The organism is Sphingobacterium sp. JUb20 (assembly GCF_004342035.1).
GTDB lineage: Bacteria > Bacteroidota > Bacteroidia > Sphingobacteriales > Sphingobacteriaceae > Sphingobacterium > Sphingobacterium anhuiense.
The window spans coordinates 1-57,671 of record NZ_SLYV01000014.1; the positions used below are offsets into that span (position 1 = coordinate 1).

Here is a 57,671-nt window from a genome sequence, read left to right on the forward strand (position 1 = left end):
TAGGCTATAATCTCGCTGACTCCGTCGTAAATTGTTCTTTAGTTCTTTTTTCATAATAAGCTGAGTTAGATGTCAACTTATTTCAGGACGGGACACAAAATACAAAAAAGCCAATCTTTTTCGATTGGCTTTTTTGTATTTATGATGAAGTCTTTTGTTTTCTTATGATTCTTTAACAAAAGAACTCAATTAGCATCCCACCATACTCTATTGGTTAAAACTCCATTATCACCCTGGTTTACCACATTTTGGTTATTCGTATTGATTTCTGTTTCAGGATACATAAACCGCAATGGATACCCATTAGGCACTGGAGAAGACACAGAGTTAGGGAAGTTAGGGTATCCGAGTCTTCTAAAATCATTCCATGACTGAATGTTATTAATATTATTTAGAGCTAACCATTTCTGTGTGATAATACGCTCAATCTTATTCGTTGCAGTCGCATAGTTCACATTAGTCTGGTTGATATAAGATTGTACATTATAATTATTAACATTGAACAAATAATTAAATGATGCTTGTATCCCACTTTGATATAATTGACTTGCTATACCTGTTATCCAATCTCTTTCAACTGCTTCTGCTCGCAAGAAATTAGATTCTGCTAATGATATTAAAACAATAGATTGATTGAAAGATTTAATTATTCCTGCTGGTTGGTTCCCATTCTCATGTGGTCCTTTTAAAGACGAAGTATTAACTGCTGCATACTCATCTTTTATCATATTTTCTCCCAAAATAACCCCTTTAAAGTCTCCGTTTATACTCATATAATTTTGAGCCAATCTCGGGTCATTAAATTCTTTATATTTTCCAATAAGATATTGAGTAGGGCGTATATTAGCATAATTAGCTACAGCTACTCCAGAATTATTACGATAGTAGGTTTCGTAGAATGGATTAATCTTAGATGCTGTATTCAAAAAACCTGGGTTTACACTAGCATCTTCTTCTAAAAAGCCAGAACCTTCTTTTGTAATTTTAGCAATTTCCTCTGTAATATAAGATGCTTGACTCGAAACTTCAGACTGTCTTAACAACGCTCTTAATTTCAACGTATTTCCAAATTTTGCCCATTTCGTTTTATTTCCTTTGAATACAACATCATCATTTGCAGGAAGCAAAGAGGCAACTTTAATTTCTTCTATACCTTGAGTAATCAGATCTACAGATTTTTTATATACATCTTTTCCGGACTCATAACTTGGGTGCAAAATCTTAGACCCTTTTAGGGCGTCCTCATAAGGCACATTGTTATAGAAATCAACAAGTATAAAAAAATGGTATCCCATCATAATCTTTGCTATTCCTGAATAAAATTTAGCATCTTCTATTTCCGCCTGTTCTAATATTTCTTTATAATAAAACAAATTATTATAAGTCGATTCCCAAACAGCCAATCCATCACGAGTATCTCTAATTCCTGGGCCATTATATATCTTGAGAGCTCCAAAAGAATTAATTCCTTCATTTGAAGTACCCCAATATCCTCCCCAAAGACCTCCGATCTGGTTTAATTGAGTAGCTTCATATGCCGCTGATGTCACCAATGCTGCAGGAAGTTTAGCATTCAAACTTAGATTTTCCTTAATTGGGGAATTCGGGTTAACATTTACATCTAAAAAATCTTTGCAAGAAGTCAATGTGAAAAATGCAAAACTCATTAACCCTATCTTTTTAATATTGTATTTCATTTTCGTATTTTTAAAAAGTCATATTAATATTGAAGCCCATTGACCTTGACGTTGGGATCTGTCTGAAACTCGCATAACCATCCGTTTGATTGTACAGTGCTTCGGGATCACCAATTTTATTGGAAGAATGTCTAATAATGAACAAATTATTGCCAACAAAACCGATGCTTGCTTTTTTAAACAATTTCTGTCCGGCCAAAAACTTTGCAGGCAATTCATATCCAACATAAAGTTCTCTTAATTTTAAAAAGTCTGCTTTTGCAGCAGTAGTTGTCTGAATATTTCCATAAGCGGTCCACCAAGCTTTGTCTCCTTTAGAATATACATCGGTATTCTCCACAACACTTCCATCCGCAAGTCGAACCATAGAATTTGGCATAATAAACGGCTGTCTATCATATTTCACAGTCTCAATATGTGTTCCTGCTGCATACATTCTTGGAAATACTTCTGAGTACATCCAGCTTCCTAATCTTGAGTCTATTTGAAAACCTAATGTAAAGGACTGATAAGAGAGTTTTGTTGAAAAACCAAAAAGGTATGGAGGAACCATTGTACCCAATACAACTTCTTCATCTGAAGGAATAACATTACCATCCTTATCTAGTACTATTTTACCTCCTTCTTTTAAGAAATCTGTCATCCTAAGCGTCGGATATTGATGATCTTTAAGCGCATAAGCCTGTCTAAAGATGTTAAATTCATCTCCTGCAAATAGGTCTTTAGCTTTAGTGTCTGTATAACTGAAGTTAAAACCCAAATCCAACTTCACTTTATCATTTTTAATTACAGTTCCATTGATCATAACTTCGAGCGTTTTATTGATCATCCGTCCTGCATTGACAATTGTAGAGTTAAATCCCGTTGCACTTGATATCCCGGCATTAAAAATCTGTCCATCAGAATCTGAATGTGCATAAGCAATATCTGTACTCAATCTATTATTAAAGAATCCCAGCTGAAGACCTACCTCATAAGATTTTACAAATTCTGGCTTAATTAATAAATTGGGTTCTGATAGAGAAGGCGTAAATCCGACCAAACTTCCATAAGGAAATCCTGCTGTCTGACTATATGTTAAATTTAATCTGTAAGGATCCAATGTAACATTACCGGTCTTATTATAAGATGAATAAACACGTCCATAATTTAATACGCTGTTATTTTTCAAACCTTCAATTGCATCTGTAAATACAAAGGAAGAACTTATACCTGGCGAGAAGTAACTATTATTATTGGGGTCTAACACAGAAACTTTATCATTTCTACCAGTCAAAGTCAAAAACAAATAATTTTTGTAACCTGCAGTAAATTCTCCATATGTAGCCAATGATCGGTATTTTGTTATTGTAGAGCCTCCTGTCAACTCTCCTGTTCTAGATCCTTGATTAAAAATATCTTCAAATAATAAGTTTGATGCACTTACATTTATTTGTTTTCTTTCATCCATTCTGACATTTTGACCTACTAATAACTTAGTCGTGAAATCACCAAAATCCTTATGAAAATTTAAAATCAAGTCATTATTGAATCTTGTAAATCCGGCATGAGTATCATTAACAGATCCATTGATATTCCGTGTTGCTACGCTAGATGTTAATTTCCGATTTGTTACACGACCTGGCTCAGATTGGAAATAAAGACCTGTTCTATAAGTCGCATCAAACCAGTCTGCAAATTCATAATTAAACTCTAATTTTGAATTTAAGGTATGTTGATCGGAAGTATTTCTGTTGTTATCAGCCATGAAAATTGGATTTCTTGTACTTGCAACAGGATTATACCAATTTAAAGGATTATTTGGAGAACTTGGATTTTGCCAATTTCTAGCGTCCTTATAGTCAATATTTGCAGGCTGAGTATATACAGAAAGCCAAGGCCCATCGCTCGTTGTATTGTTCTTAAAAAAGACATAGTTTACGTTAAATGAAGTATTAAGCTTGTTAAAACGACGAGAACCATTAAATCGGGCTCCAGTACGACTTGATTTATCTCCTGGAATAATTCCTTTGATACGCACATCCTGTAAGGACATAAAATATGAGCTTTCACTATCTCCACCCGAAAACGATAGATCATTTTGGGTCGTAATTCCTGTATCAAAAAATCCTAAGCGATTATCTTTACTAGGAGCTTCATATCGTTTAGTCGGTTGTAATCCATTGATTGGAAGACCAAAGTCTCTCTCTTCTCCATTAAACTTATCACCCCAAGATTCATTAGCTACTGGACTGTAAATCCCGTTCTGTCCTTGTCCAAATTCCACTTGCGCCGGCGGTAATAAAAATACATTAGAAAAAGTTGTGCTATTGCTAAAATTAATTTGACCTCGATCTGATTTTCCAGATTTTGTCGTGATCATGATAGCACCATTTACACCCTCAGAACCATAAAGGGCGGCAGCATTCGCACCCTTAAGGACAGTAATATCCTGAATATCATTTGGGTTAACACGTGTAATATCTGGTAAAGGAACTCCATCTACAACATACAAAGGATCATTTTTAGATCTGTTTAAAGACCGGGTACCTCTTAATCTAATCTGAATGCCTGGATCAGTTTTACCAGTTGTTAGATCAGTTGCATTGATACGCAATCCAGCAACTTTACTAGACAAAGCAAGTAATGGGTTTACAACTTTACCTAGATTAAGCTCCTCATTGCTAACAGACTGAGCAGAAGTGCCAAGCTCTCTGGATTGTCTTTTAATACCAAGTGCTCCAGTAACAACTACTTCTGAGAGCTGTTTGTTATCTTTTGCTAGGTAAATAATACGATCTGACCAATCTTTATCAATAAAAATTTCGGTCGGCAAATATCCTAAGTGGGAAACAATTAATTTTTGTCCCTGATGTGCCTGAATCCTAAAGCTACCTTGGGAACCTGTTATCACACTTCCTGAACGTTCATTCCCTTTTACAGAAACAGAAACGCCCCTAATAGGCTCGTCACTTTCTTGTTCTAAAACACGTCCAGCTAATGTAACATGAGTCTGTCCCAACAAATCCAAAGAATATGTGGCCAGCAGCAATAGCAGTAAAATTGAAAAGTAATTTTTTATCATCCTTCACTTTTTAGTTAATACATGTAAAAATTTATATCTTTGTCTTTAGAACCAGTCTAAATAACTGAGTGCAAAATTAGATTAATTATAAATAGTGGAGTGACGAGATCCGAAAAACAAGCTTAACAATCCGAAATTAAGTGGCAACTATAATAATAAGCACAATATGAATCAAGAGGATAGAAACATCTCCTTATACAATAACATAGATTATGAAATAAAGCTTTTAGCTTTAAATGATGAATTTTCTCGTCTCAAAATTGATGACAACAGTTCGGTTCTCATTATTTCTATGGCTAAAACCAGCACTATAATTTTGGACCAACAAGAGATTGAGCTTAAAGAAAAACATTCTTGCTTTTATTATTCACAAGGTTTGGATCTCTTTCTGATCGCAAAAAATGAGAAAGCAAAAATTTGTATACTGACATTTAAGGCTGGGTTTCTAAAGCACAGTGAAATTGAACTTGGTAATCAAGAAAAGATAAAAAAACTCTTTCAATCTTCATCAACATTGAGATGTTTTCGTGTCCCATCCATTCATAGCAATGCTCTAGGTCTTATTCATACGCAACTTCCAGAGTCTCTCCTATCTACATTCTATAAAGGGACATCTCTAAACATATTCTGCAAATTGGTCGCCTACTTAGAATTATCTACAAAAACAGAAAGTACAAGATTGAGAGATATTGATATGGAAAAGATAAAGACCGCTAAAGGATTGATCGAGTCCAATTTGAGTCAGAATTTCACGATCTCTCAATTGGCCAGAATTGTCGGAACTAATGAACAATACCTCAAAAAACATTTTAAGCAATTTTATGGAATGACAGTATTCAATTTTATAGTTGATTGTAAAATGAATAAGGCGAAACTGATGCTTAAAGAAAAAGATGTCAAGGTAAGCTCAATTAGTCAGCAGTTGGGTTATAGACATGCGACTCATTTTACTACAGCTTTTAAGAAATTTTTTGGATATACACCCAATGCATTAAGATATTTATTTGCAGTTTTCATAGACAATTATCTCGCAATTAAAGATATTGCGATGATTTATATTTAATGCAAAATTGTGGAAACCATATAGAATACAATACCATTATCTCCTTAAATGCGATAATTCTAATAGTCAGTAATAAAACAAAAAAGGCTCTCCTAAAACGGAGAGCCTTTTATTACTTATTCAATATAATTAGAATTCCCATCTTACGAAAGCTTCGATTGCCTCGTAATTAGCTAATCCCAATTGATCATATAATTCTGCAGTTTCGCTGGTACGATCTTCTGCACGTACCCAGAATTCACGAGGATCATCTCCAGGGAAAACTGGAAGATCTTTCTGTGATTGGTGCTTAAAGATAGCCAAACGCTTGCGGTATACCTCTTGTGGGGATAATGGAACAGCCATTTCAATTTCATGAATTGGGTACTCATGCCAAGCTCCACGGTACAACCATAACCAACAATCTTTGGTCCACTCATCAGTCGCTTTTAAACGTCTCAATGCTTCAAATAAAATATTAAAACATACTTTGTGTGTTCCATGTGGATCCGCAAAATCTCCTGCAGCAAATACCTGATGTGGCTTTACCTGACGTAATAATTCCATTGTTTGCTGGATATCATCTTCGAAAGAAACATCTTTTGAGAATTTCTGTCTATCGTAAAAAGGTAAGTCTTGGAAATGGATATTTGTATCTGGTAAACCTACAAAACGAGCGCCAGCAATAGCCTCTCCTTTACGGATTAATGCTTTGATCTTACGAACAATCTCTGTATCGATCTGGTTTGGTTTTTTAGTTTCAAAAATCTCACGGCTTTCTTTATACAACGTTGAAATTTTTGATGCATCAATTCCCATCTCTTTTGCAAAATCTTCTGCAAATTCTAAATAGCGGATAACATCATCATCCCAAACAGCTGTATTACCACAAGTTTGATAAGCAACATGTACATCATGTCCTTGATCTGCCAAACGAATAAATGTACCACCCATAGAGATTACATCATCATCAGGGTGCGGAGAGAATACAATTGAAGTTTTCTTAGCCGGATTAGCACGCTCAGGTCTTTGTGAATCATCAACATTTGGTTTACCACCTGGCCAGCCAGTAATGGTATGTTGCAATTCATTAAAAATACGGATATTGATATTGTAAGCAGGACCTGATTGGGTTACCAACTTAGCCATACCATGATTATTATAATCTTCTTCTGTCAGTTTCAGAATAGGCTTCTTAATTTCCAAAGACAACCAAACAACTGCTTTTTTAATTAAAACAGGTGTCCATTCTATATCTTCAGCCAACCAAGGCAAATCGAATCTTGTTAATAACGAAGCTGATTCTGTGTCTAAAATGAATTCTACATTATCAGACAGTTGCAAATAAGTTGCTGGAATCTCTGATGAGATTTCACCTTCTACAGCTTTCTTAATGATTTCAGCTTTGTTACCACTCCAGGCCATCAAAATGATCTCCCGAGCTTTAAAAATAGTACCGACACCCATCGTAATTGCTTTACGAGGTACATTTTCTTTACCACCAAAATCACGAGAAGCATCACGACGTGTCAAATCATCTAATGTGACAACACGTGTACCCGAATTAGGAGCAGATCCCGGCTCATTGAAACCGATATGACCTGTACGACCAATTCCTAAAATTTGAATATCTAAACCACCTAAGTCAGTAATTTTTTGCTCATAAGCTTCACAAGCGGCATTGATCGCATCTACTGCTAATGTTCCGTCAGGAATATTAACGTTTGCTCTCTCAATATCAACATGATCAAATAGATTCTTATTCATGAATGTCACATAACTCTGTGCGGCATCTGGCTGCATCGGATAATATTCATCCAAGTTAAACGTGATGACATTTTTGAAACTTAAACCTTCTTCTTTATGTAAACGGATTAATTCAGCGTAAACTTTAACGGGTGTTGCACCAGTAGCAAGACCTAAAATTGCATTTTCGCCATTCTCTTGCTTTTTGCGAATGATGTCCGCAATACGCTTTGCAACAACTTTGGAAGCTGTGCTTGGATCAGGATACACACTTACAGGAACTTTTTCAAAGCGTGTTTCTTCCAATAAATTTAATCTAGCCATTATTAGAATTAGTATTGATAGGGTGAATTACAAATTTATAAAATATTGTAGCTTATTCACCATATTTTATAAGATTTTAAATCGTTTATAGCAAAAATGCAAATGCACACGATTGCTAAAACGTTTATTTGAAGTATTATCTAATATTATTAAGTAAATCAATGGCTTGAATGAGCGTTTCAGATCTTTTAGCAAAACAAATCCGCAAAATATACTGATTTGGATCTGCCGTATAAAACGCTGAAATCGGAATTAATCCGATCTTATTTTCGACGATCATACGTTCCGCAAATAAGAGGTCTTGTTCCTGCGAAATTGAACTGTAATCAACATTCAAAAAATAAGTTCCGTTGCTCGGTAATACGGTAAATTTGGAAGATGATATTCCAGCAATCAGGAAGTTTCTTTTCTGTTCAAAGAAGTCTCCTAAACCTAAATAGCTTTGTGGATCTTCCAGATACTTGGCAATAGCCATTTGAACTGCACCATTGACACTAAAGACGTTGTATTGATGGATCTTTCGAAATTCTCTCGTTAATTCAAGGGGTGCTATACAGTATCCGACCTTCCAGCCAGTCACATGCAGTAGTTTTCCAAAAGATGCAATGACAAAGCTTCTTTGTCTTAGTAAGGGATGCGCTAATAAAGAATAGGGCTTTCTGCCATCATATACGAGGTGTTCATACACTTCGTCGCTCAATACAAATGCTTGCGACGACGATACGATCTGAGCTAATGCCTCGATATCATCCTGTTCCAGTTGTCGACCAGTTGGATTATTAGGGTTGTTAATAATAATCAATTTCGTTCTGGCATTCACTAGACTTTTGACATAATTCCAGTCAATAGTAAAATCAGGTGCTAAAAGAACAACAGGTATAACCTTTCCTCCAAATAATTCAACAGTTGGGGCATAACAGTCATATGCTGGTTCAAATATAATGACCTCATCATCTTTATGAACAACTGTAGCTATAGCGGTGAAAATAGCTTGAGTCCCTCCCGCTGTTACAGTAATTTCATCCTGAACGTCGACCTCTATCTGATGGGTATTCATAACTTTCAAGGCTATTTTTTCACGTAAGGGCAAGGCTCCCGGCATTAATGCGTATTGATTAAACCCATCGTTCATATAATCCTTTACAAGATTGATTAAATGTGGATCAGTATTATAATCAGGGAAACCCTGTGCCAGATTTAGTGCACCATACTGTTGCGCGAGCGCAGACATTTTACTGAAAATTGTTGTTCCCACACGTGGAAGCTTAGATTGAAAGGTTGAATTCATTATAGTCAGAATAAACAAATGCTAAGATAATATTTTGGAATAGTTCACAATCAATTGCACAAATTAATGTACAACAAATATAATCTACAAAAGCAATAGATTATATTTTTTATAATCTAAATGTTCAAAATAACCCTAAGAAAATTTTGAGACACGAACCTATCCGACTGACAGGAACAACAGATCATCGTCAGATAAGAGTATAAAGTTTGCGAAAGCTCATTCCAATGGATAATTCCGTTATGTTATTCAAATGAGTATATCGCATGTCATACCCAACATAATACTATCTGAGCAATGTATTCTTTAAGTTTTTAAGCCAGTTGTAGCAACTGAAGTTTACCTGTACAGTGTGGTAGGAAAGCTGATGATTCTTATTGGGATAGTAATCATTAGAATAATCCATTTCAACTAAAAAATCATTCGTAAAGGCATATCCACAACCAATTGTTAACCTATTGCTTCCAAACCTTGGATACTCAAAAACGTCCGCGGCCGTCTGGGTAAAAACTTCTTCAGAAGCCACGAGATAAACTGATCCTTTTGCAATCTCCGTTGCATTTAGTGTTTTTGTCAATTTCACCTGACTTCTTACCCGGAAACTTTCGTCAAATCCCTGTTCAATCCTCCTATCAAGATGATCTTCTATCCTAAGCCGCCCTGATAATGTAAATGGAGTCTTTATAAAATAATAAATCCCTTGCACTGCAGACCTGATTTCAGGAAGGCCATCCTGCTCCATAAGCTTAATCTCCGGATTATGGTTATAACCAGTAAATACTGAAAGCTTAAACTTTGAAAGCGAGTAATGAAGCCAGACCCTGGCATATAGCTGGGCATTGGAGTGAAAAGGATCATCATCTCCTGATAGGCTAGTCCATACCTGTCCAATATTTATTTCATTACTCCACTTTCCCTTTATTGGTGTCACAAATTGAAAATCGTTCCAAAACTGATTATAACTTTTAGTTTGGCCGTAAACAGCGACTGGCAATGCAATGATATGGAACATAACCGAAACAAATAGTAATCCCATCATGTAAGACATTGCATTTTTGATAAACCTATTAAAGCTTTCAACAGCTATGCGATGCAGGCTTTTATTAATCTTTGACTTTAAAACATTTAAATTACAAACTGCTGCACGTTCACCATATCGCTGTCTATAATGGAATACATATATGTTTTTTATGAATAAGCAAGGTAACATAATACTGTGCAGAATTTGATGGATTAAGGTTCTAATTAGTGAAAGCAAATATATATAATTGCTAAACAATGTTTAACTTAATTAAACATTGTTTGTATATAAATTTAGTTACAAAAGCTTCCGGATTATTAAAACACTAGCAACCTCACCATTAATAAATTAACTGACAGCCTTTATAAGCAACGCATTAGGCAAAAAGTATTTAGCTCGTAAAGAACGTTTTTCCGAAAAGATCTTACTGGTAATTTAATCATATAGAATACTGAATATGAAAATTCAGCAATTATTATGACAAGATTTGGATAGCTAAGCAATCAATTGTAAAAAGAATGTATAAAAAACAAATATAATCTACCTAAATGATAGATTATATTATATTTGTATTCAAAACGCTCAAATAATGATGAAAAAATTTTTTATATACTTCTTATTTTGCTTACCCCTTATAGTGGTCGCACAGAAGAAAGAGTTAACTAAAGAGGATTATATCGCTCGTGTAAAAGCCAATCCAGATTCTATTTCTACATTGGTAGATTTAAGAAGAGTTGGTGGCTATACGCCTGAATATCAAGAATTACAAAGCTTATATAACACCTTAGGCAAAAACGTTAAAAATTCACAAGAAGGTCAGGAATTTAAAACTTATCTTGAAGCACTTTCGAAAGTCGAAATCGGAAAACTAGCTCCCGAGTTTACACAGAATGATACCACAGGAAATCCTATTAAATTAACCGATTTCAGAGGGAAGTTTGTGCTATTAGATTTTTGGGCTTCATGGTGTCCTGATTGTCGGGTGCAAAGTCCTGACTTAGTCAAAACTTACGCGACCTTTAAAGATAAAAACTTCGAAATATTAGGAATTTCTTTTGATAGAGACAGAAACTCTTGGATAAAGGCCATTCATACCGATAAGTTACATTGGAAACATGTTTCGGACCTAAAGCGTTGGCAAAATGATGTTGGAACATTATACGGCGTCAAAGCTATCCCACAAAATGTGCTGATTGATCCTTCTGGAAAAATCATAGCCAGAAATATACATGGTGAGGAGTTGAATAAGAAACTGAAAGAAGTATTAAAATAAATAGAAAAGGGAGCGATTAATAATCGTTCCCTTTTCTATTTATAGCTCATGTTAACCAAAAAGAGCTCGGAATACATCCTCAAGAGTTGCAACCGGACGAATAGCGATATTATACTTTTTAGGATCTAACCCCTTTGTATTAAACTTAGAAATAAAGATTCCTTCAAAACCTAATTTCTCAGCTTCAGCGATGCGCTGCTCGATTCGATTTACAGCACGAATTTCTCCAGAAAGCCCGACCTCACCAGCAAAAGTGATGTTTGTTTTTACAGCAATATCCTGTTGTGACGAAATAATAGCGACGATGACTGCTAGATCTATAGCAGGATCTTCCACTCTTAGTCCTCCTGCAATATTTAAGAAGACATCTTGCGCACTCAATCTAAAACCAAAACGTTTCTCCAAGACAGCAAGTAACATACTTAATCTTTTAGTATCAAATCCAGTGGATGTACGTTGTGGATTTCCAAAAGCAGAATTACTAACCAAGGCCTGCACCTCAATCATCATAGGACGTGCTCCCTCCAGCATTGCTGCTATAGACACCCCACTAACCGGAGCATCGCGTTGCGAAATCATAATTTCAGAGGGATTGGAAACCTCTCTCAGACCTGAACCCTGCATTTCATAGATACCCAGCTCTGAGGCCGAACCAAACCGATTCTTCACAGCTCTCAAGATACGATAAACGTGATGCCGATCGCCCTCAAACTGTAAAACAGTATCGACCATATGCTCCAAAACTTTAGGTCCCGCAATAGATCCATCTTTAGTAATGTGACCAACAATTAAAACTGGAGTACTCGTTTCTTTGGCAAACCGCAATAACTCTGCTGTACATTCCCGAACCTGAGACACAGAACCCGGCGCAGATTCTATCTGCGACGAATGCAGGGTCTGAATGGAATCGATCACGATTACATTGGGTTGCACAACTTCTATCTGTTTAAAAATATTTTGTGTAGACGTTTCTGTTAAGATATAACAATTCGCATTAGATGATTGTGACAACCGTTCCGCCCGCATTTTAATCTGTTGCTCACTCTCTTCTCCTGAAATATAAAGAGTCTTTACCTGCGGAATGGATAATGCCAGTTGCAACATCAGCGTAGACTTTCCAATACCCGGTTCTCCACCAATTAAAACCAAAGAACCTGGAACAATCCCGCCCCCCAAGACACGGTTAAACTCTTGATCGGGTGTCAGGATACGTGATTCATCCTGATAGACGATTTCATGAATAACAGCCGCTTTATTTGCGCGCTTGGGTGACGATGTTACCGATGTACTGCGCCATTCAGGGACTTTAGATCCTGATTTCTCGACCACTTCTTCTACTAGAGAATTCCATTGCTTACATGAAGGACATTGCCCAAGCCATTTTGCGGATTCAAATCCACAACTTTGACAGAAATATGCTGATTTTGTCTTTGCCATTGTACGAATTTACCACTTTTTAAACGGCAACATTTAGGTTATTAAAAAATCTTACAATATTTTGTAACAAGAATCAGAAGTTATCGACTTATCGAATATGAATTTGGAACAGGAGTTTATCATCCTTTTAGAAAAAAATCAAAATATCGTACATAAAATCTGTAAAATATATACGGATCAAGAGGATATGCATAAAGATCTTTTTCAAGAAATAACGATTCAACTTTGGCATTCTTATCCTAAATTCCGAGGCGAGGCAAAATTTAGCACCTGGGCATATCGAATTGGGCTAAATACAGCGATATCCCTATTTAGAAACAAAAAAAGGACTTTACCAATTATTCCCTGGGACCAAAATTTAGAAAAAATATCATACGAGGAATACGATCCAGAAAAAGATGATCAGCTCCAATATTTATATGAAGCGATCCACCATTTGAATGATATTGAAAAAGCACTCATATACCTTTATCTGGAAGATAGGGATTATACAGAAATCGCTGAGACACTTGGCATCAGCGAAGTGAATGCTCGCGTTAAAATGAACAGAACAAAAACAAAATTGAAAGAGATTTTAAAAAAGAAAGGGGCTTTGTAATGGATGAGTTAGATCAATTAAAAAAACAGTGGTTAAAGAATACAAATTTCACCAAAATTAATCAAACTGAAATAAAATCATTACTACATAAAAATTCCACTTCAATCGTGAAATGGATATTTATTATCAGTCTCATCGAATTAAGCTTAGGTATTATTTTATCTTTTATGTTTCCGAGTTCTGAAAGAGAGGAATCGGCCTTTTTTAAATATTTAGGGTATGTGTCAGAACTGGTATTTTATATTGGTATAGGATATTTTATATATAGTTTTTTTACTTCGTACTCCAACATATCCAATAAAAGCAGTACTAAAGAATTATTAATTAATATCATTACCACGAGAAAACACGTCGAAAATTATATAAAATTTAATATATATTTCATTATATATGCTTTTGTAATTGCTTTCTTAGAAATAATTATAAGAAAAATCGATGCAGATGTACATTGGGGGACTAACTTTGTAATGATAATTCTCCTAGCGGTAATAATTGCTCTAATTACTCTAATATTTATTACCATTATAAAATTTTACTATAAAATCGTTTACAGAAGATTGCTCAAAAAATTGAATCATAACTACGAAGAGTTAACACGCTTAGAAGAGGAATCTTAGAAAAAAGAAATCTATTATTACCTTTACAAACTATGCGACAGACTATTATTTTCTATCTTGTTTTCGTTAATCTTCTTACTTTTTTGCTTTTTTATCTAGATAAACGAAAAGCGATAAATAAAACCAATAGAATCTCGGAGAAAACACTGCTAAGCTTTTGTGCCATTGGGGGTAGTTTAGGAGGGTTTCTTGGCATGCAGTTATTTCGCCATAAAACTAAAAAGAGAAGCTTTCTGCTTCCCTTTTTTATTATTGTTATTCTACAGGTAGGGGGTGTCTATGGATATGCTAATTATCATCATTTGATCTAGTTTTCATTTTCTTTTAGTATTCTTAAAAAGTTTAATCCCATAAGCTTTTCAAGGTCCGACTGATCATAGCCCCTTTTCAGTAAAGCCTTTGTCAAATTCGGTAATTTACTTACATCTTCTAATCCTCGAGGGGCTGACTCTATACCGTCATAGTCAGATCCGATGGCAACATGATCAATACCAATTTTTTGCACCAGATAATCAATATGATCCAAAAGTAAAGACAAAGGCACATCTGCAATATGTTTATTTTCCACAGACAATACCCCATATTGATCAGAAGCAGAGAGGGTATAATCGCCTTGAAGACCAAATTGCTTCTTGTACAATTTTTTGACACGCTTTTCATAATTTTTATCCAGAAAACCAGAGTAAAAATTAACACCTACCACTCCCCCATTTTTCTTCAGAGCTTTCAACTGGGCATCTTTTAAATTTCGGAAATGAGGAGTTAATTTGTAAGCATTACTGTGCGACACCAGTACCGGTTTGGTCGCGACATCCAATACATCATAAAAAGTCTTTTCACCAACATGAGATAAATCTACCATCATGCCCAGTTTATTCATTTTTCTAACAATATCCTTACCTAAGGATGATAAACCCTTACCATCCTGTGATGTCGTCTTGAACTCTTGAGCGGCCGCAGTAGCCCAAGATAAATTATAATTCCAAGTGAGCGTCATGTACCGGGCCCCTCGATGATAAAGAGCTTCTAAATAATCAATATTAGCCTCTATCATATTTCCGCCTTCTATACCGATAAGCGCTGCTACTTTTTCATTTTTTGTAATACGCTCAATGTCATCACTATTTTTAGCAAGCTCAATCTTATCGGGGTTTCTGTTTAGCACTTTTTCAAGAGCATCAATTTGATCATTAGCATGTTTAAATGCTCCAGATTTCCATTTTTTATCATCCGACCATACCGCAAAAACCTGTACATCGATACCACCTTCAATCAATCTTGGAATATCAGTATGGTTTACCGTTAATCGCTGACTGATATCAAGACCGGGTAAGATAGATGTAATAATCACATCATTATGGCCGTCAACAACGATCATCTTCCGATGAATAGCTTCATAATCTTGCGCCTTCACAATTTCAATCCCTGATAACATGATTACCAATGGTAAAATGTAATTTTTCATAAGAACTATTTTTTACCTGCTGCTATAGCTTCGTAAATAGCATCTTGAATCCTGCTTCTGATATTGAGGTTAAGTAATTTAGTCGAAACCTGAGGGTGAACTCGATTTGACAGAAATATATAGACCAGCTGATTAGCAGGATCAATCCAAATACAAGTACCTGTATAGCCCGTATGTCCATAAACAGTTGCATTTGAAAGTTTTGACGGGTACTCATTTTTCAGATTCGGGTCCCAACGGTCAAAACCTAAGCCTCTACGACTTGTTAAGGATTGTTTTGAAGTGAACAGATCCACTGTCTTTGCCTCAAAATAACGTTCTCCGCCATATTCACCTCTATTTAATAACAGCTGTCCGTAAATAGCCAAATCATTTGCAGTCGCAAATAGACCTGCATGTCCCGCTACCCCACCGGCCATTGCCGCTCCCTGATCATGAACATATCCCTGCAAAAGCACTTTTCTAAAGGAAGTATCCTGTTCCGTCGGAATAATATCCTGTTTTGCAAAACGATCCCTTGGGTTATAACCAGCGGTCTTCATACCTAATGGGCGATAGAAATTATCCTGCACATACTTTTGCATCGGTATAGCAGTTTGATGCTCCGCAACCTCTTTCATCACGTACATACTGATATCACTATAGACATAATTTCCTTCAGGCTTCACCTCCGAATGTAACATCTCAGGCCACATGACATCCCGGTAATAATTATTGACCAGATAACAGCTATCAGCCACTTTCACATGATGAGTCGGTGAATCATAAGATTGTAAATCGCCAGGTTTTAAATTTCTATAAAAAGGAATAAAAGGTGTAAATCCGGCTTCATGTAACATCACACTCTTTAATCGGATATCCTTTTTATTTGTAGCCTTAGCCTGCCAAAGGTAGTCCCCGATAGGCTTATCTAAGTCAACAATCCCTTGTTCGGTCAAACGCATAATTACAGGAGTAGTACCCGCAATTTTACTTACTGAAGCCAAGTCAAAGATATTGTGAATAGTTGTTGGTTCTTTTTTACTATAAGTATGATATCCGTAGCCTTTTTCAAATATGACCTGACCATTCTTAATGACCATGACCACAGCACCAGGTGTTGCCTTTTCAGCGATTGCTTCCGCTGCTATTTCATCAATTTTTTTACTTAATCGATCGATGTTGATCTCATCATTCGCGAGCACTGCATATTGGATACGAGTCTGACTAGTCGCTTCACCCATACCTTTCATAAAACTGCTGGAATAAGTTTTCTGTAGTTTATTAAAAGCAGATAGCCCCCCGAAAATTGTCATAGCTGCATTATTCTGCGTTTCGCGAGAAAAATGATCATTCCACAAAATTGGGACTTTCACATTATTCAGCAAAGACAATACATCCCCCTTTCCAAACACAGCAAGAATAATCTTCTTATTATTCATTTTTGCTTGAACAAGCTGTTCTATAAATGGAAATGTTAATGCTTCAGACTTAACGGCCACAATAACAAGGTTGCTATATTTAACTTGCTCATCAAAACTCCCCAAACCTGCATAAGTTACAGCAGCATAACGGGATATCTGATCATTAAAATCACGGAATAAGCTAGAATCCTGTGTACAAACAGTAATCGTATACTTGTCCAATTTACCTAAAGGAAGTACAGCGTCGATATTATTAAAAAGAACGGTTTCATTTTTAATAGTCGATTTATATTGCGCATTTACACGATTCATTTGGAGAAATCCTACTGCAAAAATCCCTGCAATTAGAAGTTTTATTCTACTTATCATCATCTGTTTAAAAAGGGTTTATATGTAAATGTACAAATAAAAGAAATACAATCATGCACAAAAACGCATGATCAAAATATTTACATTTAATAATCTTATCTTTGATATATGCCGGAGGTAGTAGAAAATAGAACCATTTTTTCATTGTTAGAAGTAACGCGTAGCATCCAAAAAACTATTGCTGAGCGTTATAAGAGTTTGTATTGGATCAAAGCAGAAATGAATAAACTCAATCATTACTCTCATTCTGGACACTGCTACCCGGAGCTTGTCGAAAAGACAGAAGGAAAGATTGTGGCCGAGATCCGATCCATTTTATGGAAAGCAGACTACCAAAGAATCAACACGCAGTTTCTCAAAATTGCGCAAGAACCTTTGCGAGAAGGAATTACCATGTTATTTCAAGCTAGCATTTCTTATGATCCGATGTATGGTTTAAGTTTACGAATTGTCGATATCGATCCCACTTTCACTTTAGGAGAACTAGAAAAAGAAAGAATAAATAGTATCAATAAACTAAAAAAAGATGGGATTTTTGATTTAAATAGAAATCTACCTTTTCCCACTTTACCCAAGCGGCTGGCAATTATTTCTGTCGAAACTAGTAAGGGTTTATCCGATTTCTATAAAATTATCAATCAAAACCCATGGGGATATAAAATAGAACAAACCCTTTATCCCGCCTTATTGCAGGGGGACAAGTCCGTTCCGTCAATCATCAAACAATTATCAGTCATTGCAGATCGCTCCGATGCTTACGATGCGGTTGCCATTATTCGTGGTGGCGGAGGGGAAGTTGGCCTTTCCAGCTACAATAACTATTTATTGGCTAAAGCGATTGCAATCTTTCCACTTCCCGTTTTAACTGGCATCGGTCATTCTACCAATCTAACTGTGAGCGAGATGGTTGCTTATAAAAACGCCATCACACCAAGTGAATTAGCAGATTTTCTAATTCAAAAATTTCATAATTTCGCCATTCCTTTAGATCAACTGACAACGCGGATACTGCAAAACACCACAACGATTTTTAAAGGTGAAAATGAAAAATTAAAATCGCTTGCATCAGATATTAAATGGTCTTCACAGCGATCAATTCAGCAATCGAAAGTCGATTTAAACTCATTTGAAAAGGATTTAAAAATAAATATTGCTTACATCTTCCGTCAAAAATTTACCACCTTGGATCATCTTGAAAAAATGATCCAATTGGCAGATCCAGTCAGACTTCTAAAAAAAGGATATTCCATTACACAGGTGAATGGAGAACTTCTTGTATCAGTCGATCAGATTAAAGATAACGATATATTGACAACGCAGGTTTGGGATGGTGAGATTATCAGTGTAACTCAAAAAATTAACAAAAATGGAAAATAAATATACATATACCGACGCATTTGAAGAATTAGAAAAAATCGTCCAGGAAATTGAAACAGGTAATACAAATATTGATGCGCTTTCCGAAAAAATTAAAAGAGCATCAATATTGATTCAAATTTGTAGAGCACAGTTAACATCCACTGAAGAAGAGGTCAATCTTTTATTAAAGAATCTGACGCCTATCGAAAATGAAGAAGAATAACTAGTGTTTCAATAAGCGATGATAATGATTATCGAGATGTTTTCGCATCCCATCTCTAAAGGAGGAAACATCTCCTTCTTTCAGCAATACAATCAATTGCTTATGCGAAATAAAATCATTGGAAAAAAATTGTTGATTCAATAAACCACCATCGTGCACATATTGAAAAATTGGCAGTAACATCTCCTGGAATTCCATGAGCATCTTATTGCCTGAAATCTTATACAGCTTTCCATGAAAAGCGACTTCTTCCTGTATAAGGAATGATCGTCCGTCACTATTTCTCATCTCCATTTCAACAATTTCTTCCAGCTCAGCAATATCAGTTGCCGTTACTCTGTCAAAAATTAATTCCGCCATTCCGACCTCCAAAGCGAGCCGCATTTCAAAAATATCTTTCAACGTATCATCATCCAGCATAGCCGGATGAAAAACTTTTTTTAAAGGAGTCAATAAGTTAGGATTCGTCAAAACTGCTCCCTTATTTTTTCGTGACTCAATTAACCCCATTATACGTAACCGTAAAAGAGCCTCTCTAATAACAGTTCTAGATACACCAAAACTTTCAGAAAGCTCCAATTCCTTTGGCAATGACTCTCCAATCTGAATATTACGAGCTCTAATTAAATCAATAATATGATTTTCTACTTTGTCTACTAAACTTGAAGTATCAATGCTCTCAAATTTCTCTAACATCGGACTTTTTATTATAATTTCTCACCATCTATCTTAGTCTGTACAAATGTTACACTTTTTTTTATCATTTACTTGCTATAGTAGAGATAAAAGAATAATTTTAATCATTCAAATGTATGACATAATGCTTTATTGTGCTTTTAATCAAAATAGCATATGTTGCTAACAACGTCAAGAGTAACAATATCGTGCGTAACTCATAAATAAATTAAAATACGTTATTAATTGATCCTATGGAATATGTCACACAAATGATAAAAGGAAATAATTTAAATACCAATTATAAAAAAATATTTACACGCATGAATAATCACAAATTACAGGGCTTAATTGCGGCGCCTTTCACACCAATGCTAGCAAATGGTGATTTAAATCTTGAATCTATCCCTGCTTATTATCAGTTACTGAAACAAAATCAGGTAGCTGGTGCATTTATCTGTGGGTCAACGGGCGAAGGTGTTTCATTAACCTTTGATGAAAGAGTAGCTATTATGCAAGCTTGGGCAGATGCAACTGCCGGTGATAAAGAGTTTAAAGTACTTACCCTAGTAGGTGGAACAAATATTAGAGAATGTTGTTTACTTGCCACAAAAGCTGAACAGATCGGTTTGTTTGGCATTTCATTTACTTCACCTTTCTATTTTAAACCTGCCAATGTAGAACAGTTAGCGAAATGTTGTGAGGAAATTGCAGCGGCTGCGCCTAAAACAGCATTCTATTACTATCATATTCCAGTATTAACAGGAGGAAATTTTGCAATGATCGATTTACTGAAAGCAATTGATGGTAAAATTCCCAATTTTGTAGGAATAAAATATACACATGAGGACTTTATGGATTATCTCTCATGTCTAAATTTTGCCAATCGCAAATATGATATGCTATGGGGCAGAGATGAAAACATGTTATCAGCACTAGTCGTTGGTGCCAAAGGAGCTGTGGGAAGCACCTATAATTATGCTGCTCCTCTTTATCGAGCATTAATTGATGCATTTGATCAGGGAGATTTTGAAAAAGCAAATGCCTTACAGCAACAGTCAATTGATATGATCACTTTATTAGGAAAGTATGGTGGTATTGCTGTCGGAAAATCTTACATGAAACTCATAGGTTTAGATTGTGGAACGTTTAGATTACCTGTCCGCAATATGACAGAAAAAGATTTTGAAAGATTTAAAGCCGATGTTGCATCGCTAAATTTTTCAAGTTTCAAATCAACTTTATAACATGATGAAAACTATTCCTCTTATCTTAAGCACACTCTTATTTATGCAATGTAGCACAACAAAAAATGTAGAAGAGATCACTTGGTCTGTTTCGGACTCTCTACCCAAAACGATTACCGGTCAAGTGCAACTTGGTGTTGCAGGACCTGTTGTAGGAATCCACAGTGATCATTTACTGATCGCTGGTGGCGCAAATTTTCCAGAAAAGATGCCTTGGGAAGGAGGAATAAAAAAATACCAGCATACAGCATACATTTATGCCATAAAGGATCATCATTTAAAGTTAACAAACACTTATTCGCTTAATACTTCCACTGCATATGCCGCAAATTGCAGTCAAGAAGAGGGAATTTATACCGCAGGTGGAGAAAATGAAATGGGAGCTTCGTCACAATTTCAGATCTATGCCTGGAACGCACAACAGAATAGCTTCCAAGTAAATCAACTCCCCGATCTTCCACTTCCTTTAAGCAACGCAAGTCTGGTGGCAAACGACAACAAACTCTATTTAATAGGTGGAGAAAATGCAACGCTTGTTTCAGATAAAATATACCTATACGATCAAAAATGGCAGGAATATATGCACCTTCCATATCCATTAACACATACGGTAGCCCTTGTTAAAGATCACTTTCTTTATCTATTTGGAGGGCGTACCAGACAGCTTAATGCGATCAGTACATTATATAAAACCTGTTATAAAATTAACTTAAAAACAAAAGAGATTATCCAGATCGCCGATTTGCCAGAAGCGCTTTCTGCAGGAACAGGATTCGCAGATAATAAAGGTAACCTATTCTTAATTGGCGGTGATAATGGTTCAACGTTTCACAAAGTTGAACAGTTAATTCTAGATATAGCACAAGAAACAGCTCCAGATCGAAGAGAAAAATTAATACAAGATAAAGCAATCGTGCAATCCAATCATCCAGGTTTTACCAAAAATGTTTTGCAATATGATGACCAACTAAACAAATGGCATGTCGCCAGCACTTTACCGACAGGATCACCTGTTACCACAACTGCTGTCTTTCATGACCAACAAGTTTATATTCCATCGGGGGAAATTAAAGCAGGCATTCGATCTGCAGGAATATTAACAGGTACCATTAGATAACATCTAAATATAAACCAAATCATGATACAAAATAAAAAATATTATCCTTGGATTGTTGTTGGCCTACTATGGGTGGTTGCATTACTCAATTACATGGACAGGCAGATTCTATCGACCATGCGTCCGACGATGCAGGTCGATATCACTGAACTACAGTCAGCAACTGTCTTTGGACAATTAATGGCCATATTCTTATGGATCTATGGACTGATGAGTCCTGTTTCAGGAATACTGGCTGATAGACTCAATCGCAAATGGCTTATCGTAGGCTCTTTATTTGTTTGGTCATTAGTCACCTCATTAATGGGATACGCTACAACCTATCCGGAATTAATGATACTTCGCGGTATTATGGGCGTTTCCGAAGCCATCTATATTCCAGCAGGACTATCACTCATCTCGGATTTTCATTCTGATAAATCGCGTTCATTAGCAATTGGTATTCACATGACTGGTTTATATACAGGCCAGGCATTAGGCGGATTCGGGGCAACATTAGCAAGTTCTTATTCTTGGCACAGTACATTCAAAATATTTGGTTTAATAGGAGTATTATATGCTATTGTCCTCATGTTCTTTCTAGCAGAAGCTCCGGTAAGAACGAAAAAATCAGAACAAACAGAAAAACCCATCAATAGTTTCAAAGCGATAGGTATGCTCCTGAGCAATATATCGTTTTGGGTCATCTTGTTTTATTTTGCGATACCAAGCTTACCAGGCTGGGCGACAAAAAATTGGTTACCGACTTTATTTTCAGAGAACCTCAATATATCGATGTCGCAAGCGGGTCCATTATCAACAATCACAATCGCGATATCCTCTTTCTTAGGGGTTATTTTTGGAGGTATATTATCTGACCGTTGGATACAAAAGAATGTAAAAGGCCGTATTTATACATCTGCAATTGGTTTATTATTAACAATTCCGGCTATGTTCTTAATCGGATATGGGCAACATATCTACCATGTTGTAGGCGCAGGATTAATGTTCGGTTTTGGCTTCGGCATGTTCGACGCTAATAATATGCCTATTCTTTGCCAATTTGTTCCGAGTAAATTCCGTGCAACAGCATATGGGATCATGAATATGCTTGGTGTTATGGCCGGTGCATTTATTACTAAAGTATTGGGGGCGTCCGCTGATGAAGGTAAACTAGGAAAAGATTTTGCGCTCTTGGCTGTCATTGTATTTGTTGTTGTCATCATTCAACTTGTTGTATTAAAGCCAAAATCAAATGCTTCGCTGGACTAAAAAAATAATTTTAATCACATCTATTACGGTGTATTCCTCCATCGCATTGTATGCTCAGAAAAGAGTGGCATGCATTGGCGATTCAATCACCAAAGGATTAGGATTAAAAAAGGAGAATAAAACATATCCCCAACAACTTCAAGAGTTATTAGGACCAAATTTTAACGTCCAAAATTTCGGGTTTAGTGGTGCCACATTATTGAGCAAGGGACATAAGCCCTATGTCGAAACCCAGGAATATAAACAAGCACTGGCATTTCATCCTGACATTGCAATTATAGCATTGGGCGTAAATGACACTGATCCTCGAAATTGGCCCAACTATGGCGATGAATTTGAACAGGATTACAGTACACTTATCAGTAATCTCAGAAAATCAAATCCCGGTGTCTCCATATATATTTGTACCCTTACCCCTATTTTCAGCGGTCATACACGTTTCTTATCCGGTACAAGGGATTGGCATCAAGCCATCACTGCGTTGATACCAAAAATTGCCAAAAATAATCAAGTTAAACTGATCAACATCAATGAACAATTAAAGAGCAGAATCGATTTATTCGAAGATAACATACATCCAAATGTTGAAGGAGCGACCATAATCGCCAAACAAGTAAACCAAGCGATACAGGGAATCGCGCAGCCACTTTCGGTTAAGGCCAACTTTGGAGATCATATGGTTTTACAACGAAACCGGGAAAATGCAATTATAGGAAAAGCATCATCCAACAAAAAGGTAACGTTAACATTCAATCACAAAACCTATCAAACTCAGTCCGACGACAATGGTGATTGGTCAATTCTACTTCCCAAAAGGAGTGCCGGAGGTCCATTTGATATTCAAATCCAAGCGGAAGATGAAGAGTTAAAAATAAACGATATACTTTTTGGCGATGTATATCTAGCATCTGGGCAATCCAATATGGCATTTGAGCTAAAAAATGCACTCGGAGGAGACAGTTTAATACAAATGAATGCCCCAAAAGTAAGGTTGTTTAAAAATACCAATTTAGTTCAGACCAATCCGACATCCTGGGACTTAAATACACTTGAAAAGATTAATAAATTAGACTTTTTCAGTGGAAACTGGACTTTACCAACACAAGAAAATAAGGCAAATTTCTCTGCAATAGCTTATGCCTTTGCGCTCGAGGTATCTTCTAGAACCAATATTCCAATTGGCATAGTCGAACTGGATGTCCCTGGATCCAATACCGAATCATGGATAAATCGTACAACATTAGAGCAAGATAATCTACTAGCAAGCTACATCCATAATTGGAGGAAATCAGATTTTATACAGGATTTTTGCCGTACTAGATCTGATCAAAATCTGGCACTGTCCTCCACAAAATATCAACGTCACCCTTATGAACCCGCGTACAATTTTGAAGCCGGTATATCGCATTGGTTACATACGCAATTCACCGCTATTTTGTGGTACCAAGGAGAAAGCAATGCCCATAATATTGAGCTACACGAGCTATTATTTAAAACACTAGTCAGTTCATGGCGTCAAAATTTTAAGCAAGACCTTCCTTTCTATTATGTTCAACTATCAAGTATAGAACGTCCTTCATGGCCAAGGTTCAGAGACAGTCAGCGCAAATTGAATACAGAACTTGAAAACACCTATATGGCTGTTTCATCAGATGTCGGCGATCGTTCGGATGTCCATTCTAAAAATAAGATCATTATCGGAAATCGATTGGCAAATCTAGCCCTTGCCCATGAATACAAATTCAAAATCAATGCAGATTATCCAACCTTCGACCATTATACCATAAAAAACAGTAGGATCAAGGTATATTTTAAAAACTGTAAATCACTCAAAACGAACAATAATCAACCTTTACAGGGATTTACCCTGATCGATGAAAAGGGATATTCCTTACAGCCTGGAAAAATATCAATTCAAAAAAATTGTGTATCGCTTGCTATGCCAAGCGATAAAATCATAACTGAAATCCGATACGCATATTCACCCTATAGCACTGCAAATTTGCAAAATGAGGCAGAAGTACCCGCTTCAACATGCAGTTTTAAAATTGACTAAAAACGATGTATACTTTTACACAACTCGAAGAACTCGAAAAATTTTATAAAACACAGCTTCTAGAAAATACTGTTCCATTTTGGTTTCCAAAATCATTTGACCATGAAGACGGTGGATTTTTACTCATGCGCGATCAGGACGGAAGTTTAATTGATGATGACAAAGCAGTTTGGATTCAAGGACGAGCAACTTGGTTACTGGCAACACTATACAACACAGTAGAACCCAAACAAGAATGGTTAGACGGAGCTAAATTAGGCTACGATTTTATCCAAAAACACTGCTTTGATACCGACGGACAAATGTTTTTCCATGTCACGAAAGATGGTCAGGCGATCCGTAAAAGAAGATACTATTTCTCCGAGACTTTTGCTGTCATTGCCTTTGCTGCCTATGCAAAAGCCTCAGGCAGTCAAGAAGCAGCCGAACAGGCTCGTGCTATTTTTGGGAAATGTATCCAATATGCTTCCGGAGAAATCAAATTAGCTCCTAAGTTTACAGATACAAGGCCTTCAAAAGGTATTGGAACGCCGATGATTATGATCAATACGGCACAACAACTACGTGACACAATCGGTGACCCCCGCTGTGATGAAGCCATCGCTAATTGGATAAATGAAATTGAAACGAACTTCGTGAAACACGACCTCAAAGTAGTCATGGAACAAGTGTCGCCGACAGGAGAAATCATCGATCATATTGATGGCAGAACCTTAAATCCGGGTCATGCCATAGAAGGAGCCTGGTTTATTCTACATGAAGCCCAATACCGCAACAACGATCCAAAGCTTACCGAGTTAGGTTGTAAAATGCTTGACTATATGTGGGAAAGAGGTTGGGATAAAGAATTTGGCGGTATTTTATATTTTAGAGATCTATACAATAAACCTGTACAAGAATATTGGCAGGACATGAAATTCTGGTGGCCTCAAAACGAAACCATCATTGCCACGCTGCTCGCTTATTTATTGACCGGAAACGAGAAATATGCAGAGATGCATCAAAAAATACATCAGTATGGCTATGAAAAATTTCACGATCAGAAGCATGGCGAATGGTTTGGATATCTCCATCGGGATGGTTCTATCGCACAGACTGCGAAAGGAAATCTATTCAAAGGACCATTCCACCTTCCACGTCAGGAATGGTATTGCTGGACAATTCTTAAAAACTTCTTAAAAGATAAAAATGAATCTTAAGCTCAAATACCTTAGCATTTTACTTGTTAGCATCAGTTTTTTTTCAATTTCGTCTGCACAAGAAAATTTAATTCCATTACCGATCAACATGGAATTGGGGAAAGGTATGCTTGATCTGAACAAGGGAATTATTGTAAATGAAAATAATCCAGCACTAACGAATGAATATCAACTGGCCAAAACCATTCTTGCAGATTGGAAAATAGGAACTAAAAAAGCTGGTCATAACAACAGCCTGCCACTCCTAACACTTGAGCTATTAAGTGGTTTATCCGAAAATAAGGAAGCTTATTATTTGAAAATTGATGAGAAAGGAATCCACATAAAAGCACACAATAGTGCAGGCATTTATTACGGACTACAAACATTAAGACAATTTTCAATTCAACAGAAAAAGCTTTCATTTTGTGAGATCAATGACAAACCGGCATTCTCATGGCGGTCCTTCCTCGTTGATGTCGGACGTAATTATCAACCTCTTGCTATGCTAAAAGAGCAGGTTGATATCATGGCACGTTATAAATTAAATGTTTTACACTTTCATTTTACAGAAGATATCGCTTGGCGTTTAGCCAGCAAAAAATACCCGGATCTTACCGATCCATCTTACATTACCAGAGGTAAAGGTGAACATTATACAGAAAAAGAGTTCAAAGAACTAATAAATTATTGCAAACTACGCCATATCTTGCTTTTACCTGAAATTGATATGCCAGGACACAGTGATGCTTTCAAAAGATATTTTGGAGTAGGCATGCAAACGGACTCTGGTATGGTATATATTAAAGAGCTTTTAAAAGAATTCTCAGAAACCTATACCGATCTCCCCTATCTGCACATTGGAGGTGATGAAGTAAAAATCAGCAATAAAAACTTCATGCCTGAAATCACACAATATGTTAAAGGATTAGGTTATAAAACAATTGGATGGGATCCGGGCAGTAACCTTATGCCACAGACCATTCGACAACTGTGGATGGGTGGTCCCAAAAAAATTCTAGAACAAGGGGACCATGTATTTATCGATTCCAAACATCTCTATATAAATCATATGGATCCTTTGGAAACTGTAACGACCTTATTTCATAGAAAAATTGGCGAACAAGATAAGGAGCATAAAAATCTGATCGGAGCAACCTTGTGTTCATGGCCAGATCGTGCAGTAGCCGAACCTCAGGATATGTTTGTCCAAAGCGCCATATATCCCGCTCTTGTCACATTTGCAGAACGCAGTTGGCGAGGTGGTGGCCTAGCTGGCTGGACATGTAATATTGTGCAAGAAAGTCTTCCTGCTTATCAGGAATTTAAAGCATTTGAAACTAGACTGCTCCATCATAAAAACAGCTATTTTTCTGATAAACCATTTCCCTATGTCAAACAAATAGGATTAAAATGGGAACTGATCGGCCCCTTTCAAAATGAGGGCAATCTTGCAAAAACATTTCCAATAGAAACGAAACCATTTGCACCTGATATAACAGTTACAAAAACAATAGCGGGAGGTACCGTGATCCTGAGACATTGGTGGGCAGATATCATACCTGGTGCCCTTAATAATCCACAAGAGAACACAACTTGGTACGCACGTACCAAGATATGGAGTGAAAAAATCGAGCATAAATTATTCTGGATCGGATTCAACAATCTATCCCGATCGTATGCAAGCAATACACCCCAATTACACACTTGGGATGATCTTGGAAGCCAAGTCTGGGTCAATAATAAAACGATCGAACCGCCTATTTGGAAGCATGCCGGTACAAAAGGAGATTTAGAGACTCCTCTAGTAGATGAAGGTTACACCTATAGAGCGCCAACAAAGATTTTATTGAAAAAAGGTTGGAATGAAATTTTAATCAAATTACCGATCAGCGATTTTAAAGGAACCGATTGGCAAAATCCAGTAAAATGGATGTTTACATTTATACAGAGTAATTAATAACCAAAACATTATATCATGCAAAAATTATTTTTAACGCTTTCTATCCTGCTATCATCGACGATGATCCAAGCACAAGAAACGACTGTTTTTAAATCGGGAGATGACGGTTACAAAAGTTACCGTATTCCAGCGATTGTCAAAGATAAAAGTAACAATCTGATTGCATTCTCCGAAGGCCGTGTTGAACATGCCGGAGACTACGGAAATGTCGATATCGTTTACAAAATCAGTTCTGACAATGGAAAAACATGGGGACCTCTGCAGATAGCTGTAGACCAAGATAAATTACAGGCGGGCAACCCCGCACCTATCGTTGATCTATTAGATCCACAATATCCAAAAGGACGAATTTTCTTATTCTACAATACAGGAAATAATCACGAAGGAGATGTCAGAAAAGGAAATGGAATTCGCGAATGCTGGTATATCACTTCTACAGATGGAGGAAAAACATGGGCTGCACCGACAAACATTACAACTGCAGTGCATCGTCCAAATCAACCCGCGTTCAATCCTAATTATACTTTTAAAGAGGATTGGAGAACCTACGCGAATACACCTGGTCATGCTTTACAATTTGATTCCGGAAAATATAAAGGCCGTATATACATTCCTGCAAACCATTCAGAAGGAGACCCAAAACCTGCAGGAAAAGATTATTTTGCACATAGTTATTATTCCGACGACCATGGTAAAACTTTCAAAATCGGAAATACAATAAGCTTTGAAGGTGGAAATGAAACGATGGCCGCACAGATCTCCGAAACAGGATTGTATATGAATACTAGAAACCAACAGGGAAATGTACGAAACCGTATTGTTTCTTATTCGAATGATGGTGGAGCAACATGGGATACCACTTTCTATGATAAAAATCTACCAGATCCTGTTAACCAAGGTTCTACCCTATCTTGGAAAAAAGGTAAAAATTATATTCTAGCTGTTTGCAATGCTGCCTCTCAAAAAGACCGAGATAATTTAACATTACGAATCAGTAAAGATCAAGGAAAGACCTGGTATTTTAACCATGTAGTGGCAAAAGCACCTGTAGGCTATAAAGATTCTTATGCCGCCTATTCAGATATTATTCTGATCAACAATAAGAAAATCGGCGTGCTTTATGAAAAAGATAATTACGAAACGATTGTTTTTGACACGGTGTCAATCAAATAGCAACCTGCTGAATCGAACTAAAAAAGTGTCTGAATCTTAAGATACAGACACTTTTTTACTACGTATCTCAAAATTTAAAACATGGGTACTTCAATCAATAAAACTTGAGCATCCGATGTAGCACGCATATCAATTTCGTTTATTTCCCAAATTCCAACCGCATCTCTGCGATTTAACTTTTCTCCTGCTATTTCGATAGCCCCCTCTAAAACAAATACGTAAACACCATTTGCTTCACTATGCAATTGATAATTAACGGTAGTATCCACCTCGATATCTGCTAAATTGAAATAAGCATCTTGATTAATAAAGACCGCTTGGGTATCTGCTGTATTGGGAGAAACGATCGTCGCAAACTTATTTTTTCGATCTAAATCCAAATATGACTTCTGATCATAACTTGGGGTCAACTGTCTTTCATTCGGGATAACCCAAATTTGAAGAAATTTAACAGGATCTACTTTACTACCATTAAATTCAGAATGCGTAACGCCAGTTCCTGCGGACATAATTTGCACATCACCAGTTTGGATATCACGACTAGTTCCCATGCTGTCTTGATGAGCCAAAACACCCGCTAACGGGATACTGACGATCTCCATATTATCATGGGGATGACGTCCAAAACCATTTCCTGCTTCAACAAAATCATCATTCAAAACACGTAATGCTCCGAAATTAACCTTATCCTGATCGAAATAATTTCCGAAACTAAAAGAGTGGGCACTTTTCAACCATCCAAAGTCAACATGACCACGTTTTTCTGATTTATGTATTATCTTTTGCATTTGATTATAATTATATGTTCAAACACACAAATAACATACCAAGCTAGAAATCAATAAAATAATAGACTATTTAACATGACAGAATGACAAATCTGCTCCTAGAATTTCTTTAAAAGACGCAGGGAAAACTTCCATAATCAAAATAATGAAGCATTATTTCAATTTATCCGGTGAAAAAGCATAAATAAGTGCTCTTGCTAATATCCGATTGGGATCAATTAAGGTCATGCCATTATGATCATTTTCTGGAAGAGCGAGTGGCAGTTCAGTACATCCCAAGACAATAATTTCTGCTCCTCCTTTTTTTAACTCGTCCATGGCACTATGCAATTCCAGACGGACTTTGTTGGTCACAGGAGTTGACTGCGCTTTGATTCCATATTCCTTATCATATATAGCAGCATGTATCCGTTCTTGCCAATCTTCACTTGGTTCTACAATTTCGAAACCTTCTTTCAGTAACAAATCTCGATAAAGCCCGCTGTTACGCGTACCTGTAGTGGAAAGGATACCAACTTTTGCTTTTGAATATAATGTCTTCATGTAAGAAATCGTCTCATTAACGAGATGCAGTATTTTAATCTTTTGGTTCGTTTTGGCTAATTCCTGTTCGTACACACCATATATAGGATCTGCATGAGCAGTATTACACGGAATACCAACAATAGTAACACCCGCACTTTCCATCTGTCTTGTGATTGCTGCTAAAGCTATAGCCGGATTAACAGTTGAATGTCCCTTTAAATATTCTGAGCGATCACCAATTAAGTTCGGAAATGAATAAAGCATAACGGGTAAATGTTCCTGGTCTGACAGCGCTATAGTTTCCTCAATAATTTTCTTATACAAGTCAAGCCCTCCCAAAGGACCAACACCTCCTACAATACCTATCATATTTCCTCCTTATCTAATCTAACTATCCCTTTCGCCATTTGCATGACCAAAAAGTTTGATTTTATTCCAAAAATAATTCCATTAAATATTTCATAGCATCGATTTCCAAATACGAATTCTAAAATGCTATGACACTTTCTCTTGACGCCTCATAATGGCTCTAAATCCAGGATCTGAACCTGTAGACCATAGCACATTCACACTTTTAAATACGCAAACCAAGTGCCAAAGGAACATGTCGATCTAGCACCTGAACATCAGCATTATTTTTTGTTAATGCACACGCTTTGAGCATGAATTTATGTGTTGATTTATTAAGCTTTTGCTATTCATTTTGCGCTTTGCAAAAATGCATTTATACAGATAGAAAAAATCATACAGGTTTTTTTAGAAAAACATGGACATAAAAAAAGCGACTTAATTTCTTAAGTCGCTTTAGTAGCCCGTAGGGGAATCGAACCCCTGTTTCTAGAATGAAAATCTAACGTCCTAACCCCTAGACGAACGGGCCATTTGGCATCTCCAATAGGATATTTCCCTGTTTGGAGATGCAAATATAGATATTTTTATTAATCTTCCAAAAAAGAATTGAAAAATTTTTTAAATCAAATCAAAACCGATGTCTCTGCGGAAATATTTACCATCGAAATAGATTCTTCCTGCATCAGCAGTTGCCTGTTGCAAAGCATCAAACAACGTATCTTGCAATGTCGTTACTGCGATAACACGACCTCCTGCAGTCACAACATTACCGTCTTGCATGCTGGTACCTGCGTGAAATACAATCGACTCTTTTACATTTTCAATATTTGAAATCACCTTACCAGACTCATAGTTTCCAGGATATCCTCCAGCAACCAGCATAACAGTTACTGCCGTTTTTGGAGTAACAGTATAAGAGCGTGTTTCAAGATTACCTTGAGCAACACCTTCTAATAAATCAATTAAATCTGACTCAATACGTGGCAAAACAGATTCTGTTTCCGGATCACCCATACGCACATTATATTCGATCACTAATGGCTCGCCGTCAACATTCATCAAGCCAATGAAAATAAATCCTTTATATGGAATATTATCTTTCTTTAATCCTTCAACAGTTGGCTTGATAATACGCTCCTCAACCTTACTTATAAAAGCCTCATCAGCAAAAGGAACTGGAGATATTGATCCCATTCCCCCTGTATTTAAGCCAGTATCCCCTTCTCCAATACGCTTATAATCTTTAGCTGAAGGCAATACTTTGTACGAGTTACCATCTGTTAAAACAAAAACAGACAATTCAATACCTTTCAAAAACTCTTCTACAACAACAACATCACTCGCTGCACCAAATTTAGAATCAGCGATCATCGCCTTCAGTTCCAACTTGGCATCTTCCAATGTTTCACAGATCAGCACCCCTTTTCCAGCAGCTAAACCATCAGCTTTCAATACAATTGGTAACTTTTGAGTTTCCAGATATGCAAGACCCTCCTCCAAATTTGTTTTATCAAAAGAACGTGAGGCGGCAGTAGGAATACCATGACGGTCCATAAATTGCTTAGAAAAATCTTTCGATCCTTCTAGTTGCGCACCTTCTTGCTGTGGACCGATAACAGGTATATGTTTTAAATCGGCACGGTTCAAGAAATAATCATGAATACCTTTTACTAGAGGCTCCTCAGGGCCTACCAAAACCATGTTGACATCATTTTCAAGAACAAAACTTGCGATACCGTCAAAGTCAGTCACTTTTAATGCTACATTTTTACCATACGCACCTGTACCTGCATTTCCAGGAGCAATAAACAAATTTTGAAGACGCTTACTTTGCGAAAGTTTGTAGGCGAAGGCTGATTCACGACCGCCAGAACCAATGATTAGGATATTCATAGCACAAAGATATTTGTTTTAGGCTAATATTGGTAGAAAATTTCGAATTGCATTGATATCAAATTCGAAACAACGGATTATTTAATAATTTTTCGTAATTTATTCCAAATTATTGACCCTCAATGTATGAATCTTAAGGCAAGCTTGTTTAGTTTATTATTCATAATTCCTTTTATATCATTAGGACAAACGGATATCCGACAGTTCATCGATAAATTAGGAAATTATGCTGCAAGAAATCCAAAAGAAAAAATCCATGTTCATATGGACAAAGAAAGCTATTCCGCTGGCGAAAATATTTGGATGAAGCTTTACTGCACACTAACACCAGACAACCTCTTATCCGGAGTAAGCCAAGTTGCCTACATTGATTTAATATCTCCAGATAACAAAACAGTGAATATCTTAAAAATTCCCTTAACCGCTGGTTTAGGAATTGCTGATCTGACCTTATCAGACACGCTCATAGAAGGCTCCTATCGTATACGCGCTTATACACAATGGATGAGAAATGATAGTGCAGCCTACTTCTTTGACAAAACAGTGCCCATCTATAACGGTCGTTCGGATAATATTATGACCGGTGATGAAATCATCTACGATGGAGAGAAAAAATACTATGCAATAAAACTAAAAACATTATCAGGAGTTCCCCTGCCAGAAATTAATATTAACTACAAAACCCATCTCAAGAATGGAAAACAAAGAGCATCACGCGAAAAAACAGATCAGCAGGGTCAGCTATTGATTGATCTTAAAGATATACCTGCAGGTGAAATCATCAATTTGTCTTTTAAATCAATAGACGGAATAATAATTCGTAAAACATTTACCGTTCCAGCAGATAAATCAAGTAACAGCCTGCAAATACTACCCGAATCAGGCAACATTATAAACCAACTACACACTAAAATAGGCTTTAAAGCTCTTAATAGTAAAGGACTGGGAGAAAAGTGCACCATTATCATTATGGACAGCAACAAGGAGAAGATAGTCGAGATGGAAACCAGTCTGCTCGGTATGGTCAGCTATCCTTTTGTTTTGGATGCAAAATTAAAATATACAGCCATAGCGACATTTACCGACGGCACTAAAACAGAAACACCTTTTCCGTCAATCAGCATGTCAGGACTAAACATGAATGTGGGCAATCTTACTGATGACAGGGTCTTTGTACAGGTTAATGCTAGCCCTGATCAAATCAATCAGCAAGAAATCTATCTTATCGCCCAATATAATGGAAACACCTTTCATGTTTCCAAGCAAAAATTGAATAAAAACGAAGTCCTTTTTTCCATCCCCAGACAAAATCTGCCTCAGGGAGTTATACAGTTATCCATATTGGATGCAACCCTAAAGCCTTTACTAGAACGAATGATTTTCAACTATCGGTCTGATAAGATTCTTCCTATCGAAGCAACCGCTGATAAACCCACCTATGGAACCCGTCAAAAAGTAAACATTACCGTTTTAAGCGGAAACACCACAGATTCCATTCGGGTTGGTTCATTATCAGCATCAGTTGTTAATAGCAATAAAACCCAGATTGATACTCCTTATAGATCCAGCATATATACGTCCTTGCTCTTAAGTTCGGAAATAAATGGATTTATAGAAAACCCCAACTATTATTTTTCAGATAGTAAAGACATTAAAAAAAGTGATCTGGATAATCTGATGCTGATACAAGGATGGAGAAAATTAGACTGGACAAAAATAGATGATGTGTCTGATCCAAAATATAATTTTGAAAAAAATATATCCATATCAGGAACAATAAAAAAACTTGGTAGAAAAGCGGTTGTCCCAAAAGCAACAGTTACCCTGATCCCTACAACCAACATGACTGCCGCCATTGATACGCTGACGAACGAAGCTGGAAAATTTTCTTTTGATGACCTGTTATTTACTGACAGTATCAAATTCATTATGACGGCAAAATCCGATAAAGATAAAAATAGACTGGACATTGAGCTTGATGAAATCGAGGAACCAGCAACTGGTATCAATAAAAATTTACCTGAAGTACTGAACAATATAAACACCAAATACTTAGGAAATATCAAAAGTGCACAAGCCTACTTTACACAGCTAGAAGCCGCTGGACTCAAACAGCGCTCCATACAACTCGAAGAAGTTAAAATTACCCGGACAGCAATAAAAAAGGCCGTTGCCAATTCAAGTAACTTAAATGGACCAGGCAATGCCGATCAAGTACTTACAGAAGAGGATCTGTCAAACTGCAGTACATTAGAACAATGTCTAGTCGGACGACTCACAGGTGTGATGTGGAGGAACGGCGTACCTTACAATACCCGAGGCAACGGACCTATGCAGGTTGTCCTCGACGGCATGTACATCGAAGGTGATCAGATCTCGATGTTAAGTGCCGCGGATGTAGGGAGTATTGAGGTCCTGAGAAACATTAATCATACTGCAATCTATGGTTCATATGGAGGCAATGGTTTAATTGTAATCACAACAAAAAGAGGCAATGGCGCTACAACTGCATTTAAACCAACAGGCATTCGTACCATTATACCTAAAGGCTTTAACCTGAGTCGGACATTTTATAAACCGAGCTATGAAGCAAAAGATGTATCAAAAATAGTTTCAGATTTAAGAACGACAATACACTGGGAACCCAACATCATTACCGATCAAGTTGGAAAAGCAAGCTTCGATTTTTATACTTCGGACGAAAAAGGTCCATATACAATAATTTTGGAAGGTATTGACTTCAATGGAAAGATAGGCCGGAAAGAACTTAATATAAATGTGGTTGAATAAATTTACAAGAACAGAAATCTTATGAAATATCCATGTAGTACAACTGCACAAACATGCTTAAATGTACTTTGGATATTCCATATGACAGCTGAAAATCAAATTATTTACATATGAAACATATACAAATCAAAACGGAAGACCGTATCGCGAACATATTTTTAGACCGAGGAAAATCCAATGCCATGGATACCGTGCTGCTTGAAGAACTAAATGCTTGTATAAACGATTTAAAAGTCGACCCAGCTATTGAAGGTGTTATCATTCATGGCAAAGAAGGTTTTTTCAGCGCCGGTTTAGATCTGATCACATTATATGAATACAATGAAACCGAAATCAGAGCCTTCTGGTCGCTCTTTTTCAAAACAACGCGTGATCTGGCTTCGTTCCCAAAACCAATTGTATCCGCAATTTCGGGTCATAGCCCTGCAGGAGGATGTGTTATCGCAATCTGTTGCGATTATAGGATCATGGCAGAAGGAAATTTTATTATCGGCCTAAACGAAATTCCAGTTGGATTAATTGTACCAGAAAGTATATTTCACCTCTACAGTTTTTGGCTGGGGAAAGGGAATGCCTATCGCTTTTTACTCGAAGGGAAATTACTGTCTCCACAAGAAGCCCTTACAGTCGGTCTTGTTGATGAAGTCGTGCCGGCAAATGCGATTCACACAGCCGCTTTACGCAAGATCAAATCAGTAACACAGTTTGATAAAGAGACCTGGAAAACCTGTAAATTGAACTTCAGAAAAGAACTTCTAGAAAACCTCGGCGCAAAAGAGGAAGAAACGATTGAAAAAATATTAGAGCAATGGTGGAAGCCCTCAACTCGTAGTATTCTAAAAACAATCATACACAATTTAACGAACAAAACTAAATAAGTCAATTAATTCAAGATTAACGTACAACGTATTTGAATAAAGCAACCGTTGTTCTATTTTTGTAATTAACTCGGATTAATAAAAATCCGCTCAAGTAGATGATAATAACCATGGTGAAAAAAATATTGGGAGTCTGGCTCATTGCAGTTTTTCTTTTCAGCAGTTGCAATAGAACTGCTGAGAAAAAGGAAAGTCAACTGGATTCTATCGATACGATAGCAAAAGATACACTGCCGATCCCATCAGATTCAACAGATACGATCCAAGAACAAGCACCACAGGGCGAATCATTAGACGCGGCCATAATGAATATTATTCAAGCATTTAACAAACAAGATTCCAAGGCGTTAAACAATTATATTGACAAAACGGTCGGTTATTACACCATCTATAGACCTGGAGTGCAAGCCATCTATACACATGCTGTGGCTTTTGATTTCAATCATCCAATACCCGATTATTACCCTTATCCGCATACCAATTTCTTAGGAAAGGTTACTATAGGGCAATTGCCGGTATATGACTGTGGAAAAGAAGCCTGGAATAAAAAGGGGTTATTTTGTAATAACAAACAACATCCAACAGAACTATCGCATACCGCAAAATTCATGAACGAGATCTCGGATGCTAAAATATCAAATGCTGAGATTCAAAAACTAAAAGCTTTAGAAGCTAAAAGTTACCGCGTCATACTAACCGATAAAAACGCTCCACTTATTTTCCACATCACAAATAAAAATGGTAAGTGGATATTTACTGTACTTGATCGTGCTTATGGTGGATGTGATGCCTAACAATAATGATTTATTTCACATTAAAAGCATTACATTCCTAAAAAATATTTAATTTGACAGTTTAAATTCACAATAACAATGAATAGTCTGGATCAGGAATTACAAGCAAAAGTCAACCAATGGCTTAGCTCAGAATACGATGAAGCAACAAGAGCTGCTTTACAAATTTTAATTGATAACAACGAAGTAACTGAACTAACAGATTCATTCTATAAAGATTTAGAATTTGGTACAGGAGGTTTACGTGGCATCATGGGTGTAGGATCCAATAGGATAAATAAGTATACCATCGGTAAAGCAACTCAGGGGTTGGCAAACTATCTAAAAAAGCAATTTCCAAATCAGGTCATTAAAGTAGCTGTAGCTTACGACAGCCGCAACAACTCGCAAAGCCTAGGAACGCTGGTGGCTGATGTATTTGCGGCAAATGGAATCCAAGTGTATTTATTTAATGAACTGCGTCCAACACCTGTACTATCATTTGCAATCCGTCACTTTGGCTGCCAAAGTGGTGTCATGCTTACCGCCTCACATAATCCAAAAGAATATAATGGCTACAAGGCCTATTGGAACGACGGATGCCAATTAACAGCTCCGCACGATACAAATGTCATTACAGAAGTTAATGCTATCCATAGCGTTTCGCAAATATCATTTCAGCCAATTCCAGAAAATATTATACCTGTAGGAAATGAAATTGATGAAATTTACATTAATGAAAATAAAAAATTAAGTATCCACCCGGAGGCTGTAGAAGCTCAGAAAGATCTTAAAATCGTATTTTCTCCTATTCATGGAACAGGAATTACAATTGTTCCAAAATTATTGGAAGCGTGGGGATTTAACAATGTTTCCATTGTAGAAGAACAAGCCACTCCAGATGGTAATTTTCCAACGGTTATTTATCCTAATCCAGAAGAAGAAGATGCAATGGCATTGGCCAAGAAAAAAGGTGAAGAGCTGGATGCTGATCTCGTACTCGCAACAGATCCCGATGCTGATCGCGTTGGAATCGCAGTTAAAAACAATAAAGGTAGTTTTCAATTACTGAACGGTAACCAGATCGGTAGTCTACTTGTTTATTATGTATTAAGTTCTAAAAAAGAACAAAATCAACTTAATAACAATCCCTATGTTGTAAAAACAATCGTCACAACAAATCTTCAAGCTGAAATTGCCAACCATTTTAATGTACCTTACTATGAGACCTTAACTGGATTCAAATATATTGGCGAACTAATGACCAAATTAGGCGATTCAGCGACATATTTAGTTGGCGGAGAAGAAAGCTATGGTTACTTAGTCGGAAGTCTTGTACGTGATAAGGATGCCCCAAATGCATGCGCATTCTTAGCAGAGATGACCGCCTATTACAAATCGAAAGGCAAATCTTTATATGAAGTTCTCCTTGACTTGTATCAAGAATTTGGATGCTACCAAGAAAAATTAGTTTCATTAACTAAAAAAGGTAAAGCTGGTGCAGAAGAAATCAAAGCAATGATGAGTAACCTGCGTGCCAATTTGCCTAAATCTTTAGGAGGCATAGCTGTTGTAGAAGTCCGTGATTATGAAAATTCGGTCGCCATAGATATAGCCACCGGTACTAAAACAGTCATTGATCTCCCGAAATCGGACGTCTTACAATTTATCACAGTAGATGGTGATGTTATTTCTGCGAGACCATCCGGAACAGAACCTAAAATAAAATTTTATTGCTCAGTAAAAGCACCATTAACAGCTAAATCGCACTATGAACAGCTCCAAAAAGAGTTAGCCACAAAAGTGGACCGAATGATGGCCGATATTATTTAATCGTACGAATGGAAAAGTGGAAATTACTATCATCAGAATATATCTCGAAAGCACCTTGGGCTACCTTACGAAAGGATACCTGTCAGTTGCCTAACGGCAGTATTAATGATCATTATTATGTGCTAGAATATCCAAACTGGGTCAATATGGTCGGTATAACGGAAGACAATAAGTTGATCGTCATCAAACAATATAGGCACGCTGCCGGCGAGGTTATTCTTGAAATACCGGCAGGAACGATGGAAGAAGGAGAAGATCCACAATTTACAGCGGAGCGAGAAATGCTTGAAGAGACAGGTTATTCTTTTACCAAGATTGAAAAAATTGCGGAACTTTATGCCAACCCTGCTACAAGTAAAAATATTACACATACTTACCTCATGCAGGGAGGAAAGAAGACCCAGGAGCAAGACCTGGATGAAAGTGAGCAAATAGATGTTTATTTGATTTCTATCGAGGAAGCAAAAGAATTGCTGTTGCAAAATAAATTTGGTCAGGCACTTCAAAGTTCAGCCTTATTTTATGCCTTTCACAAATTGAAAATATTTTAAGCATATTTAAATTAAAATTTCATACAGAACAGCAACAAAAGGGTTATTTTGATATAAAAATAACCCTTTTGTTATAAATTGATCAAATATCATCTTCCCTCCCATTCCTTTTCTGCAGGCTATCATTTTTTGTACCTTTGTACCATGGTAAGAGAAATATTTGAAACCAAAAGAAAAGCACTGAAAATAAATCTGAATCCGGAGATTTACGGCACTTTTGCTGAAATTGGAGCGGGTCAAGAAGTTGCACGTAACTTTTTCAATGCAGGGGCGGCATCTGGAACAATAGCCAAAACAATGTCGGCTTACGACATGACTTTTAGCGATGCCATCTACGGAGAAGAAGAGGATGGCAGATATGTAAGCCGCACGCGTTTAACGAAAATGCTAAAACACGAGTTCGATTTATTAACCAAGCGCTTACATGGTGAAAAATACTGTAACAAAAAGTTCTTCGCTTTTGCCGACACCGTTACTACGCTAAACTTTACAAAAACAAATGAACCTCATGGTTGGATTGGTGTCAGATTTCAACACGAAGTCGACGGCCCTACCAACGATATCATTATACACGTAAGACTGCTCGATAGCGACAACCAGCTACAACAAAAAGTATTGGGTATCATTGGAGTCAACCTCCTTTTCGCAGCCTATTATTATACCGATAACGTGCAGACGATGATTGAGTCGTTAGTCGACAATCTATCTGTAGGTTCTGTAGAAATTGATCTTGTAAAAGTAACTGGCCCATTGTTTGAAAATGTCAATGAAAGATTGATCAATTTATACCTCATTGCTAAAGGTTTTGCAAAGGCCGCAATCTTTAAACCAGATGGCAAAGCCGCACAGATCAAAGATTACCTTTACAAAAAGAATATCATTCTTCTAAGAACGAAATATAGACAAAAATCTCTTCCTAACTTTGATCTATTCAATCTTGCTGTAGATCAATTTAAGAAAAACACTGGCGCAACATCAGAAAACACAGTAGTCCTGATAGAGGTATTAATGGGCAATGTACTTGAAGAGGATCATATCATTACCGATAAAGATCTCGAAGAATTTGCACACCGTGCCGAAGAGCTATGTTCAACAGGCAATAATATCATCGTCAGCAATTTCAGAAGAAATAATCATCTTGCTGAGTTTATCAATAATTTCAAACCAAAAAATATTGGTATTGCGACAAACGTTTCCAATTTAAGAAATATCTTTAATTCGGATAATTACAACAAGGAGCATTACACCAATGAACTTCTTTCCTATATTTCGGGAATGTTCAATAAGAATATCAAGCTATATGCATACCCATACTTATTGAAAAAAGAAAATAAGATTATCACCACAAAAAATATGGCCGTTTCTGAAGAAGCCAAACCATTATTTGATTTCTTAATTAAAAATGGCTACATCATAGACATTGAAAATTACGATATCAAATATGTGAAGACGGTATAGATGTCACAATAACAATAAAGAGCTCCAAAATTTGGAGCTCTTTATTGTTATAAGAACTTTTTATAGATCGAATACAATATCTTCAGATCATTTTCCTTCAGCGTAGCGACATTAGCATTCGTCTGGATGTAATGCTGTTTAAAAGCCTTAATAGCTGCATCCAAATTCTTCACATCGTAACCAATAATTCTCAAAGCCAGTTTTGGATTAAAATCAATTGGTGGAGTTTCCAGATATTCTTCGTACCAGTAACCGAAACCCTTATCTGCTAATACCTTCCAGGGAAATCGTGATGGATCATTTTTACGAGTTGGAGCTAAGTCCATATGACCAATGAAGTTTGCTTGAGGGATGTTATATTTCACTTTAAGATACGAAAGTAACTCGGTCAGCGCATTAATCTGTGCATCTGTCCAAGGATCTGTTGTTCCATTATTATCTAATTCAATTCCAATAGAAGAAGAATTTAGATCCGTATCATTACCCCATTTACCAATTCCTGCATGATGTGCACGATAATAATCATTGACCATCTGCACCACTTTACCAGTACGGCCAACAACATAATGAGCACTTACACCCGCCTTTTCAGAATGAAAGGTACGTATGGTCTGTCCCAGCGAATCCTGAGCAGTATGATGAATCACAACATAGTTTGGTTTGCGAATCCCAAAGTTTATCGATGCGATCCATTCTTTTTCAACCGATAGCGGTAATTTACCGATAGCTTGGTTGATAACAGGACTTGTAGCATATTCTTTGGCAAGTAACTTTGCTTTTTTCTTATAGACTTTCTCAGTTGCGGCATACCTACCTGTCGAACAGGAAGCAAATAGCGCTGTCATCACTAAAAAAGTTATTGTTGATTTTACTTTCATTATTAATATAATTACTTCAGAAGCACTTCATCTCATTTATACATGATAAATACGTATTCCAACATCTTGCTTTTCCGTCCAGTAAATATTCCGTCAGCAAGCTATTCACAAAAAAGACAATCCGCGTCGTTAGTTAAGTCATGTAAACTTGAACTTGGATTTTCATTAAAACACAAAACAAACTTAGATAAATTTGTTTTATTTACAATTATAATTGCATCATATATAAGACATCTTCTTTCTTTTACCTTTTTTGAGATTCATCATTTAGCTATGACAATCCTCTCTCTACTGCCGCTACAAATGAATTATATTTAATCTTACTTCCTCAAAAAGTTAAGGTATTGAGCTGTCCACCATCCATCATGAGCAACATCCTAAAGATGACATGCTCAATATTATCTTTTACAAAAAAAGCCTTCATCTGTATTAGATGAAGGCTTTTTTATTTTATTATATTTTTGATTAAGCTTCTGCGTACTCTTCAATAGAAGGACATGAACAAATTAATGTTCTATCTCCTTGTGAATCGTTTACACGACCAACAGAAGGCCAGAACTTACGATCTTTTAAATAAGCCAAAGGATACGCAGCTGTTTGGCGAGAATAAGATCTAGTCCACTCGTCAGCAGTTACAACAGATGCAGTATGAGGCGCATTTTTCAATACGTTATCAGCCTGATCTACATCACCCGCTTCAACCGCAGCAACTTCTTGACGAATAGCGATCAAAGCATCACAGAAACGATCTAATTCAGCTTTAGACTCAGACTCAGTAGGCTCAACCATCAAAGTACCCGCTACAGGGAAAGAAACTGTTGGAGCATGGAAACTATAATCCATCAAACGTTTTGCGATATCAGCAACTTCAACACCCACATTTTTATATGCACGGCAATCTAAGATCATCTCGTGTGCACAACGTCCATTTACACCAGAATATAATACTGGGTAGTGGTTTTCCAAACGAGCTTTAATATAATTTGCATTTAAAATTGCAGTTTTTGTAGCGTTCGTTAATCCATCTCCACCCATCATTGCGATATAAGCATGCGAGATAATTAAGATAGAAGCAGAACCAAATGGCGCCGCAGATACTGCAGTGATACCCTCTTGACCAGAAACTTCAACCACTTCGTGATTAGGTAAGAAAGGTACTAAGTGTGCTGCAACACCGATTGGACCCATACCAGGACCACCACCACCGTGAGGGATACAGAACGTTTTATGTAAGTTCAGGTGACAAACGTCAGCACCGATACGACCAGGGCTTGTTAAACCAACCTGCGCATTCATATTCGCTCCATCCATATAAACCTGTCCACCATTTGCATGGATAATTTCACAGATTTCAATAATAGGTTCTTCAAATACCCCATGCGTAGATGGATAAGTCACCATAAATGAATTTAAGTTTGCGGCATGCTCTGCTGCTTTTACTTTTAAATCCTCAACATCAATGTTACCACGATCATCACATTTAACAACCACAACTTTCAATCCAGCCATAGAAGCGGAAGCAGGGTTTGTACCGTGAGCGGAAGCAGGAATTAAACAGATGTTACGGTTATGGTCTCCACGACTTTCATGGTAAGCACGAATAACCATTAAACCGGCATACTCTCCTTGAGCACCAGAGTTTGGTTGGAAACTCATCTTAGCAAAACCTGTAATTTCAGATAACCAATCATTCAATTCACCGATCAACTGCATATAACCAGAAGTTTGATCTGCAGGAGCGAATGGATGTAAACCGCCGAAGTTAGCCCATGTAACTGGAGTCATTTCAGCAGTAGCATTCAATTTCATTGTACATGATCCCAATGGAATCATAGAATGACATAATGATAAATCTTTTGCTTCCAAAGATTTGATGTAACGTAACATCTCACTCTCTGAGTGGTAGCTATTGAAAACTGGGTGTGTTAAGTAATCAGAAGTACGAACCAAATCAGCAGGAAGAGCTGATGTCAAAGATGCTTCGATAGATTCGAAATCAACATCAGCCAAATTTTTAGCTTTTACTTTAGCAAATACTTTTACAATCGTTAAAATGTCTTCGTAAGTCGTTGACTCATCAATAGAGATACCTACAACAGAACCAACATAATTGAAGTTCATTTCGTTGTTTAAAGCCTCAGATTTTAATCCAGCAACTTCACCACCTAATTCAAAACGAACAGTATCAAAGTAGTTTTTGTTCAATTGCGTATAACCCAACTGTTGAACAGCTTGGTCTAACAATTGAGCCAAATCGTGAATACGGCTAGCAATATTCTTGATTCCTTGAGGACCATGATATACGGCATAGAATGACGCCATAATTGCTAATAAAGCCTGTGCAGTACAGATATTAGATGATGCTTTATCACGACGGATATGCTGCTCACGAGTCTGTAATGCCATACGCAATGCGTAATTGCCATTAGAATCTGTCGTAACACCGATAATACGGCCTGGAATATTACGCTTAAAAGCGTCTTTAGTTGCGAAAAAAGCAGCGTGAGGACCACCGAAACCCATTGGTACACCGAAACGTTGTGAATTACCAACAACAACATCAGCACCCCATTCTCCTGGAGGAGTTAATAACGTTAAACTCATTAAGTCTGCAGCGGCACAAACAGTAATGTTTTTGGCATGCGCAGCAGCGGTAAAAGCTTTATAATCTATAATTGAACCATCTGCAGCAGGATATTGAACAAATGCAGCGAATACATCATCCGTTAAACTGTCTTTAGAAATAGCTTCAATACGAAGTTCAATTCCAAAAGATAATGCACGAGTTCTTAATACATCGATCGTTTGTGGATAAGCATTTTCAGAAACCAAGAAAACATTAGCCGCTTTGTTTTTACGAGCCGAATAAAGCATAAACATACCTTCAGCCGCAGCAGTAGCTTCATCTAATAAAGACGCATTAGCGATCTCTAATCCTGTTAAATCACAAATAACCGTTTGAAAATTTAACAAAGCCTGAAGACGACCTTGTGCAATCTCTGCCTGATAAGGTGTATACTGTGTATACCATCCTGGATTCTCAAAGACGTTTCTTTGAATAACACCTGGTAAAATCACATCAAAATAACCTTGTCCGATATAAGACTTGAAAACTTTATTTTTTTCTGCAATTTGTTTTACCCTTTTCAAATAAGCGACTTCGCTTAAAGCAGCAGGCAATTGTAAAGCTTGTTTTGCACGAATCTGTGCAGGAACAGTTTGCTCAATAAGTTGGTCAAGCGAGTCAACGCCTAAAAATTCCAACATTTCTCTCGTTTCAACCGATCTTGGTCCGTTGTGACGATCTTCAAATTTTTCTTGAAAATGTATGTTACTCATGTGTGCAAAAAATTAGTGCCTTTCGCTAGATTCTTACCTTTTTTGGTTTTATTAAAAATAATAGCAAAACAGCTGCTTTTTGGATGTGCAAAGATACATTTTTTCAAGTCCTAAAAAAAGCAGATTATGTCTGTAAAAATAATTATTAGAATACCCATACAAAACAATCGTTTGCGATCTCATCTGCACACAAAATTTAAGCTCAATTTCATCATCTAGAACAAGATTCTAATTTACCCGACATAATTCCTGATAACAAGTGCTCGATATGCACGATGTCAGTTCGCTTATCACCCATACCAAAATAAAATCATAAAAAAAGGGCCTTTTCTCATTTTGAAAAGACCCTCTTATAGGTTGAAATATTAGAAAGAGTAACGTAAACCTAATTGAAATTGATAAGGATTTCCGGAAGGGTTTACAACCCCTGTATTGTTAAGGTTATAATTAAACTGTTGCTTGGCCGCATCAAATGCAGGTAAAGCAGGATTTCCGTTCGCAGCTTTAACACCCAAAGAATACAACGCTTGATTCCCTAAAGATTCATTGATTCCCCATGTTTTCTTAAATAAATTGGCAACGTTAAACAAGTCCGCAGATACTTCCAACGCATGAGATTTATATAGGTTAAACTTCTTTGCAATACGTAAATCAATTAGACCATAAAAACCATTAATTCCACTGTTTCGTTGAGCCATTGCACCTTCATATTTTTTAATGTAATCCTTTAAACTCTGGCTCGCATTCGGGTTATTCAATAATGCCTGTAAACCATCAACCAGATTCGTCGGAGTCTTCGTGTTATTAGGATCAAAAATATACGCTAGATCATTATCACCTGCAACAAAATCGCCATTGATATTACCCCCCGCAAGCAAACTATAACGTGTTCCACCGATACCTGAATAACGTACGCCTACACTAACTCCATAAAAAGTAGGCAATGTTCCATAAATAACCACCTTATTACGGAATTGATTGTTCGAGTACGTCATATTGCTCAAATCTCTTGGATCATCTTTCACGGCCAAAGATAGTGTCGCAGTATTCGCCACATTACCATTGTAAGATGTGTTATCTTTTGCATCGTTCCATGTATAGCTTACCGAGATAGAACCATCCTTATAGTATTGGTAACTTGCGTCTAAAACCACTGCAAACTGATTCACCTTACCCTCCGAATTTAACTCCAGAACACGACCAAATTTATTAGATATACGTCCCTGCTTCCAGTCCGATTCTCCATTTACGATAGCCGATACCGGCACAAAAACTCCCCGGTTATCTTCATTCGCTAATCTAAAGAATGGATCCTTCACCATATTACGATCCACATACATATAATTATTACGGCCGAGGTTCATGTAGGCCGAAATTCCTGCTTTCAATTTTTCAGTAAAGAAATGCGTGTAAGAAGCATTTGCTTTATAAACTACTGGTATTTTAGCATCAGGTCCATAGGTATTAATAGTTGGGACTTGAAATTGTGCTAAAGTGGGAGTCGAAGAAGGATCTTTACGGTATTGTACAAAATCTGGGGTAGGTACATCATTTCCACGGACATCAACAGTAGCAAAGTGCTTACCGTCAAATGTTAGGTTATTGATCGTCATGTAATTGTTGATGTCCGATGCGAATATACCCGCTCCGATTCGGAAGAAATCCTTATGCCCCTCATTCACATCCCATGTCATCTGAAAACGCGGTTGTATCACAAGAGACTTTAGTTTATGATCTGTACGTACACCAACCTCTTTCAATAGTTCTTCATTTAAAGGTGATGTCGGATAGTGACCGTAATCAAAACGTAAACCTGCAACCAAATCTAAACCTGCCGCCAACTTGGATTGCATCTGTCCATACAATCCAGCATTGAAGATCTTGCCAACGACCGTCGGATCCGAAACTAACGGCACCTCTCTATAAAAGTTATAAGCTTTCTTGTCTTGAAAATTTTGTAGTGCCGTTCTAGTATCACTGGCTCCAAAATGAAAACGGCCATTTACCTCACTTCCGTAAACAGAACTAGCATGCGTATACATCAGGTCAACACCGAATGTATAATTGATCTTATCCGTGTTATAATATAAATTATTGACTAACTGGAAGACATTGTTTTTAAAAGATTCCTGTGCAAAACGATGTCCCCCTAACTGAACGGTTGTTTTGAGATCATTATTTCCAACTTTAGAAACAATATTCTCCACAATCGCTCTTGGAATATTCTGGCTAGGCAACTGATCACCAGGACTACTGTTCTGATACGTATATAAGTGTTGTAATTTCAGTTCATTAGTAATATTTGACGAAACAGATGTTCTTAGCGTAGCCAGAAAACTATTATCAATATTCTTGTCATTACCATAAGACTCGTATAGCGTAATCGGTTTATTATCCTGTAGACCCAGTTTATTGATATCGCTGGTAAAGTTATTACGGATCGTTAACAAATTACTATTGTTAATCTGCCAATCAATCCGACCAAATACCGCGTCTGAATTTCTTTTCTTATCAAAAGAGCCAAACTGACGGTCATTACTCAATCCATATTTTTCACGTCCGATATCAACAAATGCATTTAAATTATCTTGGGTGATTTTAAATCGCTCCTCATCAAGAGTCGAAGTAATATCTGCAATAATTAAAGGTCGTGCATCCTTTTGATGATCCCAAGCAACAAAATAATGTAATTTATCTTTTATGATAGGCCCACCTAATGTAAAGCCATACTGATAAGTCGAAAAATCATTGGTCCGTTTTTTACCGTCAATCGTGTAGGGGCTGGACAACCAATCAGCTCGAGAATAAATCCAGGCGCTACCCTGTGTTTTATTGGTTCCCTGCTTCGTAACAGCACTAACTGTACCGCCGCCAGCTCTACCATAAGTCACATCATATTGATTGGTCACCACCTTAAACTCACGAACCGCCTCTATAGAAATCGAAAATGGTGCGCCACTTCTGCTTGTTGTCGAGCCTGCAGATGTCGGATTCTTTGCATTCATACCATCTATCGTAAAGTTTGTGGAGGAGCCCAGTTGACCACCAATATTATCACCTTTACTTAAGGGGGAAAGATCCATTAATGACGTGAAATTCCGCCCGTTAACCGGTAGCTTCGCGATATCTTTTGCCGTAACCGAGGTCGCTGCACCCAAATTTTCAATTTGATTTTTTAATGTGTTTGTGCCTTTAATCTCGACTGTCTCCAGGACATTTGAAGAATTTTGAATGGGAATATTAACTCGGATAAGATCTCCCTGATTTAAATTATATCCGGTCCGAACCTGTTCACCATATCCAACATAGGAAACTTTCAATATATAAGGACCGCCCAATGGCAGCTCTTTAAAATTATAATCGCCATTTGCATTGGTAGATGTTTTTGTGGTGAAGCCTGTCGATTCATTTCGAACCTCTACAGACGCACCTTGAACACCTTTAGCGTGCTCGTCTGTAATCTTTCCAGCAAAACCAGCCTGAGTTGTCTGCGCATACAAACCAGTACCAATGACAGTTAAACATGTTGTGAGTAGAAATTCTTTCATCTAGTATTTTGTTACATTGTTATGCAACAAATCTAAACACCCCCTGTTAACTAGAACTGAACTGTGTGTTATCAAATTATAAATGAAAAAAGTCAGCTTTGAGCTGACTTTTAATAGAGTATCGTAAACTTAAAATCCAATGGATTAAAATGCTTATAAAGTTCATCGAATAAGGTATCTCCATATTTAACATAGAGAAGACCAAAATTCTCAGACCGTTCCTGCAATCCACCACCGGGAAACAGACGTTCTTTGATATGGTCGATATTAGACAATGCATCTTTATGATTCCGCTTTTCGGCACGCATTAATTTCTTTTCCAGATTATTAATAGCTTTTTTTAACCGTGCTTTAATCGCTTCCGTACTTGGTGATAAACTAGGATCTATCTTGTGCGTACGAAGCTTTATTTTTCCGAATATGGCATTTAGCTCCATCCATTCATCATTTAGATTTAAACGATGTTTTGTTTGCCGACGCACAAATTCCTTCTTTAGAATTTCACTATCCCGGAATATACTTTTAAAAGTAAGATCCTGTCTAAAAATCTTAGACACCACATTATCTTCAGTAATCATGGCAGAATTACGTGGTATTAAAATTGGAAAATCAATTCCATATTGATCAAAATTTGCTTTTAGCTGCATCCAATAAACCATTTCTGCCCCACCACCAATATAAGCTAAATTAGGCAAGATGATTTCCTGGTACATAGGACGCATAACCACATTCGGACTGAATCTTTCTGGGTATGTATCTATTTCCTTTTCAAGCTCCGCTTTTGTAAAGTAAATATCCCGATGTAAAACCTCATAACGGCCATCAGTATTTAAAACAATACGTTCGCGAAATTCATCTGTCAGATAGAAAAAATTGATTTCGCGAGCATGCACCTGTGTGGCAAAACCGGCTTTTTCCAAAGCCTCAGACGTCTTTCCTATTGCTTTAAAGCTTTTTTCAGTTAAAATATCTTCTGCTATGATCGGTTTAAAAACAGTTTTTAACGCTTTGTCATCAGCATCAATAATTAGCAGGCCAAATTTCTTAAACAATTCATGTACAAGATAGCGCGTAGCATCGGCTAAGTTATCATGCTTGAGATAAGCATTCTCAACAATACAAGCAAGTTTACAAGAATGCTCAGAAAGCCCTAAGACACCGGTATACTGTTTTACAGCCTGAACAATAGAATCTGTATCCATTCTTCCTGTAGCTGAGACCGCCGGAGTATCCCAAACGATTTTTTTACCTGACAATTTCGTATGGTTTATTTCCGCAAAATCATGATCTTCCGTAGCCATCCAATAAACAGGAACAAATTCTTTCTCTGGAAACTTGACTTTAAGATCATCTGCTAAACGAATAGCTGTTATGATTTTAAAGATAAAATATAATGGACCAGTAAAAATATTGAGTTGATGTCCCGTTGTAATGGTATATGCGTTATCAACAAGTAATTTATCAATGTTTGCTGCAACGTGAGGAGCGGATTCTAGTAAATCGCCATATTGTGCTTTTAATCGATCAACTAAAAGCGTACGCGAAAGAAAAGGTTTTTTTTCATTAATTTGCTTTTCAAAACCAGCGAAAGTTGGCCAATTCCCGATAAAGGGAACTAAAGCCTCATCCTGATTTAAATAAGCAATAAGTGTCTTAGAAAAGCTGTTGGTTTCGCTGTAGTCTATATAAGTTGCTTTCATTCGTGATTACATTTGCACTAAAAACAGAGTAATATACATAATTGCTATACAAAATAAGCAATTAATATTTTCTCTGCGCACAAATGTAGTGTTTACGAATAAAAGCAACGATTGGATCACTATTATTTGACAATAGATCCATATAAATCAAAGTCTTCAGCGCGATCCACTTTAACATTTACAAAATCGCCGATTCGGGCATAGTTTGTTTTTGCGTCAAGTATAACCTCGTTATCAACTTCTGGAGAATCATATTCTGTTCTACCAATAAAGTAATCACCGTCCACACGGTCAATTAATACTTTATAAGTATTTCCTATTTTATCTTGATTGATCTCAAAAGAAATTCCTTGTTGTACTTCCATGATCGCTTCTACACGTTCCTGTTTTACTTCTTCAGGGACATTGTCTTCCAATGAATGTGCATGTGTTTTCTCTTCATGCGAATAAGTGAAACATCCTAAGCGGTCAAAACGAGTTTCCTCAACCCATTCCAACATCTCTTGAAAATCTTGCTCAGTTTCATCGGGATAACCACAGATTAACGTTGTACGCAAGGCAATATTAGGAACTTTATCACGGATTTTATTAACCAAATCAATCTGTTTTTGCTTACTTGTACCGCGACGCATTGAAGTCAACATACGATCAGAAATATGTTGCAAGGGCATATCTAAGTAATTACAGATATTTGAACGTTCATTCATGGCATCAAGAATATCCATTGGGAATCCAGAAGGATAAGCATATTGCAAACGGATCCAATCGATACCATCAACATCAGATAAATGACGCATCAAGTCAGAAAGGTTACGCTTTCCATAAATATCTAATCCGTAATAGGTTAAATCCTGTGCAATCAATATCAATTCTTTTGTTCCATTAGAAGCTAAGAATTTGGCTTCTTTCACTAAATCATCAATTGATTTTGAAACATGCTTACCACGCATTAACGGAATCGCACAGAATGAACATGGACGGTTGCAACCTTCAGCAATCTTAAAGTAAGAATAGTGCGACGGTGTGGTCAGCATACGCTCACCCAAAAGTTCATGGCGATAATCTGCACCAATAGATTTTAATAAATCAGGTAAGTCATTTGTACCAAAATAACCGTCTACGTTTGTAATCTCAGATTGTAGCTCAGGTTTATAGCGCTCAGAAAGACAGCCTGTGACAATGACCTTATTGATCTTGCCCTCATCTTTCAACTCTGAAAACTGTAAGATCGTATCAATAGACTCCTGTTTGGCATTATCGATAAAACCACAGGTATTGATAACAACAATATCGTTCTCCTGAATATTAGTAGCCTCGTGTACAACTTCTATTTGATTACCTTTTAATTGTCCCATCAATACTTCACTATCGTGAATATTTTTAGAACAACCCAATGTAACCACATTCACACGGGGTTTTGACTTTGGCTCTACAGCCTTACTATATTTTGTTTTCATATAATGGATGTGGATTACTTGAACAGCGAATCCACAAACTCTTTTTTGTTGAATAACTGTAAATCGCCGATTTTCTCACCGACACCAATATATTTTACAGGTATTTTAAATTGATCAGATATACCGATAACTACCCCACCCTTTGCGGTACCATCCAGTTTAGTCAATGCTAAGGCATTGACATCAGTTGCTTGTGTAAATTGAGTACATTGTTCTATGGCATTTTGTCCTGTAGAGGCATCAAGAACCAATAGAATTTCATGTGGTGCACCAGGAATAACCTTTTGCATGACATTTTTAATTTTCCCCAACTCATTCATCAAGCCAACCTTGTTATGAAGACGACCTGCTGTATCAATAATACAGACATCATCACCGTTAGATAAGGCCGATTGGACTGCATCATAAGCAACAGAAGCAGGGTCAGATCCCATTGCCTGTGCAACAACACGAACACCTACACGTTCACCCCAAAGCTTGATTTGTTCTACGGCAGCAGCACGAAAAGTATCGGCAGCACCCAAAACAACTTTATTGCCAGCTGCTTTCAACTGATGTGCCAGTTTTCCAATTGTTGTTGTTTTTCCAACTCCGTTTACACCGACCACCATGATAACATATGGTTTGTGATTACCGTACTCAAAGTTTTCAAAATCAGAACTGTTGTTTTCCGCTAATAACTCCTGAATCTCTTCCTTCAATAACGTATTTAACTCTGAGGTTGAAACATATTTATCACGTGCAACACGCGCCTGAATACGGTCAACAATTTTCAGAGTTGTTGTCACACCCACATCCGAGGTCACCAATATTTCTTCCAAATTATCTAAAACATCATCATCGATAGTTGATTTACCAACAACTGCTTTTGTAATTTTAGAAAAGAAACCCTCTTTAGTCTTTTCCAAACTTTTATCTAAAGCTTCTTGGGCTTCAGGAGTTTCTTGTTTCTTCTTGAAAAAATCGAATAATCCCATTGATATATGTTCCGCTTATGAATTCATTATTATTTATCTTCCGACCAGTATAAAATACCGATTGCCAAAGATAGATATTTGAAACCAACAAAAAAAGCCCTTTCGGTGTATACCAAAACGGCTATTTTTTTGAATTCTTTTTAAAGAAAAACTTTAAAAAAGGAAAATTACTAGTTATTTTTTGCAGCCTCTGCTAAAGTATCTTTTACTTTATCATTGTGAATCATCGCCTCTTTGAAAGTATAAGCTCCCGTTTTAGTCGATTTAGTAGTAATAATAACCTTTGTATATTCTTTACCGCCACCTTTTTGTAACGATGCAACAGATTTCTTTGCCATGGTATTAATATTTTAACTTAGTGCTTACACAGCAACTAAGATGTGAATTACTTAATTTCTTTGTGAACAGTAACTTTTCTCAATACTGGGTTGAATTTTTTCAATTCTAAACGCTCAGTTGTATTTTTCTTGTTCTTAGTAGTGATGTAACGAGACATTCCCGGAAGACCACTTTCTTTGTGTTCAGTACATTCTAAGATAACTTGTACTCTATTTCCTTTTTTAGCCATTGTTTTACTTTATTTTGAATCCTATAAAATGCTAGGATTGAAATTCATGAATGATATTTTATGCAACAGGCGAAAAATCAATTAAATTGATCCTTTTTTTATGAACTTACCGATAGCATTAGTGATACCGATTTTGTTGATAGTTTTAATCGCCGAAGTCGAAACTTTTAATGTAATCCAACGATCTTCTTCTGGAATGAAGAAACGTTTTGTTTGCAAATTTGGGTAAAATTTACGTTTTGTTTTAGCGTTAGAATTAGATACATTATATCCATTCATTGCTGTTTTGCCTGTTAAATCACAAATTCTTGACATGATATTATGTTATTTTGTTGTCTTAATTTAAATATATCTTTTCGCAAAGAGTGTGCAAATATCTATATTTATTTTGTTAAATGCAACAATTTTAAGGATTTATTTTTAAAAAAATAAATATCCAGGCCTTGGTAAAGGCAAAAATAATGTATTTAATTATATTATATTTGCTTAAACATAGAAAATAGTTTTCAACAATTCACACTTGTAAACATCATGAATAAATATTTACGCAGAGGACTATTAGAAATCATACTTGCTATTATACTCATCCTGGTCAGTTATTATCTAATGAAATTACAAAATAATTGGTATAAACCTATTATGATTTTAGGGGTAATTTCTTTTGGAGTCGGGTTTCTTCGTATTATTTATCGCCTGATACGCAAGATTGATAGAAATGCATTGATAGAAATGCGAAAAGAGAAAAAAGATAAATAAATATGCTTCATAAAACTAGAGGTATTGTATTAAAAACCACCAATTATTCTGAAAGTAGCGTCGTATCTCAAATTTATACGGAACACTTTGGCTTGCAATCATACCTTGTGAATGGCGCCCGCAAACCCAAAGCTAAAATTAGATCGGGGTTCTTACAGGCCTTACATCCTTTAGATATGGTTGTAACCTTTAAAGATAACAATTCCCTGCATCGCATAAATGAAGCAAGGCAGGTACCTCCTTTAAAAAGTATACCTTACGATATTGTCAAAAGCTCATTAGCAATATTTCTCAATGAAGTGCTCTATAAAATCTTAAGGGAGCAATCTGGAGATCCATTTCTATTCGAATATTTGTATCAAGCGATACTATGGCTTGATAACTCTGAAACAAATCTTGCAAATTTTCATTTGGTATTTCTTATTAACTTAAGTCGTTTTCTGGGTTTTTACCCTGTTGAAGCTTCGAAAAACTATCCCTATTTCAATTTGGAATCTGCCACTTTCTCCAATCAGCTTCCCGAACATCCCTATGTATTACAGGAACCTCACACCACGCTTTTTAGAAAATTGATGGCAACAGAATTCAACTCCTCCGAAGATATCAAAATGAGTACTAAAGACCGTCAGATACTCTTAGAAAAAATAATCGACTACTACAGACTACATCTCACGAATTTCAGAGAAATAAAATCGCTCTATATCTTAGAAGAAATCTTTCATTAAAGGGCTGTTTGAACAATCATAAATGTGTATCTCTTAAAAAATACCACCACCAACAGCCAAACGAAACCCACCAAGTACAATTGCAATGACACATAAAATAATGCCAGTCTTTGGCTGGTTATTTGGTTGCACATTGACATCATTGTAAGCAATCAAACTAACGATCAAACCTACTACAGCAAAAGGAATATTAAGCCAGTTTAACCAACCTAAACAAGGGATAAATGCCACTAACATCCCGATTAAGGATAGAATACCCAATAGTAATCCTGCTATTCTCATAGTTTCTTATGGTTTATAATTTTTTCACTTATAAAGATAATAGAATTTACGATAATCAATGAAAACAAAATTATGCTTCCACGATTAAACTGATGAGCCAGTGAGAAATCACCTTCTTTAATTTTTAAAAATGCCCTTGTCATACCACATAGCATACATTCCGTCCCTTTTAGCTTTGATGGACAAATCGGCGCAGCTACAAGTAATAAAGAACTATCTAAAACAAACAGTACTACTAAAAAAAGAAGCATACAAATGGAAATTAGATTCCATACAATATAAAAAGGCTCCCGAAACTCATTAAATTTCATAATTAGAAGTGTATAAAAAAGCCCGATTTCGTTCTGAAATCGGGCTTTTCTACAATAAATATATCTTAAAATCTGATTAGATAACTTTTACATTTACCGCATTAAGACCTTTACGACCTTGTTCTACTTCGTAAGAAACGTTGTCATTTTCACGAATTTTGTCTACTAAACCAGAAACGTGAACGAAGATTTCGCTCTCGCCTGAATTTGGAATGATGAAACCGAAACCTTTGGTTTCATTAAAGAATTTTACTACTCCTTCTTGCATTGTTTTATTGTATTAAATTTCTTAAAGATATTTAAAAAAAATTAAAATCCTTTATCTTTTTAATTTTTTTTCCATTAAACTACTTGGCTCAAACTGCGTCTACATCAATAGAAACAAACAATGGTTCGATTTTTGAAAACAAGTATTAAAATAGAAAAAGTATGAAAAATTTATTGTTAGGAATAATGCTATTTGCATCTGTACACACTTTACAAGCACAACAAATGACAAATAAAGATATGGTAACAACCATCGGAAGAGCGGAAGAAGAAGTAACACCCGATATTATTTATATAAACGTTACTTTAAAGGAATTTTATCAAGACGGAAACACAAAGAAAAAGGTTTCAATCGAAACTCTTGAAAAGCAATTATTTCAAGCAGCAACAAATGTAGGGGTTGAAAAAAAGGATTTTACAATTCAAAACATCTACAGTACGAACTATGCTACAAAGAAGAAAAAAGAAACTGAAATCTTACTTTCTCGTCAATACCGTATTAAAGTAACGCAATTGAATAAATTAAATGATTTGTTCGATGGTGTTGATGCTGCCGGAATACAGAATACAGCAATCAGCGAACTTGATTATTCAAAAAAGAAAGAACTTGAAAAAACATTAAAAGTTAAAGCGGTTAAAGATGCGATGGAAAATGCGAAAATTTTAGCTGAAGCTGCTGGTCAAAAAGTTGGAAAAGCAATTCTATTGTCTGAAAGTCCACAAATGATTTATTTCAATTCACCACGTGCCATGGCTTCATTCAAATCAAGTAACATGGAAGCTGCAGATGTAGCTGATGATCTGGACTTGGATATTAAACCGATCAAAATTACAAGTGAGGTAAATGCATCCTTTGAAATATTATAATGAAAAGAGATTTATCTTTAGCTGACAAAGAAAAAAGAAGAGATCATGATTTCGGTTGGGTTGAAAGACTCTCCTGGCTGATGGATAATAATTTCCAGATAGCTGGATTCCGCTTTGGTCTTGATCCACTTCTTAATTTTGTTCCTTTTGCAGGAACAATTGCCAGCTTTGGAACGTCATTCGTTTTGGTAATGGTCATGTGGAGAAATGGAGCGAGCTCTAAATTAGTCGTCAAAATGCTGATTAATATTTCAATTGATGCAATTTTAGGAGCAATTCCACTTTTTGGAAATGTATTTGATTTCTTTAACAAGGCAAATACCAAGAATATCAAATTGATGAAAGAGCATTACTACGAAAACAAACATCAAGGTTCTGCGATTTGGTTACTACTGGGTATTCTATCGATCATTGTCCTCTTTTTTGTCGGCACCATCTATCTTTTATGGATTGCCGGAGAATGGGTTTGGCAATTACTTTTTTAACCGAATGTATATAAAATCATAAAATAGCGTTTATATGGATGTATAAACGCTATTTTTGTATACACAATTTCTTAAAAATGAATAA

At 36.5% G+C, this 57,671-nt stretch carries 47 protein-coding genes and 1 tRNA gene (1 of these 48 running past the window's edge); 23 read left to right on the plus strand and 25 right to left on the minus strand.

Features of this window, described 5'->3' with window-relative positions:
- Nucleotides 1–185 precede the first annotated feature (185 nt).
- A complete protein-coding gene (locus tag EDF66_RS21015) occupies nucleotides 186–1,697 on the minus strand; it encodes a SusD/RagB family nutrient-binding outer membrane lipoprotein (RefSeq protein WP_132844874.1) in 1,512 nt (503 codons plus the stop codon).
- Nucleotides 1,698–1,707: 10 nt separating this feature from the next.
- Nucleotides 1,708–4,761, minus strand: a complete 3,054-nt coding sequence (locus tag EDF66_RS21020) for a SusC/RagA family TonB-linked outer membrane protein (protein ID WP_132844875.1) — start codon at nucleotides 4,759–4,761, stop codon at nucleotides 1,708–1,710.
- A gap of 166 nt (nucleotides 4,762–4,927) precedes the next feature.
- On the opposite strand from EDF66_RS21020, the gene EDF66_RS21025 reads away from it, so the two are divergent.
- Nucleotides 4,928–5,824 carry a helix-turn-helix domain-containing protein gene (locus EDF66_RS21025; protein WP_132844877.1) on the plus strand — a complete coding sequence of 299 codons (897 nt, stop codon included), beginning with the start codon at nucleotides 4,928–4,930 and terminating at the stop codon, nucleotides 5,822–5,824.
- Between the two features lie 129 nt (nucleotides 5,825–5,953).
- On the opposite strand, the gene nagB is transcribed toward EDF66_RS21025, so the two are convergent.
- The 3 genes from nagB to EDF66_RS21040 form a co-directional block, all read right to left on the minus strand.
- Nucleotides 5,954–7,873 (minus strand): glucosamine-6-phosphate deaminase, encoded by a 1,920-nt coding sequence (gene nagB / locus EDF66_RS21030; protein ID WP_132771692.1) that lies wholly within the window; start codon nucleotides 7,871–7,873, stop codon nucleotides 5,954–5,956.
- Nucleotides 7,874–8,009: 136 nt separating this feature from the next.
- Nucleotides 8,010–9,161: a methionine aminotransferase gene (locus EDF66_RS21035; protein WP_132844878.1), complete on the minus strand. Its 1,152-nt coding sequence runs from the start codon at nucleotides 9,159–9,161 to the stop codon at nucleotides 8,010–8,012.
- A 286-nt stretch (nucleotides 9,162–9,447) separates the two neighbouring features.
- Nucleotides 9,448–10,200, minus strand: a complete 753-nt coding sequence (locus EDF66_RS21040; protein ID WP_165902485.1) for a DUF2490 domain-containing protein — start codon at nucleotides 10,198–10,200, stop codon at nucleotides 9,448–9,450.
- Between the two features lie 571 nt (nucleotides 10,201–10,771).
- Between EDF66_RS21040 and EDF66_RS21045 the strand changes: the two genes are divergently transcribed.
- Nucleotides 10,772–11,455 (plus strand): peroxiredoxin family protein, encoded by a 684-nt coding sequence (locus EDF66_RS21045; protein ID WP_243656108.1) that lies wholly within the window; start codon nucleotides 10,772–10,774, stop codon nucleotides 11,453–11,455.
- Nucleotides 11,456–11,506: 51 nt separating this feature from the next.
- Here the strand turns inward: EDF66_RS21045 and radA are convergent, their stop codons facing one another.
- Nucleotides 11,507–12,892: a DNA repair protein RadA gene (radA, locus tag EDF66_RS21050; protein ID WP_132771694.1), complete on the minus strand. Its 1,386-nt coding sequence runs from the start codon at nucleotides 12,890–12,892 to the stop codon at nucleotides 11,507–11,509.
- 97 nt (nucleotides 12,893–12,989) lie between these two features.
- On the opposite strand from radA, the gene EDF66_RS21055 reads away from it, so the two are divergent.
- Together EDF66_RS21055 and EDF66_RS21065 are read left to right on the plus strand one after the other, a co-directional pair.
- On the plus strand, nucleotides 12,990–13,490 hold the full coding sequence (locus EDF66_RS21055) for an RNA polymerase sigma factor (RefSeq protein WP_132844881.1): 501 nt from the start codon (nucleotides 12,990–12,992) through the stop codon (nucleotides 13,488–13,490).
- Between the two features lie 649 nt (nucleotides 13,491–14,139).
- Nucleotides 14,140–14,418, plus strand: coding sequence for a DUF1294 domain-containing protein (locus EDF66_RS21065; protein ID WP_132844884.1), 279 nt, complete (start codon nucleotides 14,140–14,142; stop codon nucleotides 14,416–14,418).
- Here the strand turns inward: EDF66_RS21065 and EDF66_RS21070 are convergent.
- A complete protein-coding gene (locus tag EDF66_RS21070) occupies nucleotides 14,415–15,572 on the minus strand; it encodes a dipeptidase (protein ID WP_132844886.1) in 1,158 nt (385 codons plus the stop codon). The genes EDF66_RS21065 and EDF66_RS21070 overlap by 4 nt on opposite strands.
- 5 nt (nucleotides 15,573–15,577) lie before the next feature.
- Nucleotides 15,578–17,347, minus strand: coding sequence for a serine hydrolase domain-containing protein (locus EDF66_RS21075; protein ID WP_243656109.1), 1,770 nt, complete (start codon nucleotides 17,345–17,347; stop codon nucleotides 15,578–15,580).
- Between the two features lie 105 nt (nucleotides 17,348–17,452).
- On the opposite strand from EDF66_RS21075, the gene xseA reads away from it, so the two are divergent.
- Entirely contained in the window at nucleotides 17,453–18,721 is a 1,269-nt protein-coding gene (gene xseA / locus EDF66_RS21080; protein WP_132844887.1) for an exodeoxyribonuclease VII large subunit, read from the plus strand.
- Nucleotides 18,711–18,926 (plus strand): exodeoxyribonuclease VII small subunit, encoded by a 216-nt coding sequence (gene xseB / locus EDF66_RS21085; protein ID WP_132771700.1) that lies wholly within the window; start codon nucleotides 18,711–18,713, stop codon nucleotides 18,924–18,926. Before xseA ends, xseB begins: the two co-directional genes overlap by 11 nt.
- Here xseB and EDF66_RS21090 read toward each other — a convergent pair whose 3' ends face one another.
- Nucleotides 18,927–19,622 (minus strand): FadR/GntR family transcriptional regulator, encoded by a 696-nt coding sequence (locus EDF66_RS21090; RefSeq protein ID WP_132844889.1) that lies wholly within the window; start codon nucleotides 19,620–19,622, stop codon nucleotides 18,927–18,929.
- 302 nt (nucleotides 19,623–19,924) lie between these two features.
- Here EDF66_RS21090 and EDF66_RS21095 point away from each other — a divergent pair, with 302 nt between their 5' ends.
- Genes EDF66_RS21095 through EDF66_RS21125 form a run of 7 tightly spaced genes read left to right on the plus strand, consistent with a single transcriptional unit; the run spans nucleotide 19,925 to nucleotide 29,586 of the window.
- A complete protein-coding gene (locus EDF66_RS21095) occupies nucleotides 19,925–20,848 on the plus strand; it encodes a dihydrodipicolinate synthase family protein (protein ID WP_132844891.1) in 924 nt (307 codons plus the stop codon).
- Between the two features lies 1 nt (nucleotide 20,849).
- Nucleotides 20,850–21,965, plus strand: a complete 1,116-nt coding sequence (locus EDF66_RS21100) for a kelch repeat-containing protein (RefSeq protein WP_132844892.1) — start codon at nucleotides 20,850–20,852, stop codon at nucleotides 21,963–21,965.
- 21 nt (nucleotides 21,966–21,986) lie between these two features.
- Nucleotides 21,987–23,216 carry an MFS transporter gene (locus EDF66_RS21105; protein WP_221197955.1) on the plus strand — a complete coding sequence of 410 codons (1,230 nt, stop codon included), beginning with the start codon at nucleotides 21,987–21,989 and terminating at the stop codon, nucleotides 23,214–23,216.
- On the plus strand, nucleotides 23,200–25,272 hold the full coding sequence (locus EDF66_RS21110) for a GDSL-type esterase/lipase family protein (protein ID WP_132844894.1): 2,073 nt from the start codon (nucleotides 23,200–23,202) through the stop codon (nucleotides 25,270–25,272). The genes EDF66_RS21105 and EDF66_RS21110 overlap by 17 nt, the downstream gene beginning before the upstream one ends.
- A gap of 5 nt (nucleotides 25,273–25,277) precedes the next feature.
- Nucleotides 25,278–26,471 (plus strand): AGE family epimerase/isomerase, encoded by a 1,194-nt coding sequence (locus tag EDF66_RS21115; RefSeq protein ID WP_132844896.1) that lies wholly within the window; start codon nucleotides 25,278–25,280, stop codon nucleotides 26,469–26,471.
- The gene (locus EDF66_RS21120; protein WP_132844898.1) at nucleotides 26,461–28,410 is read left to right on the plus strand and encodes a family 20 glycosylhydrolase; all 1,950 of its coding nucleotides are present in this window, start codon (nucleotides 26,461–26,463) and stop codon (nucleotides 28,408–28,410) included. Before EDF66_RS21115 ends, EDF66_RS21120 begins: the two co-directional genes overlap by 11 nt.
- A gap of 18 nt (nucleotides 28,411–28,428) precedes the next feature.
- Nucleotides 28,429–29,586 (plus strand): sialidase family protein, encoded by a 1,158-nt coding sequence (locus tag EDF66_RS21125; RefSeq protein ID WP_132844899.1) that lies wholly within the window; start codon nucleotides 28,429–28,431, stop codon nucleotides 29,584–29,586.
- Between the two features lie 74 nt (nucleotides 29,587–29,660).
- Here the strand turns inward: EDF66_RS21125 and EDF66_RS21130 are convergent, their stop codons facing one another.
- The 4 genes from EDF66_RS21130 to purD form a co-directional block, all read right to left on the minus strand.
- A complete protein-coding gene (locus EDF66_RS21130) occupies nucleotides 29,661–30,374 on the minus strand; it encodes a pirin family protein (RefSeq protein ID WP_132844901.1) in 714 nt (237 codons plus the stop codon).
- Between the two features lie 153 nt (nucleotides 30,375–30,527).
- Nucleotides 30,528–31,268 carry an aspartate/glutamate racemase family protein gene (locus EDF66_RS21135; protein ID WP_132844902.1) on the minus strand — a complete coding sequence of 247 codons (741 nt, stop codon included), beginning with the start codon at nucleotides 31,266–31,268 and terminating at the stop codon, nucleotides 30,528–30,530.
- 439 nt (nucleotides 31,269–31,707) lie between these two features.
- Nucleotides 31,708–31,779 (minus strand) — tRNA-Glu (locus EDF66_RS21140).
- Between the two features lie 89 nt (nucleotides 31,780–31,868).
- Nucleotides 31,869–33,143 (minus strand): phosphoribosylamine--glycine ligase, encoded by a 1,275-nt coding sequence (purD, locus tag EDF66_RS21145; protein ID WP_132771710.1) that lies wholly within the window; start codon nucleotides 33,141–33,143, stop codon nucleotides 31,869–31,871.
- A gap of 126 nt (nucleotides 33,144–33,269) precedes the next feature.
- Between purD and EDF66_RS21150 the strand changes: the two genes are divergently transcribed.
- The 6 genes from EDF66_RS21150 (at nucleotide 33,270) to EDF66_RS21175 (ending at nucleotide 41,426) form a co-directional block, all read left to right on the plus strand.
- On the plus strand, nucleotides 33,270–35,933 hold the full coding sequence (locus EDF66_RS21150) for a carboxypeptidase-like regulatory domain-containing protein (protein WP_132844904.1): 2,664 nt from the start codon (nucleotides 33,270–33,272) through the stop codon (nucleotides 35,931–35,933).
- A 110-nt stretch (nucleotides 35,934–36,043) separates the two neighbouring features.
- Entirely contained in the window at nucleotides 36,044–36,811 is a 768-nt protein-coding gene (locus EDF66_RS21155; protein ID WP_132844906.1) for an enoyl-CoA hydratase/isomerase family protein, read from the plus strand.
- Between the two features lie 110 nt (nucleotides 36,812–36,921).
- Nucleotides 36,922–37,605, plus strand: a complete 684-nt coding sequence (locus EDF66_RS21160) for a hypothetical protein (RefSeq protein WP_132844907.1) — start codon at nucleotides 36,922–36,924, stop codon at nucleotides 37,603–37,605.
- A 78-nt stretch (nucleotides 37,606–37,683) separates the two neighbouring features.
- The gene (locus EDF66_RS21165) at nucleotides 37,684–39,417 is read left to right on the plus strand and encodes a phospho-sugar mutase (protein ID WP_132844909.1); all 1,734 of its coding nucleotides are present in this window, start codon (nucleotides 37,684–37,686) and stop codon (nucleotides 39,415–39,417) included.
- 8 nt (nucleotides 39,418–39,425) lie between these two features.
- Complete coding sequence (locus tag EDF66_RS21170) at nucleotides 39,426–39,968, plus strand: NUDIX hydrolase (protein ID WP_132844911.1); 543 nt, start codon at nucleotides 39,426–39,428, stop codon at nucleotides 39,966–39,968.
- 144 nt (nucleotides 39,969–40,112) lie between these two features.
- Complete coding sequence (locus EDF66_RS21175; protein WP_021189151.1) at nucleotides 40,113–41,426, plus strand: hypothetical protein; 1,314 nt, start codon at nucleotides 40,113–40,115, stop codon at nucleotides 41,424–41,426.
- A gap of 47 nt (nucleotides 41,427–41,473) precedes the next feature.
- Here the strand turns inward: EDF66_RS21175 and EDF66_RS21180 are convergent, their stop codons facing one another.
- From EDF66_RS21180 to rpmB, 9 genes are all read right to left on the minus strand, one after another.
- Complete coding sequence (locus tag EDF66_RS21180; protein ID WP_132844912.1) at nucleotides 41,474–42,304, minus strand: N-acetylmuramoyl-L-alanine amidase; 831 nt, start codon at nucleotides 42,302–42,304, stop codon at nucleotides 41,474–41,476.
- Between the two features lie 465 nt (nucleotides 42,305–42,769).
- Nucleotides 42,770–45,643 (minus strand): aminomethyl-transferring glycine dehydrogenase, encoded by a 2,874-nt coding sequence (gene gcvP / locus EDF66_RS21185; RefSeq protein WP_132844914.1) that lies wholly within the window; start codon nucleotides 45,641–45,643, stop codon nucleotides 42,770–42,772.
- 365 nt (nucleotides 45,644–46,008) lie between these two features.
- Nucleotides 46,009–49,191 (minus strand): TonB-dependent receptor, encoded by a 3,183-nt coding sequence (locus EDF66_RS21190; RefSeq protein ID WP_132844916.1) that lies wholly within the window; start codon nucleotides 49,189–49,191, stop codon nucleotides 46,009–46,011.
- 110 nt (nucleotides 49,192–49,301) lie between these two features.
- Nucleotides 49,302–50,891 (minus strand): bacillithiol biosynthesis cysteine-adding enzyme BshC, encoded by a 1,590-nt coding sequence (bshC, locus tag EDF66_RS21195; RefSeq protein ID WP_132844918.1) that lies wholly within the window; start codon nucleotides 50,889–50,891, stop codon nucleotides 49,302–49,304.
- 122 nt (nucleotides 50,892–51,013) lie between these two features.
- Complete coding sequence (gene rimO, locus EDF66_RS21200) at nucleotides 51,014–52,348, minus strand: 30S ribosomal protein S12 methylthiotransferase RimO (RefSeq protein WP_021189157.1); 1,335 nt, start codon at nucleotides 52,346–52,348, stop codon at nucleotides 51,014–51,016.
- A 14-nt stretch (nucleotides 52,349–52,362) separates the two neighbouring features.
- Nucleotides 52,363–53,325, minus strand: coding sequence for a signal recognition particle-docking protein FtsY (gene ftsY / locus EDF66_RS21205; RefSeq protein WP_021189158.1), 963 nt, complete (start codon nucleotides 53,323–53,325; stop codon nucleotides 52,363–52,365).
- A 170-nt stretch (nucleotides 53,326–53,495) separates the two neighbouring features.
- Nucleotides 53,496–53,663 carry a DUF4295 domain-containing protein gene (locus EDF66_RS21210; protein ID WP_021189159.1) on the minus strand — a complete coding sequence of 56 codons (168 nt, stop codon included), beginning with the start codon at nucleotides 53,661–53,663 and terminating at the stop codon, nucleotides 53,496–53,498.
- A 47-nt stretch (nucleotides 53,664–53,710) separates the two neighbouring features.
- Nucleotides 53,711–53,893, minus strand: a complete 183-nt coding sequence (gene rpmG, locus EDF66_RS21215) for a 50S ribosomal protein L33 (protein ID WP_002998409.1) — start codon at nucleotides 53,891–53,893, stop codon at nucleotides 53,711–53,713.
- An 81-nt stretch (nucleotides 53,894–53,974) separates the two neighbouring features.
- Nucleotides 53,975–54,208: a 50S ribosomal protein L28 gene (rpmB, locus tag EDF66_RS21220; RefSeq protein WP_021189160.1), complete on the minus strand. Its 234-nt coding sequence runs from the start codon at nucleotides 54,206–54,208 to the stop codon at nucleotides 53,975–53,977.
- A 443-nt stretch (nucleotides 54,209–54,651) separates the two neighbouring features.
- Here rpmB and recO point away from each other — a divergent pair, with 443 nt between their 5' ends.
- Entirely contained in the window at nucleotides 54,652–55,374 is a 723-nt protein-coding gene (recO, locus tag EDF66_RS21225) for a DNA repair protein RecO (protein WP_021189162.1), read from the plus strand.
- 33 nt (nucleotides 55,375–55,407) lie between these two features.
- Here recO and EDF66_RS21230 read toward each other — a convergent pair whose 3' ends face one another.
- The 3 genes from EDF66_RS21230 to EDF66_RS21240 form a co-directional block, all read right to left on the minus strand.
- On the minus strand, nucleotides 55,408–55,656 hold the full coding sequence (locus EDF66_RS21230; protein WP_132771720.1) for a hypothetical protein: 249 nt from the start codon (nucleotides 55,654–55,656) through the stop codon (nucleotides 55,408–55,410).
- Nucleotides 55,653–55,967, minus strand: coding sequence for a DUF2752 domain-containing protein (locus EDF66_RS21235; protein ID WP_132771721.1), 315 nt, complete (start codon nucleotides 55,965–55,967; stop codon nucleotides 55,653–55,655). The genes EDF66_RS21230 and EDF66_RS21235 overlap by 4 nt, the downstream gene beginning before the upstream one ends.
- A 76-nt stretch (nucleotides 55,968–56,043) precedes the next feature.
- Nucleotides 56,044–56,235 carry a cold-shock protein gene (locus EDF66_RS21240; RefSeq protein ID WP_038695072.1) on the minus strand — a complete coding sequence of 64 codons (192 nt, stop codon included), beginning with the start codon at nucleotides 56,233–56,235 and terminating at the stop codon, nucleotides 56,044–56,046.
- Between the two features lie 161 nt (nucleotides 56,236–56,396).
- Between EDF66_RS21240 and EDF66_RS21245 the strand changes: the two genes are divergently transcribed.
- From EDF66_RS21245 to EDF66_RS21255, 3 genes are all read left to right on the plus strand, one after another.
- The gene (locus EDF66_RS21245; protein ID WP_021189166.1) at nucleotides 56,397–57,101 is read left to right on the plus strand and encodes an SIMPL domain-containing protein; all 705 of its coding nucleotides are present in this window, start codon (nucleotides 56,397–56,399) and stop codon (nucleotides 57,099–57,101) included.
- Nucleotides 57,101–57,586 carry a DUF4112 domain-containing protein gene (locus EDF66_RS21250; RefSeq protein ID WP_021189167.1) on the plus strand — a complete coding sequence of 162 codons (486 nt, stop codon included), beginning with the start codon at nucleotides 57,101–57,103 and terminating at the stop codon, nucleotides 57,584–57,586. The genes EDF66_RS21245 and EDF66_RS21250 overlap by 1 nt, the downstream gene beginning before the upstream one ends.
- 77 nt (nucleotides 57,587–57,663) lie before the next feature.
- Nucleotides 57,664–57,671: the beginning of a DUF4359 domain-containing protein gene (locus EDF66_RS21255; protein WP_021189168.1), read on the plus strand. Its footprint extends 361 nt past the window's final position; 8 of the gene's 369 nt are visible here — the first part of the coding sequence; the start codon lies at nucleotides 57,664–57,666; its stop codon lies beyond the right edge, outside the window.

Excerpts from the sequence above, each read along its gene's own strand:
- EDF66_RS21210 (WP_021189159.1), bottom strand. The coding sequence starts at position 53,663 with ATGGCAAAGAAATCTGTTGCATCGTTACAAAAAGGTGGCGGTAAAGAA.
- ftsY (WP_021189158.1), bottom strand. The coding sequence starts at position 53,325 with ATGGGATTATTCGATTTTTTCAAGAAGAAACAAGAAACTCCTGAAGCC.
- EDF66_RS21040 (WP_165902485.1), bottom strand. The coding sequence starts at position 10,200 with ATGATGGGATTACTATTTGTTTCGGTTATGTTCCATATCATTGCATTG.
- xseA (WP_132844887.1), top strand. The coding sequence starts at position 17,453 with ATGCCGGAGGTAGTAGAAAATAGAACCATTTTTTCATTGTTAGAAGTA.
- xseB (WP_132771700.1), top strand. The coding sequence starts at position 18,711 with ATGGAAAATAAATATACATATACCGACGCATTTGAAGAATTAGAAAAA.
- EDF66_RS21190 (WP_132844916.1), bottom strand. The coding sequence starts at position 49,191 with ATGAAAGAATTTCTACTCACAACATGTTTAACTGTCATTGGTACTGGT.
- EDF66_RS21045 (WP_243656108.1), top strand. The coding sequence starts at position 10,772 with ATGATGAAAAAATTTTTTATATACTTCTTATTTTGCTTACCCCTTATA.
- EDF66_RS21170 (WP_132844911.1), top strand. The coding sequence starts at position 39,426 with ATGGAAAAGTGGAAATTACTATCATCAGAATATATCTCGAAAGCACCT.
- EDF66_RS21020 (WP_132844875.1), bottom strand. The coding sequence starts at position 4,761 with ATGATAAAAAATTACTTTTCAATTTTACTGCTATTGCTGCTGGCCACA.
- gcvP (WP_132844914.1), bottom strand. The coding sequence starts at position 45,643 with ATGAGTAACATACATTTTCAAGAAAAATTTGAAGATCGTCACAACGGA.
- EDF66_RS21245 (WP_021189166.1), top strand. The coding sequence starts at position 56,397 with ATGAAAAATTTATTGTTAGGAATAATGCTATTTGCATCTGTACACACT.
- bshC (WP_132844918.1), bottom strand. The coding sequence starts at position 50,891 with ATGAAAGCAACTTATATAGACTACAGCGAAACCAACAGCTTTTCTAAG.
- EDF66_RS21095 (WP_132844891.1), top strand. The coding sequence starts at position 19,925 with ATGAATAATCACAAATTACAGGGCTTAATTGCGGCGCCTTTCACACCA.
- EDF66_RS21070 (WP_132844886.1), bottom strand. The coding sequence starts at position 15,572 with ATGAAAAATTACATTTTACCATTGGTAATCATGTTATCAGGGATTGAA.
- EDF66_RS21115 (WP_132844896.1), top strand. The coding sequence starts at position 25,278 with ATGTATACTTTTACACAACTCGAAGAACTCGAAAAATTTTATAAAACA.
- EDF66_RS21110 (WP_132844894.1), top strand. The coding sequence starts at position 23,200 with ATGCTTCGCTGGACTAAAAAAATAATTTTAATCACATCTATTACGGTG.
- EDF66_RS21175 (WP_021189151.1), top strand. The coding sequence starts at position 40,113 with ATGGTAAGAGAAATATTTGAAACCAAAAGAAAAGCACTGAAAATAAAT.
- EDF66_RS21130 (WP_132844901.1), bottom strand. The coding sequence starts at position 30,374 with ATGCAAAAGATAATACATAAATCAGAAAAACGTGGTCATGTTGACTTT.
- EDF66_RS21125 (WP_132844899.1), top strand. The coding sequence starts at position 28,429 with ATGCAAAAATTATTTTTAACGCTTTCTATCCTGCTATCATCGACGATG.
- nagB (WP_132771692.1), bottom strand. The coding sequence starts at position 7,873 with ATGGCTAGATTAAATTTATTGGAAGAAACACGCTTTGAAAAAGTTCCT.
- EDF66_RS21100 (WP_132844892.1), top strand. The coding sequence starts at position 20,850 with ATGATGAAAACTATTCCTCTTATCTTAAGCACACTCTTATTTATGCAA.
- radA (WP_132771694.1), bottom strand. The coding sequence starts at position 12,892 with ATGGCAAAGACAAAATCAGCATATTTCTGTCAAAGTTGTGGATTTGAA.
- EDF66_RS21065 (WP_132844884.1), top strand. The coding sequence starts at position 14,140 with ATGCGACAGACTATTATTTTCTATCTTGTTTTCGTTAATCTTCTTACT.
- EDF66_RS21235 (WP_132771721.1), bottom strand. The coding sequence starts at position 55,967 with ATGAAATTTAATGAGTTTCGGGAGCCTTTTTATATTGTATGGAATCTA.
- EDF66_RS21055 (WP_132844881.1), top strand. The coding sequence starts at position 12,990 with ATGAATTTGGAACAGGAGTTTATCATCCTTTTAGAAAAAAATCAAAAT.
- EDF66_RS21155 (WP_132844906.1), top strand. The coding sequence starts at position 36,044 with ATGAAACATATACAAATCAAAACGGAAGACCGTATCGCGAACATATTT.
- EDF66_RS21105 (WP_221197955.1), top strand. The coding sequence starts at position 21,987 with ATGATACAAAATAAAAAATATTATCCTTGGATTGTTGTTGGCCTACTA.
- EDF66_RS21035 (WP_132844878.1), bottom strand. The coding sequence starts at position 9,161 with ATGAATTCAACCTTTCAATCTAAGCTTCCACGTGTGGGAACAACAATT.
- EDF66_RS21025 (WP_132844877.1), top strand. The coding sequence starts at position 4,928 with ATGAATCAAGAGGATAGAAACATCTCCTTATACAATAACATAGATTAT.
- rimO (WP_021189157.1), bottom strand. The coding sequence starts at position 52,348 with ATGAAAACAAAATATAGTAAGGCTGTAGAGCCAAAGTCAAAACCCCGT.
- EDF66_RS21240 (WP_038695072.1), bottom strand. The coding sequence starts at position 56,235 with ATGCAAGAAGGAGTAGTAAAATTCTTTAATGAAACCAAAGGTTTCGGT.
- recO (WP_021189162.1), top strand. The coding sequence starts at position 54,652 with ATGCTTCATAAAACTAGAGGTATTGTATTAAAAACCACCAATTATTCT.
- EDF66_RS21120 (WP_132844898.1), top strand. The coding sequence starts at position 26,461 with ATGAATCTTAAGCTCAAATACCTTAGCATTTTACTTGTTAGCATCAGT.
- EDF66_RS21075 (WP_243656109.1), bottom strand. The coding sequence starts at position 17,347 with ATGATGATAAGTAGAATAAAACTTCTAATTGCAGGGATTTTTGCAGTA.
- rpmG (WP_002998409.1), bottom strand. The coding sequence starts at position 53,893 with ATGGCTAAAAAAGGAAATAGAGTACAAGTTATCTTAGAATGTACTGAA.
- rpmB (WP_021189160.1), bottom strand. The coding sequence starts at position 54,208 with ATGTCAAGAATTTGTGATTTAACAGGCAAAACAGCAATGAATGGATAT.
- EDF66_RS21015 (WP_132844874.1), bottom strand. The coding sequence starts at position 1,697 with ATGAAATACAATATTAAAAAGATAGGGTTAATGAGTTTTGCATTTTTC.
- EDF66_RS21090 (WP_132844889.1), bottom strand. The coding sequence starts at position 19,622 with ATGTTAGAGAAATTTGAGAGCATTGATACTTCAAGTTTAGTAGACAAA.
- EDF66_RS21160 (WP_132844907.1), top strand. The coding sequence starts at position 36,922 with ATGGTGAAAAAAATATTGGGAGTCTGGCTCATTGCAGTTTTTCTTTTC.
- EDF66_RS21230 (WP_132771720.1), bottom strand. The coding sequence starts at position 55,656 with ATGAGAATAGCAGGATTACTATTGGGTATTCTATCCTTAATCGGGATG.
- EDF66_RS21250 (WP_021189167.1), top strand. The coding sequence starts at position 57,101 with ATGAAAAGAGATTTATCTTTAGCTGACAAAGAAAAAAGAAGAGATCAT.
- EDF66_RS21150 (WP_132844904.1), top strand. The coding sequence starts at position 33,270 with ATGAATCTTAAGGCAAGCTTGTTTAGTTTATTATTCATAATTCCTTTT.
- purD (WP_132771710.1), bottom strand. The coding sequence starts at position 33,143 with ATGAATATCCTAATCATTGGTTCTGGCGGTCGTGAATCAGCCTTCGCC.
- EDF66_RS21165 (WP_132844909.1), top strand. The coding sequence starts at position 37,684 with ATGAATAGTCTGGATCAGGAATTACAAGCAAAAGTCAACCAATGGCTT.
- EDF66_RS21180 (WP_132844912.1), bottom strand. The coding sequence starts at position 42,304 with ATGAAAGTAAAATCAACAATAACTTTTTTAGTGATGACAGCGCTATTT.
- EDF66_RS21135 (WP_132844902.1), bottom strand. The coding sequence starts at position 31,268 with ATGATAGGTATTGTAGGAGGTGTTGGTCCTTTGGGAGGGCTTGACTTG.